49 protein-coding genes, 3 tRNA genes and 1 pseudogene (1 of these 53 cut by a window edge) are annotated in these 57,671 nt (G+C 37.7%); 42 read left to right on the plus strand and 11 right to left on the minus strand.

What is annotated here, in order from left to right; all coding sequences use genetic code 11:
* The 9 genes from NV377_RS01200 to NV377_RS01240 all read left to right on the plus strand — a co-directional run.
* Positions 1-1,106: the 3' portion of a hypothetical protein gene (locus NV377_RS01200; RefSeq protein ID WP_258199354.1), read on the plus strand. 358 nt of this gene lie to the left of the window's left edge; only the last 1,106 of its 1,464 coding nucleotides appear in the window; the start codon falls outside the window, past its left edge; the stop codon is at positions 1,104-1,106.
* Complete coding sequence (locus NV377_RS01205; protein WP_258199355.1) at positions 1,099-1,725, plus strand: YIP1 family protein; 627 nt, start codon at positions 1,099-1,101, stop codon at positions 1,723-1,725. Before NV377_RS01200 ends, NV377_RS01205 begins: the two co-directional genes overlap by 8 nt.
* Before the next feature lie 15 nt (positions 1,726-1,740).
* Positions 1,741-4,290: a DUF5696 domain-containing protein gene (locus tag NV377_RS01210; RefSeq protein ID WP_258199356.1), complete on the plus strand. Its 2,550-nt coding sequence runs from the start codon at positions 1,741-1,743 to the stop codon at positions 4,288-4,290.
* Between the two features lie 11 nt (positions 4,291-4,301).
* Positions 4,302-5,189, plus strand: coding sequence for a carbohydrate ABC transporter permease (locus NV377_RS01215; RefSeq protein WP_258200333.1), 888 nt, complete (start codon positions 4,302-4,304; stop codon positions 5,187-5,189).
* A gap of 7 nt (positions 5,190-5,196) precedes the next feature.
* The gene (locus NV377_RS01220; protein ID WP_258199357.1) at positions 5,197-6,159 is read left to right on the plus strand and encodes a carbohydrate ABC transporter permease; all 963 of its coding nucleotides are present in this window, start codon (positions 5,197-5,199) and stop codon (positions 6,157-6,159) included.
* 92 nt (positions 6,160-6,251) lie between these two features.
* On the plus strand, positions 6,252-7,541 hold the full coding sequence (locus NV377_RS01225) for an endo-1,4-beta-xylanase (protein ID WP_258199358.1): 1,290 nt from the start codon (positions 6,252-6,254) through the stop codon (positions 7,539-7,541).
* A gap of 193 nt (positions 7,542-7,734) precedes the next feature.
* Entirely contained in the window at positions 7,735-9,270 is a 1,536-nt protein-coding gene (locus NV377_RS01230; RefSeq protein WP_258199359.1) for a glycoside hydrolase family 43 protein, read from the plus strand.
* A gap of 79 nt (positions 9,271-9,349) precedes the next feature.
* On the plus strand, positions 9,350-10,366 hold the full coding sequence (locus NV377_RS01235) for an endo-1,4-beta-xylanase (RefSeq protein WP_258199360.1): 1,017 nt from the start codon (positions 9,350-9,352) through the stop codon (positions 10,364-10,366).
* Positions 10,367-10,396: 30 nt separating this feature from the next.
* Entirely contained in the window at positions 10,397-11,932 is a 1,536-nt protein-coding gene (locus NV377_RS01240; protein ID WP_258199361.1) for a glycoside hydrolase family 43 protein, read from the plus strand.
* A 42-nt stretch (positions 11,933-11,974) separates the two neighbouring features.
* Here the strand turns inward: NV377_RS01240 and NV377_RS01245 are convergent, their stop codons facing one another.
* Entirely contained in the window at positions 11,975-12,745 is a 771-nt protein-coding gene (locus tag NV377_RS01245; RefSeq protein ID WP_258199362.1) for a helix-turn-helix domain-containing protein, read from the minus strand.
* A 568-nt stretch (positions 12,746-13,313) separates the two neighbouring features.
* On the opposite strand from NV377_RS01245, the pseudogene NV377_RS01250 reads away from it, so the two are divergent.
* Both NV377_RS01250 and NV377_RS01255 read left to right on the plus strand, forming a co-directional pair.
* A pseudogene (locus NV377_RS01250) lies at positions 13,314-14,072 on the plus strand (glycoside hydrolase family 5 protein); the annotation flags it as partial.
* A 160-nt stretch (positions 14,073-14,232) separates the two neighbouring features.
* On the plus strand, positions 14,233-14,886 hold the full coding sequence (locus NV377_RS01255; RefSeq protein ID WP_258199363.1) for an MBL fold metallo-hydrolase: 654 nt from the start codon (positions 14,233-14,235) through the stop codon (positions 14,884-14,886).
* Positions 14,887-15,023: 137 nt separating this feature from the next.
* Here NV377_RS01255 and NV377_RS01260 read toward each other — a convergent pair whose 3' ends face one another.
* Positions 15,024-15,887 (minus strand): PhzF family phenazine biosynthesis protein, encoded by an 864-nt coding sequence (locus NV377_RS01260; RefSeq protein WP_258199364.1) that lies wholly within the window; start codon positions 15,885-15,887, stop codon positions 15,024-15,026.
* A 74-nt stretch (positions 15,888-15,961) separates the two neighbouring features.
* Positions 15,962-16,828, minus strand: coding sequence for a DMT family transporter (locus NV377_RS01265; RefSeq protein WP_258199365.1), 867 nt, complete (start codon positions 16,826-16,828; stop codon positions 15,962-15,964).
* Between the two features lie 194 nt (positions 16,829-17,022).
* On the opposite strand from NV377_RS01265, the gene NV377_RS01270 reads away from it, so the two are divergent.
* The 8 genes from NV377_RS01270 (at position 17,023) to NV377_RS01305 (ending at position 24,732) form a co-directional block, all read left to right on the plus strand.
* The gene (locus NV377_RS01270; protein ID WP_258199366.1) at positions 17,023-18,399 is read left to right on the plus strand and encodes an aminotransferase-like domain-containing protein; all 1,377 of its coding nucleotides are present in this window, start codon (positions 17,023-17,025) and stop codon (positions 18,397-18,399) included.
* Between the two features lie 646 nt (positions 18,400-19,045).
* On the plus strand, positions 19,046-19,627 hold the full coding sequence (locus NV377_RS01275) for a DJ-1/PfpI family protein (protein ID WP_258199367.1): 582 nt from the start codon (positions 19,046-19,048) through the stop codon (positions 19,625-19,627).
* An 89-nt stretch (positions 19,628-19,716) separates the two neighbouring features.
* A complete protein-coding gene (locus tag NV377_RS01280) occupies positions 19,717-20,550 on the plus strand; it encodes an amidohydrolase family protein (protein ID WP_258199368.1) in 834 nt (277 codons plus the stop codon).
* A 94-nt stretch (positions 20,551-20,644) separates the two neighbouring features.
* Entirely contained in the window at positions 20,645-21,391 is a 747-nt protein-coding gene (locus NV377_RS01285; protein WP_258199369.1) for an IclR family transcriptional regulator, read from the plus strand.
* Positions 21,392-21,470: 79 nt separating this feature from the next.
* Positions 21,471-22,244, plus strand: coding sequence for an SDR family NAD(P)-dependent oxidoreductase (locus tag NV377_RS01290; RefSeq protein WP_258199370.1), 774 nt, complete (start codon positions 21,471-21,473; stop codon positions 22,242-22,244).
* A gap of 33 nt (positions 22,245-22,277) precedes the next feature.
* Positions 22,278-23,189, plus strand: a complete 912-nt coding sequence (locus NV377_RS01295; protein WP_258199371.1) for a fumarylacetoacetate hydrolase family protein — start codon at positions 22,278-22,280, stop codon at positions 23,187-23,189.
* Positions 23,190-23,234: 45 nt separating this feature from the next.
* A complete protein-coding gene (locus NV377_RS01300; protein WP_258199372.1) occupies positions 23,235-23,600 on the plus strand; it encodes a UxaA family hydrolase in 366 nt (121 codons plus the stop codon).
* Entirely contained in the window at positions 23,557-24,732 is a 1,176-nt protein-coding gene (locus tag NV377_RS01305; protein WP_258199373.1) for a UxaA family hydrolase, read from the plus strand. The genes NV377_RS01300 and NV377_RS01305 overlap by 44 nt, the downstream gene beginning before the upstream one ends.
* Before the next feature lie 50 nt (positions 24,733-24,782).
* Here the strand turns inward: NV377_RS01305 and NV377_RS01310 are convergent, their stop codons facing one another.
* Positions 24,783-26,123, minus strand: a complete 1,341-nt coding sequence (locus tag NV377_RS01310) for an aminotransferase-like domain-containing protein (RefSeq protein WP_258199374.1) — start codon at positions 26,121-26,123, stop codon at positions 24,783-24,785.
* A gap of 119 nt (positions 26,124-26,242) precedes the next feature.
* On the opposite strand from NV377_RS01310, the gene NV377_RS01315 reads away from it, so the two are divergent.
* From NV377_RS01315 to NV377_RS01345, 7 genes are all read left to right on the plus strand, one after another.
* Positions 26,243-27,163 (plus strand): DMT family transporter, encoded by a 921-nt coding sequence (locus NV377_RS01315; RefSeq protein WP_258199375.1) that lies wholly within the window; start codon positions 26,243-26,245, stop codon positions 27,161-27,163.
* A gap of 208 nt (positions 27,164-27,371) precedes the next feature.
* Positions 27,372-27,758 (plus strand): hypothetical protein, encoded by a 387-nt coding sequence (locus NV377_RS01320; protein WP_258199376.1) that lies wholly within the window; start codon positions 27,372-27,374, stop codon positions 27,756-27,758.
* A 457-nt stretch (positions 27,759-28,215) separates the two neighbouring features.
* Positions 28,216-29,760 carry an ABC-F family ATP-binding cassette domain-containing protein gene (locus NV377_RS01325; protein ID WP_258199377.1) on the plus strand — a complete coding sequence of 515 codons (1,545 nt, stop codon included), beginning with the start codon at positions 28,216-28,218 and terminating at the stop codon, positions 29,758-29,760.
* 617 nt (positions 29,761-30,377) lie between these two features.
* The gene (locus NV377_RS01330) at positions 30,378-31,133 is read left to right on the plus strand and encodes an SDR family NAD(P)-dependent oxidoreductase (RefSeq protein WP_258199378.1); all 756 of its coding nucleotides are present in this window, start codon (positions 30,378-30,380) and stop codon (positions 31,131-31,133) included.
* 55 nt (positions 31,134-31,188) lie between these two features.
* A complete protein-coding gene (locus NV377_RS01335) occupies positions 31,189-32,451 on the plus strand; it encodes an MFS transporter (RefSeq protein ID WP_258199379.1) in 1,263 nt (420 codons plus the stop codon).
* Positions 32,452-32,672: 221 nt separating this feature from the next.
* Positions 32,673-33,593, plus strand: coding sequence for a methyl-accepting chemotaxis protein (locus NV377_RS01340; RefSeq protein ID WP_258199380.1), 921 nt, complete (start codon positions 32,673-32,675; stop codon positions 33,591-33,593).
* Positions 33,594-34,028: 435 nt separating this feature from the next.
* A complete protein-coding gene (locus tag NV377_RS01345; protein WP_373425797.1) occupies positions 34,029-37,181 on the plus strand; it encodes a pectate lyase-like domain-containing protein in 3,153 nt (1,050 codons plus the stop codon).
* Positions 37,182-37,216: 35 nt separating this feature from the next.
* On the opposite strand, the gene NV377_RS01350 is transcribed toward NV377_RS01345, so the two are convergent.
* Positions 37,217-37,792: a hypothetical protein gene (locus NV377_RS01350; RefSeq protein WP_258199382.1), complete on the minus strand. Its 576-nt coding sequence runs from the start codon at positions 37,790-37,792 to the stop codon at positions 37,217-37,219.
* A 250-nt stretch (positions 37,793-38,042) separates the two neighbouring features.
* Between NV377_RS01350 and NV377_RS01355 the strand changes: the two genes are divergently transcribed.
* Positions 38,043-38,936 (plus strand): TIGR01777 family oxidoreductase, encoded by an 894-nt coding sequence (locus NV377_RS01355; protein ID WP_258199383.1) that lies wholly within the window; start codon positions 38,043-38,045, stop codon positions 38,934-38,936.
* Between the two features lie 214 nt (positions 38,937-39,150).
* A complete protein-coding gene (locus NV377_RS01360) occupies positions 39,151-39,549 on the plus strand; it encodes an RDD family protein (protein WP_258199384.1) in 399 nt (132 codons plus the stop codon).
* A 101-nt stretch (positions 39,550-39,650) separates the two neighbouring features.
* On the opposite strand, the gene NV377_RS01365 is transcribed toward NV377_RS01360, so the two are convergent.
* Positions 39,651-40,259 carry a TetR/AcrR family transcriptional regulator gene (locus tag NV377_RS01365; protein WP_258199385.1) on the minus strand — a complete coding sequence of 203 codons (609 nt, stop codon included), beginning with the start codon at positions 40,257-40,259 and terminating at the stop codon, positions 39,651-39,653.
* 301 nt (positions 40,260-40,560) lie between these two features.
* Between NV377_RS01365 and NV377_RS01370 the strand changes: the two genes are divergently transcribed.
* The 13 genes from NV377_RS01370 to NV377_RS01430 all read left to right on the plus strand — a co-directional run bounded on the left by NV377_RS01370 (position 40,561) and on the right by NV377_RS01430 (position 54,161).
* Positions 40,561-41,751 carry an acyl-CoA dehydrogenase family protein gene (locus NV377_RS01370; protein ID WP_258199386.1) on the plus strand — a complete coding sequence of 397 codons (1,191 nt, stop codon included), beginning with the start codon at positions 40,561-40,563 and terminating at the stop codon, positions 41,749-41,751.
* A gap of 18 nt (positions 41,752-41,769) precedes the next feature.
* The gene (locus NV377_RS01375; protein ID WP_258199387.1) at positions 41,770-43,212 is read left to right on the plus strand and encodes a 4-hydroxyphenylacetate 3-hydroxylase family protein; all 1,443 of its coding nucleotides are present in this window, start codon (positions 41,770-41,772) and stop codon (positions 43,210-43,212) included.
* An 83-nt stretch (positions 43,213-43,295) separates the two neighbouring features.
* Positions 43,296-44,963 (plus strand): ABC transporter substrate-binding protein, encoded by a 1,668-nt coding sequence (locus tag NV377_RS01380; RefSeq protein ID WP_258199388.1) that lies wholly within the window; start codon positions 43,296-43,298, stop codon positions 44,961-44,963.
* A gap of 31 nt (positions 44,964-44,994) precedes the next feature.
* Positions 44,995-45,942 carry an ABC transporter permease gene (locus NV377_RS01385; RefSeq protein WP_258199389.1) on the plus strand — a complete coding sequence of 316 codons (948 nt, stop codon included), beginning with the start codon at positions 44,995-44,997 and terminating at the stop codon, positions 45,940-45,942.
* A gap of 29 nt (positions 45,943-45,971) precedes the next feature.
* Positions 45,972-46,880: an ABC transporter permease gene (locus tag NV377_RS01390; protein ID WP_258199390.1), complete on the plus strand. Its 909-nt coding sequence runs from the start codon at positions 45,972-45,974 to the stop codon at positions 46,878-46,880.
* A gap of 18 nt (positions 46,881-46,898) precedes the next feature.
* Complete coding sequence (locus tag NV377_RS01395; RefSeq protein ID WP_258199391.1) at positions 46,899-47,891, plus strand: ABC transporter ATP-binding protein; 993 nt, start codon at positions 46,899-46,901, stop codon at positions 47,889-47,891.
* A complete protein-coding gene (locus NV377_RS01400; protein ID WP_258199392.1) occupies positions 47,888-48,733 on the plus strand; it encodes an ATP-binding cassette domain-containing protein in 846 nt (281 codons plus the stop codon). Before NV377_RS01395 ends, NV377_RS01400 begins: the two co-directional genes overlap by 4 nt.
* A gap of 15 nt (positions 48,734-48,748) precedes the next feature.
* Positions 48,749-50,056 (plus strand): LLM class flavin-dependent oxidoreductase, encoded by a 1,308-nt coding sequence (locus NV377_RS01405; protein WP_258199393.1) that lies wholly within the window; start codon positions 48,749-48,751, stop codon positions 50,054-50,056.
* Between the two features lie 27 nt (positions 50,057-50,083).
* The gene (locus tag NV377_RS01410) at positions 50,084-51,265 is read left to right on the plus strand and encodes an LLM class flavin-dependent oxidoreductase (RefSeq protein WP_258199394.1); all 1,182 of its coding nucleotides are present in this window, start codon (positions 50,084-50,086) and stop codon (positions 51,263-51,265) included.
* A complete protein-coding gene (locus NV377_RS01415) occupies positions 51,262-51,681 on the plus strand; it encodes a GNAT family N-acetyltransferase (protein WP_258199395.1) in 420 nt (139 codons plus the stop codon). The genes NV377_RS01410 and NV377_RS01415 overlap by 4 nt, the downstream gene beginning before the upstream one ends.
* Positions 51,682-51,875: 194 nt before the next feature.
* The gene (locus tag NV377_RS01420) at positions 51,876-52,292 is read left to right on the plus strand and encodes a riboflavin kinase (protein ID WP_258199396.1); all 417 of its coding nucleotides are present in this window, start codon (positions 51,876-51,878) and stop codon (positions 52,290-52,292) included.
* 54 nt (positions 52,293-52,346) lie between these two features.
* A complete protein-coding gene (locus tag NV377_RS01425) occupies positions 52,347-52,601 on the plus strand; it encodes a DUF1450 domain-containing protein (RefSeq protein ID WP_258199397.1) in 255 nt (84 codons plus the stop codon).
* 312 nt (positions 52,602-52,913) lie between these two features.
* Positions 52,914-54,161: an MFS transporter gene (locus NV377_RS01430; RefSeq protein ID WP_258199398.1), complete on the plus strand. Its 1,248-nt coding sequence runs from the start codon at positions 52,914-52,916 to the stop codon at positions 54,159-54,161.
* A 720-nt stretch (positions 54,162-54,881) separates the two neighbouring features.
* Here the strand turns inward: NV377_RS01430 and NV377_RS01435 are convergent.
* Entirely contained in the window at positions 54,882-55,091 is a 210-nt protein-coding gene (locus NV377_RS01435) for a YrzA family protein (protein WP_258199399.1), read from the minus strand.
* A 181-nt stretch (positions 55,092-55,272) separates the two neighbouring features.
* On the opposite strand from NV377_RS01435, the gene NV377_RS01440 reads away from it, so the two are divergent.
* Positions 55,273-55,395, plus strand: coding sequence for a hypothetical protein (locus NV377_RS01440; protein ID WP_258199400.1), 123 nt, complete (start codon positions 55,273-55,275; stop codon positions 55,393-55,395).
* A 138-nt stretch (positions 55,396-55,533) separates the two neighbouring features.
* Here NV377_RS01440 and NV377_RS01445 read toward each other — a convergent pair.
* The 4 genes from NV377_RS01445 to NV377_RS01460 all read right to left on the minus strand — a co-directional run bounded on the left by NV377_RS01445 (position 55,534) and on the right by NV377_RS01460 (position 57,295).
* Positions 55,534-55,609 (minus strand) — tRNA-Thr (locus NV377_RS01445).
* A 30-nt stretch (positions 55,610-55,639) separates the two neighbouring features.
* Positions 55,640-55,715: transfer RNA gene (locus NV377_RS01450), tRNA-Thr, on the minus strand.
* A gap of 30 nt (positions 55,716-55,745) precedes the next feature.
* Positions 55,746-55,821, minus strand: a tRNA-Thr gene (locus NV377_RS01455).
* Between the two features lie 154 nt (positions 55,822-55,975).
* Entirely contained in the window at positions 55,976-57,295 is a 1,320-nt protein-coding gene (locus tag NV377_RS01460; RefSeq protein WP_258199401.1) for a hemolysin family protein, read from the minus strand.
* Between the last annotated feature and the right edge of the window lie 376 nt (positions 57,296-57,671).

Below are 57,671 nucleotides of genomic sequence, written 5' to 3' on the forward strand. Positions count from 1 at the left end.
ACCCTCAGGGACTGTTTGTAACGCAAGATAAAAAACTGTTAATTGCTGATACTGGCAATAAACGTATAGTAGAGCTTGATAAGGATAATAACCTTATAAAAATTATTGAAGCACCACAATCCGAATTACTTAATTCAACGTTTGATTTCCAACCAGTTCGGGTTGTAGCCGATAAGGCACAGCGAATATATGTTATGTCAATAGGAGTATTCGATGGCTTGATGGAATTTAACGCTGCAGGGGAATTCAATACATTTACGGGAGCAAATCGTGTAAACGTAGATCCTATTGAGTATTTCTGGAAAACGATTTCCACACAAGAGCAACAAAGTAAAATGATAATGTTTACTCCTACAGAATTTACAAATTTGGACATAAACGAAGAAGATTTTCTTTATGTTACAAATGGTGATCAATGGGGTGACAACATTAAGATGTTAAACGCTCAAGGTAGCGATATATTGCGTAGAAATGGATATTTCAAACCTATGGGCGACATTCGCTACTTTGCAGATGAAGGTCCATCTCGATTAGTAGATATCGATGTGGCTGATAGCGAGATGTATTCGGTGCTTGATGCAAAAAGAGGAAGGGTATTTACATATAATGGGGATGGACATCTGTTATATATATTCGGTGGTCTAGGAAATAAATTAGGAGAATTTAAGACACCAACAGCAATTACTAGAATGGGAGATGATTTCCTAGTTCTAGATAAGGCACTTGGTGAGATTACGGTGTTCCAGACAACGGAATACGGTCGAATGCTTAATGAGGCAGTTAGGAGTTATTATCGCGGAGATGAAGGAGAGGCATTCAATTATTTTCAACAAACTATAAATATGAACTCCAATTTAGAGTTCGCCTATGGTGGAATCGGTAAGGCACTTCTTCGTCAAGGAGATTACAAAGAGGCAATGTTTTACTTTAAAAAGAGTATGGATCAGAAAAATTATTCCAAGGCGTACTTACTCTATCGCAAAGAAGTGCTTCGGGAATACTTCTCGATTATTATGACAGGCATATTGATAATGGCAGTTGTAATTTCAGTTGCAACAAGATACAGGAAGTTAGTACGGAGAAAGAGGGGGATTTCCATTGAATAGAGATCTTGTGAAATATCCTTTTTATCTCATTTTTCATCCCTTTGATGGTTATTGGGAATTGAAATACGACCGCAATCAGAAGCAGAGCTTGATCTTTGCCATTGCTATTCTATTCATGCTCGCATTAACAAACATCTTGTCCAGCCAATACAGTGGTTTTGTCGTTCATATTGTAGATCCTAAATCAATGAATAGCTTTATGGAAATTATATATGTCATAGTGCCAGTCTTGTTCTTTTGTATAGCAAACTGGTCACTTACAACATTGTTGGACGGAGAAGGGAAATTTGTAGAAATTTTCACTTCAACATGTTTTGCACTTATTCCATTGGTACTTATTAATTTTCCTTGGATTTGGCTAAGCAACGTCATCTCGATGGAAGAATCGGTATTTTATTATTTTTCGAACAGTCTAGCATTAATCTGGTTTGTTTTTATGTTGTTCATTGGAAATATGACGGTACATCAATTTTCACCGTCCAAATCAATACTTACCATTCTTCTCACTATTGTCGCTATGGCATTTATGGCGTTTCTTAGTTTATTATTTTTTAGTTTAATCCAACAGATCATCTCTTTCATTTCCGTTATTTATCAAGAACTGGCATTGAGAAACTGAGAAAGGAGGGCACAAATGATACAGACTAAAAAAGTTTTAATGATAGTACTTGTTATAAGCGCAATCATCATTGCAGGTTGTTCAGATTCAATGGATGAGCTTCAATTGGATAGCGCTGCGCTTACAGAGGAATTCATACAGGGAGAATCGTTAAAGGCCTCCTTTACGGATTCGAGAGTTGCGGGAATGAAGGGGATTGCCGAGAATGATAATTTACAATTGTTGGTGACGGAACAGACAGGGGAAATTGCTGTCATCGATAAAAATAATGGTGAGATTTGGTATAGTAACCCGCCTGAAAGTGACTCAGATGCAGTTGCTTTGGGAATTAATAAGCAGTTATTATCTTCACAAATGAAACTCGATTACTACAATATGTCTGGACAGATCAATTCAATCAACTCCAAAACTGATAGTGCAGACTATAATCAGATTAGGTTTGAACCAATCTCCAATGGTGTCAGAGTGACTTATCGATTCGGTAAGTATGAAAAAACATTGAATGATTTGCCAATGCTCATTAGCAAAAGCCGTTTCGAACAACTAGCAACTAAATTAGATGAAACGGGGCAGAGAGCTTTACAAACTGCCTATACCGAAGATGTTGAAAAATCGGTATACGTGAGAGGCAACGATCAAATACTTCAAGGGATTCGACTTAAGCGTGCGCTTCAAGCTTTTGAGGATGCGGGTTACACGGAAGAAGATCTATTGTTGGATATTGAGGAACATCAGTTGGACCAGCCTATTTCTGAACCAAGAGTCTTTCAGGCTGCTATTGAATATACGTTGGATGCTAATAGTCTTGTTGCAAAAATCCCTAGCTCAAGCATTCAATACCCAGAGGACTATCCTATTAGCCAGCTCTCCATAATGAATTATTTTGGAGCAGGAGGAGTAGAAGAAGAAGGCTCTTTATTTGTCCCTGATGGTTCTGGAGCACTCATTAACTTCAACAATGGGAAAACTCAGTATTCGGCATACCAGCAGCAAGTTTACGGAACAGATATGACGCTAGAATCTTATGTATCAGCCGTAAGTGAAGAGTCAGTTAGGCTACCTGTGTTCGGTATTATTCGTGAAGGCAGTGCATTTTTAGGTATTATTGAAGATGGTGCCGCGGCTGCGTCTATTCACGCCGATGTCAGTGGGAAATTAAATAGCTACAACTATGTATACCCCATCTTCACTGTGCTTAATAATGGTGAAGTCACCTTGAATGCGAATGGGAAACAGCGTTCACTACCAAAATTCCAAGAAAATAAGATGAAGTCTGATTTTACAATTCGCTATGCTTTTTTAGACGGAGAAGAAGCGTCCTACAAGGGAATGGCTCAATATTTCCAGAAATATTTGTTGGCTAAGAACGGTCTTCCTCAGCTAGTAACGGATACAAAGTCAGAGGATTCTCCTTTCTACTTGCAAGTGGTGGGGAGCATAAATAAAGAAAAGAAATTTGCAGGAATACCTTATGAATCACTAGAACCGCTTACGACATTTGAGCAAACAAAAGACATTATTACTGAGATGAAACAGCGTGATATTAACCACATCAAGCTTCAGTATTCTGGTTGGTTCAATAACGGATTGAATCACGGTATTCCAAAAAGTATCTCAATCGATAAAGAAGTAGGCGGTAAAAAAGGTTTCCGTGATTTCACGGCGTTCGCACAAGAACAAGAGATATCTTTTTATCCTGACGTTGCCCTGCTGACAGCATACACAGATGATCACTTTAATACATCTAAGGATGCCGCAAGAACGATTAAAGGGGTTCCTGCTAGAATATTTGCTTATGATATGGGTCTAGATGGTCGAGATAGATCTCGCATACCTTCTCATGTTATTTCTCCACGACTTGTCAATAGTTATGTGGATGGCATGTTAAACGATCTGTTGGATCTTCCGATCCAAAGCATATCGTTACGGGACTTAGCTGATCAATTGAACAGTGATTATCGAAAAAATAAGCAAATTGATCGTACAGAATCTGAGGAATTTTCTATCAATGCTTTGAACCAGATAGGTGAAGCGAGTTTAAGTGTCATTGCTAATGGAGGGAATTCTTATGCTCTTCCATTTTTGACGGATATAACGAATGCTCCAATGACCAGTAGCAAATTCAAAATTGCAGATGAAGAAATTCCTTTTTATCAAATGGTAGTTCGAGGATCTATTAATTATACGGGAGCACCATATAACCTTTCTACGTTTACGAGTATGGAGCAATATATATTGAAATGTTTGGAATATGGATCAGGGGTCTACTTTGAGTGGATTTATGAACCGAATCATACGGTGAAGGATACCGATTATAACAATCTGTATGCAGTGAATTACGAGTTATGGATAGATCAAGCATCAGAAATTTATAACAACGTGAACGAGGTTCTACGGAAGGTTCAGAATGAGCGCATCATCGGACATGAAAAGCTGACTGAGGGCGTCTATAAAACCGTTTACGAGAGCATGTACGTAATTGTGAATTATAATCATTCACAAGTAACAATTGACGGCAGAACAATTGATGCCGAGAGCTATATTACAGGTGGTGAACAATCTTGAAGAAGCTCGGCATGAAGCAAAGGTCTTATCTACAACAAAAGGCGTTATGGGGTATAATATTTGCTTTTCCATGGCTCATAGGATTCATTTTTTTCTTTCTTGTTCCATTAGTGGATTCGTTGCGGTATAGCTTTAGTTCCGTTGTAGCCAGTTCGGAAGGGTTAAACATCAATTTTATAGGTTTAGAAAATTATATTAATGCACTGACAGTTAATACGAACTTTAATCGTTCATTAGTGGAATCTATTGTGAATATGGTCGTTAACGTTCCTTTAATCGTCATATTCAGTCTTTTTATAGCGGTGTTGTTGAATCAGAAGTTTGTAGGAAGAGCTTTTGCGAGATCAATCTTTTTCTTGCCTGTTATCTTAGCGTCTGGGATTATTCTTACTCTTGAGAGTTCAAGTTTGATTCAAGCTGTTAATGATGAGAATATCGGATCTGGTTTTACTAGTGCGATGGGTGTTTTTGAACTGGAGAACATGATGTTAAGGGCAGGGGTAAGTGAAATTATCGTTCAATATTTAACAGGGGCAGTGGACCGCATTTATCAGATAGTTAGCCAATCCGGGGTACAAATATTAATTTTCCTTGCAGCGATCCAGACGATTCCTCCTCAGCTTTATGAGGCATCTACAATGGAGGGGGCTACTGGATATGAATCCTTTTGGAAAATCACTTTTCCTATGGTGAGTCCGCTAATTTTTGTAAATATGATTTATACAATTATTGACTCTTTCTCCGTAAATGCGATGACCGATTTAATCCGGCAAACGGGCTTTACTTCGTTCAACTTTGGTCTCAGTTCTGCGATGGCATGGATATATTTCCTAGCGATTGCATTGATTCTACTGACCAGTTCATACTTAGTATCCAAAAGGGTATTTTATTATGATTAGAAGGAGGATGAATGAGTTGAAGATTGTAGGTAAATTATTGTCACTAGAACAATGGAAACATTGGATTTGGTCATTCGTGAGACTGACGCTTATTGTAGGTCTATCGTTCGTTATCCTGTTCCCGATCATTCAGAAAATTTCTACAGCGTTTAAAGATAAATCCGATCTCTATTCACCCGTTGTCGTGTGGATTCCAGAGACATATACGCTTGACAATTTTAAACTGGCGATGTCTATTATGAATTATGGTAAGACATTGTTAAACACTTTTACTCTATCAGGGTTAACGACCATTCTAGCTGCGGCGTCCTGTGCACTAGCAGGTTATGCTTTTGCCCGACTTAAATTTAGGGGAAGCAATTTACTTTTTGGAGGCGTCATACTTACGATTCTTGTGCCACCTTCGACGATATTGATTCCCCTTTATCTTAATATGAATGACTTTACGCTATTGGGGCTCATTCCTTTGATTACCGGGGGGAAATCTATTAATCTATTAAATACTTATTGGCCTTTTATTTTAACTTCTATTACGGCAAACTCTCTTAAAGCAGGACTATATATTTTCATCTTTAGGCAATTTTTTAGGGGAATACCGAAAGAGGTTGAAGAAGCCGCATATATGGATGGTGCAGGTGTACCTTCAACATTCACTCGCATTATGCTACCTAATGCAATACCTTCCATTGTTACGGTTGCGCTCTTTTCATTCGTATGGCAATGGAATGATAGTTTTTTTACGACGACCTATTTAACAAGCGGAAAGGTCATGTCTACGCAGCTGTCATCATTACCGTATAATGTTTCAGCTACTCTCCAAGGTGGAGTTGGGGCGACTGTAGATCCGTTCTATTTGAGCATGATTCAGGACACAGGGATATTGCTAGCTATTTTACCATTAATAATTATTTACTTATTTGTTCAGCGTTATTTTGTAGAAAGTATTGAACGTACAGGAATTGTTGGATAAATAGTAAATAGGTAGAACGCCATGCGTGGAACGTAGTAATATGACTAGTTCGCGTATGGTGTTTCTAATTTCATGCAAAGGTGGATGAAGTAGTGAATCCCAAATTCAATAAAAAAATATTAGCTATTGCTGGCATTGTTATCATTCTAACGTTGACATTGATTATTATTAACTCCACGCGGAATGATCAAGCAGATAATAATAAAATTGCTAGAAACAACGGTCAACAAGAAGCTGTAAACATTGAAGATGAACCCACTAATGCAGTCATCGAGCCAACGAATGAGCCCGAGCCTAGCATTACTTCAGAAGTCATAGTGAAAGAAATAGTAGAGCTATCTGTAGAAGAAGATATTCCATCATTGTACGAAGTATATTCGGCGTATTTTCCTATTGGGGCAGCGTTGGAACCTTTCCAAACAACTGGACTAAAGGCAGATTTACTTAAAAAGCATGTCAATTGGATTGTTGCTGAAAATGCGATGAAGCCTGTTTCACTTCAACCTACAGAAGGTAACTTTAATTGGACGCAAGCAGATCAACTTATTGAGTTTGCAAAAGCGAATAATATGGAAGTTCGTTTCCACACGTTAGTATGGCATACTCAAGTAGGAGACTGGTTCTTTAAAGATTTGGAAGGCAAGTCGATGGTTGACGAGACAGACACAGATAAGAGAGAGGCAAACAAACAGCTCTTACTCGAACGTCTAGCTACGCATGTTCGAACGATCGTTAGTCGTTACAAAGATGATATAAAATCATGGGATGTTGTCAATGAAGTTATTGAACCAGCTGATCCGGATGGAATGCGCGCTAGTGAATGGTATAAAATAACCGGGACTGATTATATTGAAACCGCTTTTCGCGTTGCACGCGAAGCGGGAGGTCCTGATATTAAGCTATACATTAACGACTATGGTACAGATGATGTCGTTAAGCGAGACCGTTTATACGAACTAGTCAAAGAAATGATTGAGAAAGATGTACCAATTGATGGCGTTGGTCATCAAACTCATATTAATATCGAATGGCCTCCGGTTGGCTCAATTATTGCGTCTATGGAGAAATTTGCAGGATTAGGTCTTGATAATCTAGTGACTGAGCTAGATATGAGCTTATATGTATGGAATGATCGCAGTGATTTTGGTGAAGAAATTCCCTATCAGATCGTTGAAAAGCAGGCTGACCGCTACGCTGAATTGTTTGAAGCGTTTAAAGAACATAAGGATATTATTGGTGGTGTTGTATTTTGGGGAATTGCAGATGATCATACCTGGCTAAGTACATTCCCTATTACTCGTACAGAAGCACCGTTTCTATTCGACAAGCAGCTACATGCAAAACCAGCTTTTTGGGCGTTAGTTGATCCTGCTACAAGATAAAAACTATACTCAATGATTCAAAAAAGCAGCATGTCAGAAGTTGACTGCTGCTTTTTCAACTTGATGAGATTTTGTAATATGTTACGTTTCGTACCTATAACTAGGCAGGTATATGTACCTCTTTTCAACAGGTTGTTGTTCATATGATCAAACGATATAGTTCATTATTATAGGTAAAGGAGTGTTTTGAAATATGAATTATAATAACCCCGTAATCAGTGGATTTCATCCTGATCCTAGCATTTGTAGAAGTGGCGATGATTATTTTCTAGTTACAAGTTCTTTTGAATATTTTCCAGGAGTTCCCCTTTTACATAGTAAAGATCTAGTGCATTGGGAGCAAATTGGACATTGTCTAACACGTCCAGAGCAACTAGATTTACATCAAGCAAGAAGTTCAGGTGGAATTTATGCTCCTACGATACGTTATCACAATGGAATGTATTATATGGTAACTACGAATGTTTCAGCTGGTGGAAATTTTTATGTGTATACGGATAATCCACGAGGAGAATGGTCAAAACCTATTTATGTAGATCAACCAGGGATTGATCCGGACTTATTTTTCGATGAGGATGGTACCGTATATTTTTCTACGGCGTGGGGGAATTCAGAGACGGGTACAGGAATTTATCAAAGTCGTATCAATATAGAAGATGGAAATAGATTAACAAATTATACTTTTGTTTGGCAAGGGACAGGGGGACAATACCCTCAGGCTCCTCATATGTATCGGATTGGAAATTGGTATTATCTTCTTATTTCCGAAGGCGGCACCGAATATGGCCACATGGTTACAATTTCAAGAAGTACAAAAGCAACGGGCCCTTTTGAAGCGTGTCCTAACAATCCTATTTTGACGCATCGTAGTCAATCAAAAACTATTCATGCTACTGGACATGCAGATATAGTGCAAACAAGTGAGGGAAGTTGGTGGGCAGTTTTTCTAGCGATTCGTCCAGTTGGTTACCCGAATCGCCATCATCTCGGCAGAGAAACATTTCTAGCACCTGTAACATGGAGCGAAGATGACTGGCCAATTATAGGTGATAATGGTACGGTCAGTGAAAATGTGTCAGCACAAGGATTAACTCTTCAACCAAAAATAGAACTTACAATTCGAGATGATTTTAATACTGAAAAACTAGCTTCTCATTGGAATTTATTGCGATTACCGAATCTAGATAAGTATTCATTAAAGAGTAAGGTAAGCTGTTTGACACTTTATGGGTCTACAGAAACATTGGATGATTGTGGTGCGCCTGCATTTGTTGGTAGAAGGCAACAACACTTTGCATGTGAAGCATCCGCACAGCTTACATTTAATCCACAGCAAGACGGGGAAGAAGCAGGAATTACTGTATATATGAATGAAAGGTTTCATTATGAACTTGCAGTGAAACGGATTTCAGGTGAGCGCAAGCTTATTTTCCGTAGAAGGCTCGGTAGCTTATGGAAGATAGAGAATGAGATACCCTTGTCAGCTGAATCCATTGTATTAACAGTCAGAGCAGATAAGTGGCATTATTACTTTGAAGCTACTATCGATTCTCGAGATACAATTATGTTAGGACAAGGAGAATGTGCAATGCTTGCTACAGAAGTGGCAGGTGGATTTACTGGAGTACTAATAGCTATGTACGCAACTGGTAATGGAGTAAAATCTACATCTCCTGCTCATTTTGATTGGTTTGATTACGTAGGAATTGAATCTTTTATAGGAAAATAAAATTACCGAATCGACATAGGTTGACGGTTTTATTTTCTCGCGAAATAAACAAATAAATATACATAGGAGGAAATTTATTATGAAAACAGTACAAAATGAAGGAATACCAAAGCTATATGAGGAATTCGTGGAGTATTTTTTAGTTGGGGCAGCAGTTAATAAATTTACGCTTAATCATCAAGAGCAACTGTTGAAACAACATTTCAATAGCATCACAGCTGAAAATGAAATGAAGTTTGAAAGTTTGCAGCCTATGGAAGGGCAGTTTCAATTTGAAGTTGCAGACCAAATGCTAGATTTTGCTAAAAAAAATGATATGGGCGTAAGAGGTCATACGCTCGTATGGCATAATCAAACCCCCGATTGGATGTTCGAAAAACCTTCAAGTGGCATTGTTGATCGTGCAACATTATTAGAACGAATGAAAGCTCATATTGACACTGTAGTTACTCGCTATAAAGGCAATTTTTATGCATGGGACGTAGTTAATGAAGCAGTATCTGATAGCGGTAATGATATATTGCGTTCATCGAAATGGCTTGACATTGTAGGAGAAGAGTTCATAGCAAAAGCGTTCGAATATGCTCATGCTGCTGATCCTACTGCTCTATTATTCTATAATGATTATAATGAATCTGATGCTATAAAACGAGAAAAAATATATCGTTTAGTGAAATCCTTAAAGGAAAAAGATGTACCTATTCATGGAATTGGTATGCAATCACACTGGAATCTTGATCAACCTTCTCTTGACGATATTCGCCAGACGATTGAACGCTATGCTAGCTTAGGCGTAACACTTCATATAACTGAAATGGATTTATCGATGTTTCAATTCGATGATCGACGAACCGATTGTACAGTTCCAACTGAAGTGATGTTAGAAAAACAAGCGCAGCGATATGGACAAGTGTTTAAACTATTTAAGGAATACAGTGAACATATTTCGTCAGTAACATTTTGGGGTGCAGCTGATGATTATACTTGGCTAGATCATTTCCCAGTACATAATCGTAAAAATTGGCCATTTCTATTTGATACAGAGCACAAGCCAAAGCAATCATTTTGGAATGTTATTAATAGTTCTAAATCTTAATCATCAATTTCATAAGGGAGAGATAGTACAATGGATAATACTTTAATTACTAATCCAATCATCTGGGCTGACATACCAGATCCTGATATTATTCGAGTAGGTCATCATTATTATATGGTTAGTACAAGTATGCATGTTATGCCCGGTTGTCCTATTATGAAGTCGCAAGATTTGTTGAATTGGGAGATCCTTAATTACGTCTATGATAGCTTCGAGAATAATGACGCTCATAATATGGTAGATGGTAAAAATATCTATGGTCAAGGCTCTTGGGCAGCTAGTTTACGCCAACACAATGGACTGTTTTATGTATGTTTTTCTAGCAATGACATGAATCAGTTTTATACGTACACGACGGATGATATTGACAATGGAAATTGGCAACGCTCAGTAATCAATGGCTTATTCCATGACCCAAGCTTACTATTTGAGGAGGATAGAGTATTTGTTATATACGGAAACGGCGGTATTTATATTGCCGAATTAACAGCAGATGCAACTGCGGTGAAAGAAGGCGGGATTGTTCAGTTACTATTAGAAACTGAAAGTGAGGGTATTGGTTTACGATGTGAAGGATGTCATGCATATCGAATAGATGGAATGTACTATCTATTCTTTATTGAATGGCCGACAGTAGGCAATAAGCGTCGTAGCCAAGTATGTTATCGTTCCTCCGAGCTTCTTGGGCCTTATGAACGGAAGATCATTTTGGATGATGATATGGGCTATTATAATAAAGGGATTGCCCAAGGTGGTATAATTGAAACAGCAGATCATAAGTGGTATACGCTTTTATTTCAAGATCATGATGCAGTTGGAAGAATACCTGTATTGCAGCCTATGGAATGGCTTGATGGCTGGCCGATAGTCGGTGTAGAGGGTAAAGCTTCGGAAAAGTTTGCTACAAATTTCCCTAATACACCATGTAAACCAATTGTAATTAGTGATGAATTCGATTATGAAGAGAATCAATTAATATTGAATTGGCAATGGAATCATAACCCGAACAATCAGTTATGGTCAGTGACCGAGCGAGACAGTCATCTACGCTTAACGACTGGCAATATTGTAGATAGTGTGCTCAAAGCACGTAATACGCTGACACAGCGTACGGAAGGTCCAGCATGTGTAGCAACGACTGTGATGGATATTTCGTATATGAACCTTGGCGATCATGCTGGATTGATTGCCTTACAAAGTCTTTTTGGTACTGTTGGTGTTAAAGTAGACAGCAATGGTGATAGAGTTGTCGTGATGAGCGTGAACGATGGTCTTGGTATGGAAACAGTGGTTGAATCGGTGCCATATGCCCCTAGTATTATCTATTTAAAAATTGAATTTAATTATGAAAATAGTATTGATATTGCAAAATTTTATTACGCTTCAAAAGATGGTCAATGGATAGAAATTGGACGTCCGTTGGAGATGAAATATACATTAGATCATTTTATGGGCTATCGAATAGGTATATTTAATTACGCAAGTCTAGAGACTAATGGTTACGTTGATGTTGATTATTTCCACTATATGAAGTTAATTCATGGAACATATCAACTTATGAGATAGCAACAAAAAACACCAGATATCTGGTGTTTTTTGTTGCGGTAATTAATTTGCTTGAGAATAATCATATTTCTTTCGATATTCATTGGAGCTTAAGCCAGTATATTGTTTGAACTTTTTATAAAACCAGTCAATCTCGGTATAGCCTACCTCATTAGCAATTTCATATATTTTCATATCTGTTTTTTTGAGTAATACTTTGGCTTTTTCCATTCTTTGTTGTAGTAAATACGCATTGAAAGACATGTTTTCATGCAATCTAAATTTTTGTCCTAAATAGGCACAGTTAAAATGTAGTATGCTCGATATCTTTTTCAATGTAATGTTTTGATGCATATCATTCTGTACATAATGTTTAACGGTTTCGATAATAGAGATAGACGGTTCGTTTTTCTTGACTGCTACTGTAGAAGTTGGGCCATCATTCGGTTCATATGAAGAATTAATAGTAAGCGCTTTCTTAACGGCCAACAAACTTGTTTTCAAAGTACCCTCTCGCATTGGTTCGGTTAAATAATCGTTGATCTGATACGTCAATGCTTTTCTAGCAAGTTGGAAATCATCTTTTCCACCTATAAGAATAATTGGGATACGACTTTTACTTCGTATTTTTTTGCATAGTAATATTCCAGTTGTGTTGTAACCTTTAATATTTATAACAATGAGTGAGAAACGATGATTCTCAATTAATTGAGTAACATTATGATATTGATTGGTTTGATTGGTAACCTTAAAATTAATGTCTAATCGCTTAATTAGCTTTGTTGTTTGATGGAGTGTAAAATCGTTAGGATCAACAAGCAGTACATTATACATGGAACTTTCCCCCTTAGCAGTATAAGCTATGTTGAAGAATAATTGTATACGCTTTAATTATGGGGAATCACTGGGTTGTTAACAATGTGCAATTCTTTGCTCTTGTTGCATTCTTTTACTAATTGAAAAAATATATTTAATATAATATGAATATTTTAGTTTAGAGGTTTGAGTTGCAAATATGAAGAGGGTATCGATTATGTGGGACTCATATACAATACAATTAATTGATCTTCTAAAATATGAATTATTGGAAGTGAATATATAACATACTGGAAATCGATTCGTAATGTGAATAGTAAGAGGAAACGAAGGTACTACTTCTATCGATCTCATAATATAACAATCTAATATTTTTTTATGACATTCATGTAACATTCGTGTTTTACAATACATGATGAGGTGAGGAAATGAGAAAAATCAAGTTCGTTTTTCTAGAAATATCTTTCCACTAATATTAATTTTACTTCTAGTATTGGTGGCAGGATGTTCAGTGAAGGAGGAAGTAAACAAACTACCGAATAAAGAAGACAACTCATTATCAAATAAGGAAGAAGCTTTAGGTAAGATTTCATTTTGGGATGAACAGAAAAAAGGTACTAATTTTATCAATTCGAAATCTATTCCAGAAAATTATAGTGAAGCTAATAAAGAAAATATTGAATTTATCCGCTTAGCTCCGGATAAATGGGCTAAGGATAGAGATTTTTTATTCAATGATAAGCCGGATTCAAATCCGAAAAAAGATTTTTTAATTGGTAATGCAGATCAATATGAAGGTATTGTAGAAGAAGATTTTGCTGCATTGAAAGCAGACTTGGATGCAGCTTATGAACGAGGTTCAAAAGTAGTATTAACAGTTTTAAGTCTGCGAGGAGATCGTTGGAGACAATTTAATAATTTCAAGAACGATGATCCAATTTGGCAGAATTTTAGTTATCATGAACAATCTGCACAGTTTTGGAGTGACCTTGCTACTAGATTGAAGGATCATCCAGCTGTAGTTGGATATAATCTAGTGAATGAACTACACCCAGAAACAGCGACAGGATTTAAAGATTTTTAGACACAGGATTATAGCGAGTGGTATAGCAATGTTGAAAATACAGCAGCTGATTTAAATAAATTGTATGAAACGATAGTAGAAGCGATTCGCTTGGTAGATAAAGATACACCGATTATTGTTAATTCAGGATTATATGCAACTCCATGGGCATTTGAGTTTTTGAAACCAATCAACGATGATAATGTTCTGTATGCATTTCATATGTATGAGCCGTATGAAATGACCAGTCAAAATCGCAAAAAAGGATTCGCGTATGAGTTTATTCTATTTACGGTTGTATTAGGATTATTATATTAGATGAAAGAGATTTATTGACAAAACAATAGATTTAGTAATAATATCTTTTACGAAAAATAAGTTTACATTTCATAAAATTTATATCGTGTTGTTTAATCGCTATAATTATAAAGGAGCTGAGAAAATGGAAATTTCAAATGGAGTTCACATACTTGAACTTGACTTTTACGGGAGTACAATCAACCCAACCCTTTTGTGGGATCAAGAAATGGCCGTTTTAATAGACACAGGATTCACTGGGCAGATTGAAGATTTGAAACTAGCTATGAAGAAGGTAGGAGTGTCACTTAATAATGTGAAAATTGTGATCTTGACACATCAGGATATAGATCATATAGGATGTCTACCTGAGATTTTGGGAGAGTGTGGTAACCAAGTTCAAGTATTTGCGCACGAACTGGATAAGCCATATATCCAAGGTGAATTACCACTTTTAAAAGATGGACACATCATAGATCCTCCTAAGGGCAGAGTGGACAAAACATTAATAGATGGTGAGGAAATTGATGTTTGCGGTGGAATTAGAGTCATTCACACGCCTGGGCACACCCCCGGTCATATCAGCCTATATTTGAAAAAAAGTAAAACTCTAATTGCTGGGGATTCGATGTATAGTGTAAACGGAATACTCGGAGGAATTCATGAGCCAACAACACCCGATATAGAGGAAGCTCGGCTTTCCTTGAAAAAGTATTTGGATCTAGATATTGAATCCGTAATTTGTTATCACGGAGGAATAAGCAAGGGGAAAATTAATGACCAAATTAGAGCATTATAGATCTAATACATAATTATGAAATAAACCACTAGACATACAGCATTATGCATCTTCACTTATGCATGATGTGTTTCTGGTGGTTTATATTTTTGCTTAATCTCTCGTCATCTTATGTTCTAACTTTTGTGAAATCGTCCTCACTTGGTGCTTAACATTCCTTCGATACAACTAACTGCATAACCACCGATTAAGATTTTTCCATTATTCTGAAACCGAACTTCGACCCTCCCATTTCGTCCTACACTATAGCCTTGACTAGCAATATAGTTCGATTCTTTTATAAGTTCAAGTTTTTTTATGAGTGTTGCCACGCATCCATTACCGCTTCCACACACTGGGTCTTCATCTATTCCTTCGGTAGGGGCGAATGACCGCACTTCAAGATTAGACGTTGTATTTCCAAAATCTAACCCAAATATCGTAACACCAGTTACCCCTGACGGAATCAAAGTAGATAGCTTCGCCATGTCAGGCCGAAGGCTTCGTACCTCATGTGCATTAGTTAGTTGTAGCGTAATCCATACGGCTCCCACATCAATCGTGGCACTTGCTTTCACGCTATGTGAAGGGACTCCCAAAGCAATAGCAAGTTCAACTAATTCAGCAGAATGTATGTGCTGTACATTAGGCTCAGGCAATGTAAGAAATAGTTTATCTTCATCTATTAAAATTGATACTAATCCGACCCCACATTCCTGTATTAAGTATCCTTCTGTCTTTGGTTTATTGCCATGTTGAAGTACAGCAAATGCCGACCCTATAGTAGGGTGCCCTGCAAAAGGAAGTTCACTGTTTGGAGTGAAAATACGCAATTTATAGTCAGCCCGTGGGTCTGTTGGAGTGCATACAAAGGTGGTTTCAGATAGATTCGTCCAATTTGCAATAGCCTGCATCTCCTTAGTTGACAGTTCATTTCCATCGAGAACTACTGCAACAGGGTTTCCCTTAAATGGAACATTAGTAAATACATCTATTTGTTGAAATGGAACTTGGTGATTCATTAATTATCTCCCCTTCCTAATTAAAAAAATCCAGGTCTGTAAGTGAGTCATATCGAGTAACTGGATTATAGAAACTATTTTGATGCAAATCGCTTTGCGATCGCCACACATAGTACGACACCGATATTTACTATAAAGATAGGCCAACCAATTAACTCATGAAGAACGAGAGCAGAAAGTATTAGACCGAAAAAAGGTTGCAGCAATTGTAACTGCCCGACTGCTGCTATACCTCCCTGGGCAAGACCACGATACCAGAACACAAAGCCAATGAGCATACTAAATAAAGAGACATAAGCTAAGCTCAAAAGTGAGGAAACACTGATACCCTCCCATGAAACCGGTATGTAATAAAACGATAGTAGTAACATAATGGGGAGAGACATAACGAGAGCCCAAGAAATCACCTGCCAGCCCCCCAATCTTCTTGAGAGGATTGCTCCTTCCGCATAACCGTAACCACACACAATGATAGAAGCAAGCATTAATACATCACCGATAGTTGAAGAACTACCTACTTGTGTTAAAGCGAATCCTACTACGAGGGAGCTACCTAAAGCTGACAATATCCAAAAGCTTGGTCGTGGGCGTTCACCGCCTCGCAATACACCGAAAATCGCCGTTGAAAGTGGCAGAAGTCCAATATAGATCATTGCATGCGATGATGTGACATACTGAAGCGCCACGGCTGACAGTAATGGGAAACCTACGACGACGCTGAGTGCTACTAACAATAGCGGAACGATATCGCTTCGAATAGGTCGTTGTTGCCGGAAGATGAGCAAAAGTATTCCCGCTAACACACCAGCAATTGCGGCACGACATACTGTGAGAAATATTGGATCAAAATCCATTACTGCCAAGCGGGTTGCAGGTAGCGAACCACTGAAAATGAGTACACCTATGAAACCATTAATCCAGCCGCTTGTCTTGTTGTTCATTACAATCACCTCGATATTTTTATACAAAACTACAGTCGACACTATGAGATATCAAGGGACGATAATGTTCATTTAATGCATTTTTGTATGAATATTTGTATTATAATAGATACAAAGTGTTATATATATTGAATAATATTCAATCTGTAAGGGTACAGATGTAAGGTGGAATCATTCAAGAGGGAGGAATATTAATGTCTAGTAAAAAGGAAACCATTCAGCAAATCATCCATAAGGACATCGTTAATGGTCTCATCAAACCCGGTCAAAAGCTGCCCTCCATTCGTATGCAGAGCCAAAGATTTGGTTGCAGCCTTAATACAATAATTAGTGTCTATCAAGAGCTTGAAAATCAATATCTTATATATTCACGCCCGAAGAGCGGATATTTTGTTGTAGCTGAAGAAGCACTCTTTCCTCTGCTGCAAACCAATCGAATCGACTTTGCGACAGCGGCCCCTGATGCTGCGACGATCCCGCATACCGACTTTCGCCAATGCTTGAACAAAGCGATGGAATTATTTGAGACGTCCATATACACTTATCCCGATCCTCAAGGCTTACTTTCTCTTCGCCAAGAGATCGTGAAGCTTTTTCAACAACAGCAGGTTTTCCCTTCAGCAGAGCAAGTTTTTATTTTTTCCGGTGCTCAACAAGCGCTTCATATTCTTGCGGGAATGCCGTTTCCTAACGGGAAAATCAACATTTTGGTAGAACAACCAACCTACTGGGGAATGCTTGCTGCAATTGATACTCAAAGACAAACTGTCATAGGCATCGAAAGAACTGCTGAAGGACTTGATTGGGAAGCTTTGGAGCGACACTTTCAAAGTAATAATATAAAGTTTTTCTATACAATTCCGCGTTTTCATAATCCGCTAGGTACTTCTTATACAGCGCAAGACAAACAGCGACTAGCAGAACTCGCCAAAGCTAATGATGTTTACATTGTTGAGGATGATTATCTCGCTGATCTGGATACAAATAGTAAGGCAGATCCTATTTACGCTTATAATGGAGCCAGTCATGTTATATATCTCAGAAGTTTTTCAAAAGTAATGCTACCAGGATTAAGAATTGCTGCAGCGGCAGTACCATCATCGTTTATTCATTTACTTCAATGGCATAAACATGCGGCTGATCTGAGTACATCAGTACTATCTCAAGGTGTACTTGAGATTTATATGAAGTCTGGGATGTATGCTCATCATGCGAAGCAAATGAAGTCTATGTACGATCGACGTATCAATCATCTAAAGGAAGTTTCACAGCGATATTTGCCCGAGGAGTGTTTATTTACGACTCAATCTTGTGGAGGTGTTTTCGCTTCAATTCAGCTCCCAGATTCTATTAATATTGAAGATTTGGTAAAGAGATTGGATAATCGTGGCGTTGATGTCTTTACTACCGATAAAATGTTTATTGCATCTTTTCCTAAGCTGAATTTATTGCGTCTAAGCATCATTCGCACGGATGAGCAAGCTATTGAAGAGGGAATCCGCATCATTGCGGAAGAAGTGGAGAATTCAAGATATACAAATAACTCGCCTAAGTCATTCTTTCGTCTATAAATAGAAAAACGGAGGAATAGATATGTCAAGAGGTATGAGAAAACGGAGAAATTAAAAAGCTAAGCTGACGGGATGACAATTCTAGATTTGTAGAATTGTCTATTTTTTTGTGTATCATCTTAACATACTAGAAAAAAATTTTTTAGATTATTAACGATGCCAGATAGGGAGTAATTGATACATGGGAAGAATAAATTATTAAGATATGTAGTACTATACAAATTCGTTTTTTACAAAATAGTATTTTATAGGGAAAATATAGAAAATAATAGATGAATAGAGTATGATGAAGGAAGATTGTTTAGTTTTAATGTCGAAGTTTTGTTGTTCTATGGTCAATTGATCGAGCTCAAAAGCGTGTAAGTCCAATATTAAATGTATCGCTCATAAATGCCAGAAGATGTATTAATTAAAAAATGCTATGGTCAGAATGATTCATCTCGTTATTGCTAGGAAGAGTTCAGTGACCTAATACAGGAAATATTCAGTACAAACATTCTATTAATTTAATGATGTATAATCATGAAACAAAAGCTAAGACAACGAATGACCCAGCCTAAGATAACATTAATCTAAGGCTGGGTCATTTGTGTATACAAAAACGTAAGATGAATCAGCAGTAACTATAAATGAGAGGGTGGATACAATGAAGATCGCTTTAGTATTATTCGATGGAGTTACATTTCTTGATTATGTGGGATTTTATGATGTTATTTATCGGCTAAATTTCTTTGACAAAACAAAAGGTACAACTTGGGATATATGTGGATTAACTGATGAACTGACAGATGAACTTGGAATGAGAGTCAGAGTAAATGTTATTAAACCTAATATATCTGAATATGATCTTGTCTTCATTCCTAGAGGTATGGGTACGAGAAAGCTTAAAGAAGATCCTGAATTTATGACATGGATACGCACCAGTGAATCTGTTTCTAATAAAATTTCAGTCTGTACAGGCTCTCTTATATTGGGATCCGCTGGTTTCTTAAAGGACAAGAAAGCAACAACTCATCCTAATGCATACGAGTTATTAGAACCTTACTGTAAGGAAGTAATTAATACCCGAATAGTCAAGGATGGGAATGTAATAACTGCAGGAGGAGTAACGACATCTATCGATTTGGGCATATATTTAATCGAGCTATTCGTAGGGAAAGAGGAGGCTGAAATAGTGAAAAAACAAATTGATTATCCCTATGAAGCAGTAGGAATTGTAGAAGTCTGAATTGAATCGTAGATGCATTGAATAGTTGCGAATTAAAATGCTGAGCAATGGAATGGCACGACCAAATCGAGATAAAGGGTGAATGAGTGATGAGAGTAGATGCGCATCAACATTTCTGGAATTTAGAAAAAGTAGAATATCCTTGGTTAATTCCAGCACATGGCTCAATTTATCGTACAATCGAGGCTAACGAGCTAGAGCCTCTGCTACAAACAAATGGGATCGACAAAACCGTCATTATCCAAGCGATGGATTCATATGAAGATACTGACTATATGCTCGAAACAGCTGAACAATTTAGTTGGATTGCAGGTGTAGTGGGCTGGGTTCCATTGAATAAACCTGAGGAAGCAGCTAAGAAGCTTGAGTTATACAGCAAAAATCCTCGTTTTAAAGGTGTTCGTCATTTAATACATGATGAACCGGATCCCAACTGGCTTGTTCAGGATAATGTCATTCAAGGCCTTAAAATTCTGGCTTCATATGGACTAACTTTTGATGTCGTAGCAGAATTGCCAGAGCATTTACAGCATGTCACTACGTTAGCCGAAAAAATTCCCAATTTAAAAATAGTGATCGATCATCTTGCAAAGCCACCGATAAAAGATCAACAAATGGAGCCTTGGTCCAGCTTGATGAAGGATGCGGCAGAGTACCCCAACGTTTATGCCAAATTATCTGGACTCAACACCGCTGCCCATTGGGAAAATTGGTCTGCTGCGGATATTAAACCTTATATCGATTTTGCTTTTAATAATTTTGGAGCAGAAAGACTTTTATTTGGTAGCGATTGGCCTGTAGCTAATTTGGCAGGCGATTACACTAAGATTTGGGTGGAAACGAACAAAGCACTTGAAGGACGTTCACAAGTTGAAATTGATGCTGTTTTAGGTGGAACTGCTATTAAATTTTACGGGTTATAAAAGGTGAAAATTTCAATTGCTAAATATACCATAAATTAGTAAAATTGATTTGTATACAAAACTTGGTTTTCTATAATATTCAAAGGGTGGTTATGTGGACAAAAAATATTGGGTACCTGCGTTGGAGAAAGCAGATGGGGTTTTAAGGCTTATTTCAGAAGAACCCTATAAGCATCGATTAATTGATTTGGTCAATCAACTAGGCATCCATAAGAGCTCTATGTATTCCCTTTTACATACTTTGGAAGCGCTTAAATGGATTGATAGAGATGCTAATGATACGTATGCCATCGGTTCCGCTACGGGGAGATGGGGTGATTCTTACTCGCAAGGTCAAGATATTATCGCCTCGTTCCATCGAGAAGCAAGTATCACGAGAGATCGTCTTCAAGAGACAATTCAGTTGGCAAAACTAGAAGGTAATGAAGTGCTATATCTAGCTAAAGAGGAAGCGCCTACTATGGTCAGGCTAGCTTCTGGACCAGGAATGAAGTTCCCTGCCCATGTAACTGCACTCGGAAAAGTATTGTTGTCGTTTGTAGATGAGTCGGAGCTAGATTTATTGTATCCTAGTCAACAATTAATAAGTCTCACAGAGTATTCATTAAAAACAAAGGTGGATTTGGTTAAGCAGCTCCGAATCATTCGTGATGAAGGAATTGCCTTCGATAGGCAGGAAGTCATCGTCGGATTCAGCTGTGTTTCAGCACCGATTCTATCTCAATCAGGTGAAGCTATCGCAGCAGTGAGCTGTTCCATGCCACAGTATATCTGGGAGCGTAAAAAGGATGTTGCGAAAACCGAGATTAGTCAATTGGCTGGTCGCTTATCCCAATTTTAGTTTATTCTTACGATGCTACTTTTCATCAGATGAGAAGTACATCGAGATGCCAATGTAAAGTTTTAGGAGGCAATTATCAATGAGATTAATCAATAAAGTTATTCTGATTACTGGATCGGGTTCTGGTATAGGCAGAAGCACAGCATTGTTATTCGCTCGTGAAGGCGCCACTGTCATTGTGAATGATCTGGATGAAGCTAAAGGAATTGAGACGTTAAAGTATATTCAGGATGCTGGTGGAATGGGTCACTTTATCCATGCAGACGTGACAAATCCTGAATCTGTGATGCTGATGATCGATCAAATTATTAAAAAATACGGTCAAATTGATGTGCTCTTTAACAATGCGGGAATTAGTGGTGTTGGAGCTTTACATGAAATTGAGCCTGATACATGGGATCGAGTTATTCAGGTCAACATCCGCGGTGTATACTTGTCTTCCAAATATGTGCTTCCACATATGATGAAACGCAAATCTGGTAACATCATCAACATGTCCTCCTGCGTTGCAGAAATTGGACTCGCTAGAAGGGCCTCTTATTCAGCGACGAAAGGAGCGGTATTGGCGCTGACGAAGTCCATGCAAGTGGATTACGCATCATACAATATCCGCGTAAATGCCATTTTACCCGGTACAATCCTAACGCCGTTCGTTGAGAATTATTTAGTCAGCTCCTATGATGATCGAGAATCTGCTATGGCATCAATCAAGAAACGCCAACTCAGTGAGGAGCTTGGAACACCAGAGGATGTTGCTCAGGCTGCTTTATTCCTTGCTTCAGATGAATCGAAATTTATGATGGGTTCACCTCTTTATATCGATGGAGGCGCTACTTTCGGAAAAAATGCATAAAAACAGTAAATGACAGAGGAGAGGAATGTTACTATGAAATTATTAACATTTATTAACAATGGAGACTACCAATTAGGAGTCGTAACTGATCAAGGAGTTCTGGATGTTGCAAGTGCAGTAAGAGATTTACCTATGCTTAGTGGAGAATCCATACCGCTAACGGTTCACGAAGTGATCGACGGTGGTGATGCGGCAGTTGAGAAGCTCGATCAATTCACATCACAAGTACTGGAGATGGTTAGCGACGATAGTTCATATTTGCTTGATGAAGTAAAGCTGACGCTTGGTCCATGTGTAACCCATCCGAATAAGATCATTTGCGTTGGTCTTAACTATCGCAAACATGCGGAGGAAACGAATGCCGCTATTCCTCAATACCCGATTCTTTTCAATAAGTTTAACAATACGTTAACGGGGCATGGCGACGATATTCCACTACCTAAAGTGACGACGAAAGTCGATTATGAAGCTGAACTCGTCATCGTTATCGGAAAAACTGCAAAGTATGTTGCGAAAGAGGATGCGCTTAGCCATGTGTTTGGTTATTGCAACGTGAACGATTTGTCTGCCCGAGACTTACAGATGAGGACGCAGCAATGGCTTTTAGGAAAGTCATGTGATAAATTTTCGCCACTTGGACCCTATCTAGTTACTGCGGATGAAATCGGAAACCCGAATGATCTGGATGTTAAATGCCTCGTCAACGGAGCAGTTCGACAGCATTCCAATACATCGGATATGATCTTCTATTGTGATGAAATCGTAAGCTATATCTCGCAACATATGACGCTTGTACCTGGAGACATTATTTTAACTGGAACACCAGAAGGAGTCGTTCTCGGTTATCCGGAAGATAAGCAGGTTTATCTAAAGGATGGAGACATCGTTACGATCGAGATTGAGAAACTTGGCAAGCTGACGAATCGAATGGTTACCGAAAACTGAATTATTGTCGAATTTTAAAGATTGAGAGACGAAAGGAAGATGAATATGGATGTAGCGAAGAAGGGTGGCAGAGCTATTATATTACATGCCAAAGATAATGCGGCAACGGCTCTTGAACTTTTCAGCAAAGATTCTATTTTTCATATATCCGAAACTGATGCGATTATATTGCAAGATAATATAGAATTTGGACATAAATTTGCCTTAGCCTTCATCCCAAGAGGACAGAAAGTATACAAATATGGAGTACCAATCGGTATAGCGACATTAGATATTCATGTTGGTGAACACATCCATTTACACAATTTAATGAGCATGCAATATTTAACAGATCAATCGGTGGATCAAATTTCGGAGGGGATGGAGAATGAAGGGATACAAGAGAGCGGATGGAAGAATCGGAATACGTAATCATGTAGCAGTCATCTATACCGTTGAATGTGCACATCACGTTTCTGATACCATCGCGCGAAGTGTACCTGGTGTTGAAGTATTAGGTTACGCTGGTTGTTATTCAGATCCTTACGCATTCCGAATGCTTGTCGAATTGGGTAAGCATCCTAATGTGGCAGGGGTTATCATTGTACGTATTGGTTGTGAAAGTACTGATGTTGACTTACTCACTTCACTAATTGCCGAAAGTGGAAAACGTGTTGAAATGATCAATATCCAGGAAACTGGCGGATCTATTGCTTCAATCTCGCTTGGTAAAAAATACGCGCTCGAAATGATAGAGAGTGCTGAAACAACAGAACTCCAGGAAATTGGTTTGGATGATCTAATTATTGGTGTTGAATGTGGTGGTTCTGATGCAACCTCAGGGTTATCTGCAAACCCTGCTACGGGATGGGCAGTAGATCGTTTGGTAGAACATGGTGCTCGTGTTATTTTTAGTGAGCTACCGGAGTTATTAGGATGTAACGATTATTTACTTGATCGAGCAGCTAACGAAACAGTTAAAACTAGACTTCAAGACGGTTTGGTCCGAGCACAAGGTCTAGGGATTCTCTTGAAAACTTTTGCAGTTTCCGTAGGAAATGAAGCAGGTGGTCTAACTACAATTGAGGAGAAGTCATTAGGTGCATTATGCAAAGCAGGAACAAAACCCATTGTTGATATATTGAAACCTGGTCAACACCCAGAAAAAGCAGGACTTTATTTATTGGATAAAGTAGGATTATTAGACACGAATCAATTAACGATATATGAAGAAAACGATAGTGATGGACTTGTAACTTTACTAGCTTCGGGCGCACATATATTATTGTTTACTACAGGAAGAGGTAACGTCATAGGGTCTGTTATTGCACCTGTAATTAAAATATGTGGAAATCCGATTACTGCTAGACGGATGTCTGACAACATGGATATTAATGCTGGAGGGATTATAGAAGGCATACATTCCGTAGATCAAGTAGGTCAACAATTGTTTGATCTAATTGGTGCGGTTGCTGCAGGACAGCAAACTAAAGCGGAAATATTGGGTCATAAGGAATATTCAATTCCAGACAAACCAGGCAGAGCTTGCGATTTGTTTGGATAGAGATTGTTTTCTTAATTGAGAAAAGCACGATGATATGTCGTGCTTCTCTTTTAGTTAAAGTTATTTATTTTGTCATTCAAAGCAAAGGCTAGTTCATTAATACCCTTAGAGATTTTATGTTCTTCCACAGTTGAAACATTCAATTTTAATATTCTCTCCTGATAAAATCCTTCCAAATAATTTCGGTTCATTGATTCAAGCAAAATATGTTTTTGGTTTAGATAATGGATGAGTTTACTCATATTAACTTGTTTTGGTAAGCTAATATGACTGTGCATACAGATTTCTGAATTAACTTGATACATCGGTAAGTAAGTTTTTAACGATTGTTGAAGTGCTTGAGCACGTGCTGTATAGGCCTCACTCACTTGAGCACGGTAACGTGTAAACATACCGCTTTTTAGATATAGTTCTAGGGCTGCCTGTGAAATCATGGAACTATCGATATCTGCAGTGTTTTTATATTGTTGAAATTGATCTTTTATTGAATTCGGTAGTACTGCGATTCCAATACGTAGTCCGGGAAACATAATTTTGGAAAAGCTTTTTAAATAAATAACACGATCATGTAAGTCATAAGAAAATAGCGGATCTACTTTTGAATTTTGTTCGAAATCTGCTAAGTAGTCATCTTCAATAATATAAACATCATATTTATTTGCTAAATGGAGAATAGATTCTTTTTCTTTTCTACTATAAGAAATTCCTAATGGATTATGGAATCGTGGCATTGTATAAAAAAACTTAATGTCATCTTTACGGAAAATTTGTTCTAATTCATCTAAATTGATACCCTCTTTAGTTAGTTTGATGCCAACAGCTGGCAGTTGATATGTTTTAATAAAGTCCATATATAAATGATAACTTGGTTGTTCTACAAGGATCTTTGTGCGATTATTTGGAAATGGCATCAGGCTTAGTAAAGAGAGCGCTTGTTGAACACCCGAAGTAATAAAGATATTGTCCATATGTGTAAATACTTGATACTCTTCTAATAATTTTTGTGCTTCAATAACTAATGATGGTAAACCTTTTGGTGTACCATATCGAAATAAGTCTGCTTGATAAGTGTCGATTGCTTTATTGATACAATGCTGAAAATCCTTGTAGGGAAAAGCATTCCATGTAGGTGATGACGTTGCAAAATCTATAAATTCAGACTTTTCTGGTGCTTGTGGTGTTTGATGATCTACGACGTAATAACCACTCTTTGGCATGGCATAAATGAGATGTTGGTCTTCAAGTTTCTTAATAGCGGTCAGAATTGTACTTATACTACAGGAGAAAGTTTTCGATAAATCACGAATAGAGGGCAATTTAGTACCAACGGGTAAATCACCTCTCTGAATTTGATTGATTAAATAATCGTATATAGATTCATATTTGAGCATTTTCAAACTCCTAGGCACATCTGTATCGGTACAGATGTGTATTTTATATATAGTATATTCTTCTTTTTTTTACTACGATAGATTTACCGGCCGAGTAAAAATAAGAAGAGGTAATTTATATGACTGAAAAAACAAAGGCATATATCGCAGCAGTTATGTATGCATTTATTATTGGTCTTTCTTTTATGTTTGTCAAAATGACTTTAACCGTTGCCAATCCATTAGATACGCTTGCACATCGATTTACGATTGCGTGGATTGCTGCTACTATTTTTATAATATTTAAAAAGAGAGTAATAAAGATTGATTGGAAAGATATATTTAAAATCCTGCCGTTAGCATTATTATACCCAGTAATCTTTTTTACTTTACAAGTGTATGGTCTAGCAAAAACGACATCTACAGAAGCAGGAATTATTCAAGCAGCTATTCCAATTTTCACATTAGTGTTTGCAAGCATCTTATTGAAGGAGAAAACTACAAGTAGACATTTCTTATTTATTGGTTTATCGATAATTGGTGTCATTTACTTGTTGTTGATGAGTAGCACACCTACTGAAGTAGCGGGCTTAATTGGTGGTGGATTGATATTATTATCAACTGTTGCGGCTGCATTATATAACGTATTTGCAAGAAAGCTTACAAAGCAATATTCAGTATTCACATTAACCTATGTCATGACAAGTTTTGGTTTTATTATTTTCAATGTAATTGCGATAGGCGATCATGTGGTGAACGATACATTAACGCAATTTTTCCGACCATTTATGCATTATGATTTTGTTGTTTCGATTTTGTATTTGGGTATTTTATCATCACTCATAACCTCTTATCTTTCAAATTATGCATTGTCAAAAATAGCTGCTTCTAAAATGAGTGTTTTCAGTAATTTTGCGACGCTTATTACGATATTAGCTGGTGTTTTATTTTTACAGGAAGAATTTCAACTATATCACTTAATAGGAACTATTATTATTGTTTTAGGAGTCATCGGTACCAATTTTTATGGTAGTAGAGGAAAACAGAATGAAAAAATATAGTCTCTTATCTGTATAAACGATACAAAAAGAGTAGAGGAGTAAACTGTACAATATATTACGAATGGTTTAAGTGACTCCTGATCTTTTTTTCGATAATAGTGTTATACTTGTAGCTACCATTAACAATCTAATATATCGATCTTAAGAATTAGTAAATTTTAGAAGTCACAATGATTTAATTCGTTTACTTCGGGAGGAAACACCAATTATGTCTTATATTAAACAGCTTGAAACCTCATCCATATCGTTAATCGTACCGTTTAAACAATTAAAATCAATTGCTGAGGAACTCATTGAACAAGCGATTCAAATTCAAGTATCAGTGAATATTGAGTCTGAAGAGCTAAACGATGGAGAATTAAGAATTTTAGCTAACTTTGATGATAGTCAGTTATCTGATGAGGAAGTTCGTTCACTTTCAAAGGCAGGGTTTGCGTCTAGTGAACCATATCGTAATGCGGATACAGCATTAGATGCTATTTTCGTAGGTAGATATGATATTCAACCTACTTTAGGTGATGAAGAAGATGGCGATTATTATTTCATTGTTGAGATAGAGTATAATGATTACCAAAGATCATTGAATCGCAAGTAGAGTTACATGTTCTCGGCTTGCGAAAGTCCACTTTTGAACATTTATTGGAAGAGGAAGTTCAAAAAGTAGACAGGCTATAATAAAGAAGTAATTAACGAGGACACAGCATTTTGTGTCCTTTTTTCTATGATAAGGAAGCATATTATTCATTGCGGAAAATTACTAAAGATTGTTAATCATTTCGCGTAAGTATAGTTTATGATATACTTAATAGCGTTGTTATAAAAAATGGCTGTTTCGAACTTTAAATGATAGGTAGTAAGAAGCTCTAAATACGGAGTTAGTTGATACAAATACCATAACTTAATAATAGTTAATATAAAGCAGTGATAGCTTAGAATTAGCGTTATTCTAAGCTATTACTGCTTTTTTATGGATATATATTGGTAATCATTAAGCTTTAATAAGGAAAACTAACAAATTTATAGAATAGCATAGAAAAGGGCGTTGATTATTCATGAGTATTTTAACAGTTGAAGAAATGAGCCATTCATTTGGAGAAAGAATAATATTTGATAAAGTATCTTTCCGAATTTTAAAAGGAGAGCATATCGCACTGGTAGGAGCAAACGGTGAAGGTAAATCTACTTTAATGAAAATTATTACTAATCAGTTATTACCTGATAACGGAAAAGTAACTTGGGGTAGCAAGATTAGTGTTGGTTATATGGATCAGTACGCTGACCTTAACAAAGGAAAAACTGTAGAAGATATATTGAAAGAAGCATTCTCGACTTTGTTTGATGCAGAGCAAGAAATTAACGATTTGTATGGCCAACTTGGGGAATTAAGCGAAGCAGAAATGGACATTGCACTAGCTAAAATTGGTGATATGCAAGAAATGCTTGATACGAATGACTTTTACAATATTAATTCCAAAATACAAACAACTGCTTTAGGACTTGGTATTCTTGAACTGTTAGAGAGAGATGCGTCTTCATTAAGTGGTGGACAAAGAACAAAGATTTTGCTTGCGAAATTATTGTTAGAAACGCCAGATATTTTACTGTTAGATGAGCCAACCAACTATCTTGATGTAGAGCATATCGAGTGGTTGCAAACGTATTTGAATAATTATGAAAATGCATTTGTATTAATTTCTCATGATACTGACTTTGTGAATAGTGTCATTAATGTCGTCCAACATCTTGAGCATAAAGTTTTAACAAGATATGTAGGAGATTATGAAAATTATCTGAAAGTTTATGCAATTAAGAAGGAACAACTAGAAATCGAATTTAGAGAGCAAAAGAGAGAAATTGCTAAGCTAGAGGACTATATTGCTAGAAATAAAGCAAGAGCATCCACTTCAAAACAAGCAAAATCAAGAGAGAAAAAACTGGATAAAATTGAGAGAATAGAAATTAAGAGTGAGAACATAAAACCTCAATTTAACTTTATGAAAGCAAGATCATCAGGCGAAATGATTTTCGAAGTTGAGAACTTAGTTGTTGGTTACAACAAGCCACTAAGTAAACCGTTGAATCTAAAAATGAAGCGTGAACAAAAGATTGCTATCGTTGGTACTAACGGATTAGGGAAATCGACACTTCTGAAAAGTTTATTAGGAGTTTTAACACCGATAAGCGGTGAAATTAATTTAGGTAATTACCAAGAAATAGGATATTTTCAACAAGAAATACTTGAAGTAAATACAAATGTGGTTATAGATGATGTCTGGAATGAATTTCCTAATTCAACGAATAAAGAAATCATGGGACAATTATCTAGATGCGGCTTAACAAGAAAAAATATTGAAAGTCCAGTAAATATATTAAGCGGTGGAGAGCAAGCAAAAGTTAGATTATGTAAACTGATTAATAAACCCTCCAACATCTTGGTGTTGGATGAGCCGACAAACCATTTAGATATACATGCGAAAGAAGAACTTAAGCGAGCATTACAAGATTATAAGGGCAGCATACTGCTAGTATGTCATGAACCAGAATTCTATAAAGATATTGTAACTGATGTATGGAATTGTGAAGATTGGGCTCTGTAAATAGATCATAGTTGTCCTTATTATTCCAATGTAGAATGAAATAATAAGGACAACAAACTAACAGACTAAAGCAAAGGTTGATCATTCTCGTCGAGTGATCTGCCTTTGCTATTTATCGTGTCCGAATAAGTGAAATCATATGAAAACAACTATGTGATTTATAATACAATCACGGATGGTTTCTGTCTAATTTGTTACAGTTGTTAGAATGAACACGTAATAATGCTTGTATTTTGTGTGAAAATTTAGTCCCTATTATGAACATTATTGTGGGATAGGCACTAAAATCTTTGAATTAAATGAGTATTTATGCCCGTAAAGTCAATGTTTATATACGTTTTTTATTACTTGCCCAATTTCTTTAATTCATATGGATATCTTTACATTCAAAATTAATTCGTTCGTTTTATTGACACATTTTGATAATTGGACTATCATAATCAAATGCCTGGCTATAAAAAATATAGTAACTTCGCTAATGGAAGTTTTAAGGGTGATTTTCCGATAAATAACATCGTAACTTAGAGCTAACATTAGTTGAATTATGTATTGCTTGAATTCAATTTTATAGTAAGCATTTTTATTAAAACTTTTTTTACTAAAGGAGAACTCACATCATGAAAAAACTAGAAGGTAAAATCGCTTTAATTTCTGGAGCAGCTGGTGGTATTGGTAAAGGAATGGCAACTGCATTTGTTAAAGAAGGTGCAACGGTTGTTGTGGTTGACCTTAATGAAGAGCTAGGTAACCAAACAATCAAAGAATTGCAAGAGTTCGCTCCAGAATCTATGTTTATTCAAGCAAATCTTGCTGAACATAATAAATTAGCTGGGATCGTAAAACAAGTTGCTGATAAATACGGTAGACTTGATATTTTGGTAAATAACGCACATGCTTCACGAATGAATTCAATTGAAGATACAACTCAAGCTGACTTTGATCTTTCATTCAATACTGGATTCTATCCAACATTCTACTTTATGCAAGCAGCACTACCTTACTTAAAAGAAACACAAGGTAAAATTATTAACTTTGCATCAGGTGCTGGAATTAACGGTGACGTGAATCAAGTTTCTTATGCAGCAGCAAAAGAAGCAATTCGTGCTGCTACTCGAGTAGCAGCTAATGAATTCGGTCCATTTGGTATTAATGTAAACATCATTGCTCCAATTGCAAAATCACCTGGTTTGATCGAATGGGCTGAGAAAAATCCAGAGTACTATCAAGGAATGCTAAGTAAGATCCCTATGAGAAGACTTGGTGAACTTGAAGATGATATCGGTCGTGTAGCAGTATTTTTAGCAAGCGAAGACTCTGATTATATTACAGGTCAAACAATTATGGTTGATGGTGGTTCTATTAAATTACGCTAATCGATTAACTTACTAACTAGACAACTTTAATAGAAACGAAAAAGAGGGATACTACATGAATCAGCAGAAGAAAAAGATTCACTATGCATGGTGGGTATTATTAGGACTAGCTTTGATGGTCGGTTTGGCTAAGGGCGGTATTATGACGGCCGGTGGATTGTTCTTAACTCCGGTCACAGAAGATCTAGGTATCGGTATGGGGAACTTGACGTTGTACTTTAGTATTTCGTCGATCGTCACAATGATATTCTTGCCAATCGCTGGTAAAATGATTGCTAAGTATGATATTAGAAAATTGTTAGTGGTAGCAATAATATTGCAAGCAGGTTCCTTTGCAATGTTTGGGTTTATGAATTCAGTATGGGGTTGGTACTTGTTCTGTATTCCAATGTCCATCGGTTCTATCTTTGTTACGCAAATGGCTGGTCCAGTATTAATTAACAACTGGTTCAAAAAACATAATGGTCTTGCTGTAGGTATTATGGTCGCTTCCGGTGGATTATTTGGAGCTATCCTTCAACCAATGGCAGGTAACTTAATTAATAGCGAAGGTTGGAGATATACGTATATCTTCTTGGGAGTATTAGTAATGGTTATCGTTATTCCAACGGTAATCCTTACAATTAGAAAGTCTCCTGGGCAAAAAGGTTTACAAGCTTTAGGCGCTGAGGAAGTGAAAGTTGAAGATACAACACCAAAAGAAGTAGTAGTAAAAGGTGTCACTGCCAAAGTTGCATTAAAATCATCTTCTTTTTATGCTTTACTTATTTTCTTCTTCTGTGTAACTTCAATCGGTAGTTTCGGTCAATATGTATCATCGTTTGCAATGAACATAGGTTATGATATTGTATTTGCTGGTTCTGCAATGGGCGGATGGCAGATTGGTACTTTAATTGGTGCATTGGCATTCGGTATGTTAACTGATAAAATTGGTGCGAAAAACACTGCGATCTTTGCAATGCTACTTGGACTAGTTCCAGTTATTATGCTTATAACTGTTGCTGATAATGCAACAATGTTTAATATCGCTATTGCTATTTTTGGATTTGTTGTTGCATCAATTGGAACATTAGGACCGCTTCTTACAACTGCACTATTCGGTAATAAAGAATATGGTCAGATATATTCGACTGCTGTTATGGGACTTGCTATTGCAGGCATGGTTGCTTTACCTGCTTATGGATATATTGTTCAAATTACAGAAAGCTATACAGCAATTCTTTATGCAGTTGGAATAATGATGGTCGTTAATGTCTTCGCTGTAATCCTAGCCTTTAAAGGTAAGAAGAAGCTTGAAAAAGCTGGTTTGTGGAGTTAATTATTAGATCGATAATATAGAGAGATATCTCTCTTAATTAATATGCACCTCATAGAATAGACATTAGAAAGCCTGAGGCTAAACCGATGTTATTCTAGGGGGTGTATTTTTGACTTTTAATGTAAATTATTCTTCTTATACGACACTATTTCCTGTATACTAATCAATAGTCTTTTAGAATTTTTAATGTATTAATTTATTTTGAGGAAGTGCGATGTTATATGGAGAAATTGGCAGTATATGAAAGTACGCAAGTTTTAGAAGGACAAGCAGTTTTGGCTGCATTAGAGCAATCTCTTGCTATGATAGAATTTAATTCACTAGGAGATGTGCTTTGGGCTAATGATCACTTTGCTTCGGCATTAGGTTACAAAGTTTCCGAAATAGCTGGTATGCATCATAGTCAGTTTTGCACAGTGGATTTTGCTCAAAGCCCAGAGTATTCAAAGCTATGGGATGACTTAAGAAGTGGGCTGAAATTTCAAGAGAAAATTACTCGCGTAGCTAAAGATGGAACGATACTCTATTTTGAAGCTACGTACATGCCAGTTTGTAATGAGGATGGACAAATCGTAGCTGTCCTTAAAGTAGCAACTGATATTACGGCGAGGGAAACTGCGGCTTCTAAACTAACTGCTGAATTACAGCAAATGGCTGAAAATTTACTCCAACGTACTGAAGATGGTATAAACCGTACACAACAAGTCGCCGAGGCAATAGAACAAGTGATTAATGGCAATGAGAGCAACTTAAACTTGCTTCATGACTTAGAGGAACAGACTACTGTGATACAAGGTGCTGTCCAGACAATCCGTGGGTTTGCTTCCCAAACGAAACTACTTGCCTTGAATGCCGCGATAGAGGCTGCGCATGCGGGGGAACATGGTCGAGGTTTTGAAGTAGTAGCTACCGAGGTTCGAAAGTTGGCGAATCAAGTTGAAGAAGGTGCTAACGAGATACGAGCTACGGTGAAAGGGATTTCTGAACAGGTCTACAAGGTTAGTAGAGGCACAAAAGAATCCCAGGGGACTATTGATAATAGTCAGCAGCTAATACAACAAGCTGTCGATGAGTTTGTAGGAATCGGTGAATCTGCTGGCAGGCTTGATATTCAAGCTAAGACTTTAAGCCAATTATTATAATTAACATTTAGTTCGTTGCTAAATAAAGACGTCTGAAACCTGTCTGTATACAGGTTTTAGACGTCTTTATTTGTTATAAAAATGTAGCCTTTTGAGAGTGTACTAAAGGTTGATTGAAACTGCCTCTAAGGATGTTTGATTTTATCTTAATAACGTCGACTTTCTGAAAAACAATGCAGTATTTCTAAAATTTGCCATATTATTATTGTTGAATCTAATATCTATAATTGATTTGTAAGCTTGTAAAGCTAACGCTGTAAAAGATTTCTTTCTTAGTCTAAGAGTTGTTTATCTATGAAAATTAGTTGTGGTGAGGGAGGTTGATTAATAAAGATGTAAACGCTTACTAATTATCTCGTAGGAGAGCAAGAAGGAGTTAATCAACTTTAGTTAATCCAATTATAGGAGGGAAAATAATTGAAAAACTTGAAAAGAATGATCTCCACAATCTCAATGTTCGCTATCCTAATTAGTTTATGCTACATACATCCTAGTATTTCAACAGCCGCTGTTCCTGTAACTTCAGCAAATTCGTCTATATTTGGGCCAAATGTATATGTTTTCGAACCGACGATGTCCTCTTCGGAAATTCAAAGCATTACAAATTCAGTCTTCAGCAACCAGGAATCTAATGAATTTGGAAGCGATCGTTATGCATTTCTCTTCAAGCCTGGTAGTTATAATGTAGATTTTAATGTAGGCTTCTATACACATGTAGCAGGTCTTGGGAAAAATCCAGGAGATGTCACGATATCAGGCGGTTTGAACGTCAATGCAGACTGGGATAACGGTAATGCGACGCGCAATTTTTGGCGTGCGATTGAAAATCTAACCATTAATCCCTTGAGCGGAAAAACACAAATCGCTGTATCACAAGCAGCACCATTAAGACGATTGCATGTTAAGGGTGAGTTAGATCTATTTGATTTTGACTCTAACTGGAACGCAGGTTGGGCAAGTGGTGGATACTTAGCTGATTCGATCGTCGATGGTCCGATTGTTCCAGCCTCACAACAACAATGGTTTTCGAGAAACAGTCAATACAACAATTGGACAAATGGGGTTTGGAATATGGTCTTCGTAGGTGATAGTAATCCGCCTACCGGGCAATTTCCTGATCCTCCGTATACAGTTGTTGAGAAGACACCTGTCATACGAGAAAAACCTTATCTCTATATAGATAATGCTGGTCAATACCAGGTGTTTGTTCCATCATTGCAAACGAATACACAAGGTATCAGCTGGGCAAACGGGTCCACACCAGGAAAATCTATTTCTATTGATCAGTTCTATATTGCTCGTGAAGATACATCTACTGCAGCAAGTATTAACATGGCGCTTAGTCAAGGAAAGAACCTATTATTTACACCAGGCAATTACCATCTGAATGACACGATTAGAATAACGAATCCTAATACAGTAGTACTGGGAATCGGATTACCTACTTTAATACCAGACAATGGACAAATTGCAATGTCAGTTGCCGATATTGATGGTGTGGAAATTGCAGGAATTGTCTTTGATGCTGGTCCTGTTAACTCATCTACATTACTGGAAGTAGGACCTAATGGAAGCTCCAATACACATGTAACGAATCCTGTCTCTCTTCATGATCTTACGTTCAGAACCGGAGGGGCTACTAACGGTAAAAATGATGTAGCATTAAAGATTAACAGCAATAATGTTATTGGCGATCATTTTTGGATATGGCGGGCCGATCATGGTGCTGGAGCGGGATGGGATAGTAACGTCTCTAAGAATGGTCTTGTTGTCAACGGCAATAACGTTACTTTGTACGGATTGTTTAACGAGCATCACAATGAATATCAGACGATTTGGAATGGGAATGGAGGGCGACTTTATTTCTATCAGTCCGAAATTCCTTATGATGTTCCAAGTCAAGAAGCTTGGATGAGTCAGAATGGAACTGTCGACGGATACGCTTCATATAAAGTAGCAAACACCGTTACAGATCATGAAGCATGGGGTCTAGGCATATATTCTTTCTTTAGAGATGCACCTGTTAAGCTAGAAAGTGCGATAGAGGTACCGAATGTACCAGGTGTGAAAATTCATCATGCGACCACAATATGGTTGTCTGGAACAGCTGGAAGTGAAATAACACATATCATTAACAAGATCGGCGAAAAAGTATATGCCAATTCGCCTGCTGGAGCAATGCGACAAACGGTAACTGAATTTGTAGGCAATGGAACTGCAGATGCGGTTGCACCAAGTGTGCCAACGAATCTATCGGCGATAGCTTCGTCAAATAGCCAAATTAATTTAAATTGGACGGCATCTACAGATAATGTTGGTGTCATCGGATATGATATTTATCGCAATGGTTCATTTGTCGGATCGTCAACTCAGACTTCATATACGGATACAGGATTACTTGAATCAACGTTATATAGCTACTCTATTAAAGCTAAGGATGCGGCGGGCAACCTCTCAGCTTCAAGTAACATTGTTACTGCCGTCACATTAGCAGGGGGAGTGGCTATAGCGCTAGACCGAACTGGCTGGACAGCATCTTCCAATCCTGCAAGTGGGGATGTAGCAGCAAATCTATTGGATGGAAATATGTCCTCGCGCTGGAGTACTGGAGCTGCTATGACACCTGGGCAATCCATCGTAGTAGATATGAAATCAGCGAAAAACATAAGTAAGATCGTCATGGATTCTACTGGTAGTGATCTGGACTACGCACGAGGTTACGAAGTATACGTTTCAAATGATGGTACAAACTGGGGAACTGCTATATCTAGTGGTTCTGGCACAGGCCCAATAATTACAGTTGATTTTTCATCTCAGACCTCACGTTATATTAAAGTAGTACAGACCGGTACCGTAACTAACTGGTGGTCTATTCGAGAATTCAATGTATTCGGTAGCATGGTTCCAGTTGATACAGTAGCACCAAGTGTCCCTGCGAATCTGATGGTAACAGTTGCTTCAAATAGCCAAATTAACTTGAGCTGGAATGCTTCGAGCGATAATGATGCTGTATCAAGTTATGATATTTATCGCAATGGTGCTATCGTTGGTTCATCCACTTCAACCACTTACATTGACACAGGTCTAACTCCAGCAACCACATATAACTACTTTATTAAAGCCAAAGATGCAGCAGGCAACATATCTGCTGCGAGCAGTACAGTAAACGCAACTACCTCTGGTGGGGGAACAGGAAATGCACTTGACAGGACGGGATGGGTTGCATCATCCTCTCCAATAAGTGGCGATGTGCCAGCTAATTTATTAGATGGCAGTATGTCCTCGCGTTGGAGTACTGGAGCCGCTATGACACCTGGGCAATCCATTACATTAGACATGTTGGCTGTTAAAGAATTTAACAAAATTGTCATGGATTCTACAGGAAGTAATGATGATTATGCCCGTGGTTACGAGGTATTCGTATCGAATGACGGAACGAATTGGGGTAGCACTATTGCTGTTGGATCAGGAACCGGACCAGTAATTCCGATTAACTTCGCAACTCAACATGCTCGTTACATTAAAATAGTTCAGACTGGCACTTCTTCAAGTTGGTGGTCGATCCGAGAGATTAATATTTACAACTAGTACAATAGAAAAGCATTGATTTAGGTTGTTCTGAATCAATGCTTTTTATAGTTTATTTGGATTAGGGAGTGTGGACTCCTTCTAGCATCTGAGTAATTTGATAATTTCACATTATGGATAGATGTAATAAACTCATATCGATTATGTACTTTCAAACTGTACTCTTTATCAATAATATCCTTCATCTTATTGTTATTAATATTTAGTGTAGCTCTGTAATAGGCAGTAAGGTTAATAGCCTTATCATCTTTAGAATTAATTTGATTAGATGCGTAATCCTGATTTAAATATTCGGTATATAACTGATAAAAGTTACTGTTAGCATGATGTAATAATAGATCAATCTGATCTGCCGAAAGCGAAAAGTCCAATATATCTAGAACATTTCTCTCATTAATTTCAGAGATGAAACCACCGTACAAAGGAAAGATTCCAGACCACATAAAATTTCGTGAATTATATTTATCTCTTCGGACTTCTATGTTGTTATTATTATTATTTTTAGAAGATAATTGATCTGAACCGAATATTTCTTTTTCATATGTTTGGATAAGTAAGAAAGAAAAAACAAGCAGAACTACTGAAATGAGCAACCATTTTAATTTAACCATTACTCTTTCTGTCTCCTCCTTATACGTTTAAATATCAATTCATAAAAGATATAGTTACGTTAACTTATTTTACCATTATCGAGAAACTAATGTTATATTTAGCATGATTATCTAATAGCATGCAGAGCAAGCACAGAATTAGTAAGGTGTTTGTTCTTTTTTTTGTTGGAATTAACAGGTAAATTTTGGTTTTATTATGCTAGGATATATGTTATAACAACCTAATCTCAAAGAGAAATGAGTTGATTCTATGAAGAAGAAAGTCGTTTTAGCGGGTGGGACTGGTTTTGTCGGGATATACTTCAATGAAAAATTTCGAAATATGGGTTATGAGGTGAAAATTATCTCAAGACAAAAAGGTCATATTTCTTGGGATAATGAAGCAGATATAATAGAAGCAATTAATGATTCGGAAATGCTAATCAATCTAGCGGGGAAGTCAGTAGACTGCCGTTACAATGAGCAGAACAAGCGTGAAATTCTAATGTCAAGAGTAGACACAACACGTATACTTGGTAAGGCAGTACTAGAATGTGAAAATCCTCCTATATTATGGATTAATTCAAGTACAGCGACTATTTATCGACATGCTGAAGACCGACCAATGACTGAAGAGACAGGAGAAATTGGTTCAGGGTTTTCCGTTGACGTAGCGACAGAATGGGAAAAGACTTTCTTTTCATTCGACTTATCTGCCACTAGAAGAGTCGCCTTGAGACTTGCAATTGTACTTGGTGAACATGGCGGTGTTATGACTGCCTTCAAAAACTTAGTTAGATTTGGTCTTGGTGGTGCGCAAGGATCTGGCAATCAGAAATTTAGCTGGATTCATATTGAAGATTTATTCGATATGACGATCTTCATTAGAGACAACGCACAGATTAGCGGAGTAATTAATTGTTCTGCACCTCATCCAGTAACCAATCGTGAATTGATGGATACGTTACGGAAAACGATGAATGTAAAATTCGGATTGCCATCTCCAAAGTGGATGCTTGAATTTGGTGCAGTAGTCATAAAAACAGAAACTGAGTTAATTTTGAAGAGCCGGTGGGTTATTCCAGACCGCATAGAGAAAGCTGGATATGTATTTAAATATCGTACTATTGATAATGCACTTCAACAAATCTTACAAAGTACGTAATAACAATAATTAAAAACAAGATAAATATAGAAAACTTGGTTTTGGAAGACAGCTATTAGTGGAAGCAGAGAGAATAATAGTTGATCCCTTTATCATCACTACATTAGATAAAATAAGGAATAAAGAGGCTGGATCCGTAATAATATACTAGTTAGTTTTTTTTGAATAATAATGAAATTATTTTTCTCTAAACTAGTATAGGGAGTGGTTGAAGATGGAAAGAGAAGCAGGGTTTTGGATACGACTTGGTGCTAAATTGTTAGATGGTATTATTATCGGAATTCCAATAAGTCTACTTGCTTCAATCTTTATCGGGGAGCATGCTGAAGATCTATTTAAAAACACTGTGAATGTGCTCTATTCAATGCTTTTACCTATATTTTGGAGTGGTTATACCGTAGGAAAGCGTTTATGTAACATCAGAATTAGAAACGTCAATGATCAGATGCCTCCAACATTTTTGAATATGTTATTGCGTGATGTTGTAAGTGGGCTAGTCTATGCATTCACTTTTGGAATTGGTATCATCGTAAGCATTTGTATGGTCTGTATGCGAGAAGATAAGCGCTCCTTACATGATTTAATTGCAGGGACTGAAGTCATTCATGATTAAGTATGGTGGATAGCCCAATATAGCAATAACAATTATAGTTTTTAATAACCGAAAAAGGCATGATATAAGCTAATTCAGCTTATATCATGCCTTTTTCGATCTTAAGTAATACCCATGACTTTATTAGTGCCGAGATTTGCAATTCTAGTTAATTGAATGGACATATACCTTGGAGAATAGACCATTTTATCAGCAAACCATTTGTGAATGATACCAATGGTTGCAGATGTCATGAAGTCTAACGAGATATCAAGTGGAACAAACAGTTTTTGCTCCATTTTAAGCGCAGCAATTCGCAGGTAGAGCGATTCTCTAATCGTTATGTAGAGTTGCTCATTAATTTGCTTACTATTTTTCTGAAACATGATGCGATAAAAACGTTCATTTTGCGATAAATTTTGAAATATTGCAAGTGTAAATAAGTCAGGTTCATCTTCGTCTATTTGTATATCTTTCAGCGCCACAACTGGTATTGTAGGCGCAATAAGTTCGTTTAATTGAGTTAGCTTTTCTTTCATCATAACCTCTACAAGTTTATCTTTATCTTGATAATGCAAGTAAAAGGTAGAACGATTGATATTAGCCTGCTCAGTAATATCGCTAACTGTAATCTGTTCTAATTCCTTATAGTGTAGTACATCAAGTAATGCCTCACTAATTATCATTTTTGTACGTAATACTCTGCGATCATTATGCTTCTTGTCTGGCATAGTAACACCTCTCAACAGTAATTTGGGTTGTAAAACCAACCGACAGTATATATCGAGTTGTTGCTTATACGACAAAATAGCTTAAGTTGTCTTATTGGTATTTTGTTGCATAATCCTGAAACGACGGATTTTATTATCTGTCTAACATTGTAAAGTAAATCATCATCATGGTTTGAACTGTTGTTTATACCTCATTTCTAAAACTATTGATGGTTGTATAGAAATATGAAATTGCTATAATCATAGCATAAATACCTAGTAATTCAATAGGAAATGTATACATTGGTTTGGAGGGGAATACATGACAACATTATCTATAGCAGAGGCAGATCAATCTTGTATTTATATTGAAAAAGCTAAGCAATTGGCTCAGCAATATGCAATAGATGCAATCGAGCGAGATCAACGAGGTGGTGCTGCATATGAACAAGTGAATTTATTACGTGAAAGCGGACTGCTAAAATTGTTGATCTCAACAAAATACGGTGGGTATGAACAACCGTGGTCATCAGCATTACATGTCGTTAGGGAATTAGCCAAAAGTGATGCGTCACTTGCCCATCTGTACGGGTTCCATTGTATTAATATTCTCGTTGCTAGATGGATAGGTACACCAGAACAGGTTGAGTTTTTGGAAAGAGGTACCGCTGAAAACAATTGGTTCTGGGGTAATTCAGTTAATCACTCTGACCGTAGACTTACTGGAAGAAGGGAGGGAGAGGGTTATCGAATTCATGGTGTAAAGCATTTTTCATCTGGCTCTCCTGGTTCAGACCGTTTAGTTGTAGCATGGCGTGATGAAAGTGATGATGCATTAGTTCATGCAGCAATTGCAACCAATAAATTAGGCGTTACCGTGCATGATGACTGGGATGGAATTGGTCAACGTCAAACAGGTAGTGGAACGGTTCAATTCGATGATGTCTATATTACTGCGGATGAACTATTAGAAAGTAAGGAGCAAGCAGGTAAAGCATTTGCAACGTTGACGCCGATTTTGTCCAAAAGTGTGCTAACCAATGTATATGTCGGAAGTGCGTTAGGTGCAATTGAAGATGCAAAGCAGTATACCATTGCACATACTAGACCGTTCATTGCTTCAGGAGTTGAAAAAGCGATCGATGATCCTTGGATCAAACGTCAGTACGGAGAACTTTGGATTCAAGCTGCTGCAGCGGAAAGCTTTACTGATCGAGCAATGCAAGTGCTTGATCGAGCGTGGCATCGAGGGTTTGAGTTAACGATTGAAGAAAGAGGAGAAGCGGCTGTTATTGTTGGAGCAGCTAACGTTCATGCAGGCAATGTTGCACTTGAAGTAACAAGTCGTATCTTCGAGGTGATGGGCGCTCGATCAGCTACTAGAAGTCAAGGATTTGATCGTTATTGGAGAAATGTTCGAACCCATACGCTTCATGATCCTGTGGAATACAAGTTACGAAGTGTTGGAGATTGGGTGCTAACCAATACGTATCCGTCTACTTTATATAGTTAGGGGGAGGGGTTGCTGCCTATGTGTACTAGAGGAGAAAGGTTTGTTCAAAGTATTGAAGATGGTAGAAATGTGTGGCTTCAAGGTAAGAAAATTGATCGTCTAGGTGAGCATCCAGCTTTCGAAGGTACATTACAAACGATTAGTAGATTATTCAATATGCTGGATACGCCAGGGGAACAAGATAAAGTGGGATTCCGTAAGGAAGATGGGACATATGCGCATCGCGCATTTCTAGTTCCCTACTCCAAAGAAGAGTTAACGTCTAGAAGCGAAGCTTTTCATTATTGGTCTTCAGCTACAAATGGCATGATGAGTCGTCTATCGGATTATGCAAGATCGATGATTACTGGATGGTATGGGGCAAGGGATCAACTTAGTACGTTAGATCCACATTTCAGTGCTAAAATAACCACTTATTATGAGGACGCTAGAGATAATGATCGCTTTTTAACGACTGCGATTTTAGATCCACAAATTAATAGAGCAAGTGGACTTGATGATGACAAAATAGCAGAGCGCTTCTTACATGTTGTTCGTGAGACTAGCGAGGGTATTGTCGTTCGTGGAGCAAAGATGATCGCTACTGGTGCACCTTATACGCATGATTTTATTATTTTCTCGTTGTTAAAACTTAAGAGTGATCATGCCAAGCACGCTCATGTATTAATTGTTCCAGCTAATTCAGCAGGGTTGCATATTGTATGCCGTGAATCGTTCGCAGACGATCGTGCCAAGGAACATTTGCTAAGTTCGCAATATGAGGAAATGGACGCCGTTCTATTTTTCGACGATGTATTAATTCCATGGGAGCGAGTTCTACTCTATGGCAATACTGACGCGGTATTAAAGCTTCGTGAGAATGAAACGGCCAATGCACTAGCTTATCATCAAACGGCAGTCAGGCAAATAGCGAAGCTAGAATTTGTAACAGGTGTAGGGATGGCAATAGCGGAATCTATTGGTGTTAATTCCTTCTTACATATTCAAGAGAAGTTAGGTGAGTTACTGACACAGGTAGATACAATCAAAGCATTAGTATTTGCCGCTGAAGGTAATGCGAAGCCAGATAGTAATGGTATCTATATCCCGCAACTATCTTATATTCATACGGCGCGCAATATTGGAACGAAGCTATATCCTCGTGCAATAGAAATTATCCAGCAAATAGGAGGAGGAGGCTTTGTGCAAGCACCTTCTGGTATGGAAGATTTCTATGGACCGATCTCTAAGCAGATGCATCTCTATTTCGAAGGGGCAACAGTTAGCGCGGAGAAGAAAGTTCAACTTCTTAAGTTAGCGTGGGATTTAATAGGAAGTCCATTCGGTTCTAGACATGAGTTATATGAAAGATTTTATGCAGGTGATCCGATAAGAGGACATGCGAATCAATATTTGGAAGCGAAGCATAGTCATTTTACTGATCCAGTATGGAACTTGATCAAGGAAGGAAGCAAGTACTAAATCCATCTTGTAATAAGAAAGTCATCAACGGCAAAACAACATAGAGTGTGAGAAAAATAGAGAAAACATTTGGAGGGATTGTAATGAAATCATTAGAGTTAGCAAGTAAGAAAGGTTCCACATTTTCGATGATTATAGCACTAGTCCTAGTATTATCGATGGTATTAACCGGATGCGGTAGTAATACTGGACAAAGTGGAGTTAGTAATAATTCAACTAATAAGGAAACTAGCTCACCCAATGACACTACAACTAATAGCAACGAGCCAATTAAAGACGGCACAATAATCGTCGCTTTATCAACAGATATTAGTACGCTTGATCCATCGCGTGAAGGTGGATGGGAGACTTATCTTGTTAATAAAAATGTTCATGAATCACTAGTGAAAGAAGATTTAACGAAATCTAGCGAAGAATCTCCGACAGCTCCTATCATTCCAGGTCTAGCAGAATCTTGGGATATTTCAGAAGATGGTAGAACGTATACGTTCCATCTTCGTCAAGGAGTTAAGTTTCAAGATGGAGCAGATTTCAATGCGGAAGCAGTAGAATTCAATGTGCGCCGCGCTTGGGATAAATCGTTCGAGTATTTTGATGAGGCGAGCTCGATTATGATGAGCAGAACATATCATGATTTGAAAGAAGTGAAGTCGATAGACACGAATACAGTGAGTTTAACCTTTAATAATCCTTACCCAGCGTTGCTTCGTTTACTTGCGCAAGGTAGTGGTGGTTCAGGATTAATTGCTAGTCCAGAAGCAATTAAAACTTACGGTAATGATGGATATGGTGAGCATCCTTCAGGCACAGGACCTTACCAGTTAGAAGAACGTGTTATTGGTGAAAAAATCGTGCTAACACGTAATGAAGGATATTGGGGAGAACAACCTTATAACAAAAAAATAATTTTCCGACCTATCTCTGACAACAATGCGCGAGTGGCAGCTCTTCGTACCGGTGAAGTTGATATTATTCAAAATCCACCAGTTGATAGTTTAGCTCAATTAGAAGCAGAAGGTTTCCTTGTTCCACAAGCTGATCTGCCTATTGTTTACTATCTAACATTAAATACGGCCAATGAATATTTGCAAGATGTTAAAGTTCGTCAAGCTATAACATTAGCCATTGATCGTGAAAGTTTAGCGAAAGATTTGTTGAATGGTTACGCAATTCCTGCCTACAGCGCTGTTAACGCAGGTAGTGAAATTTATGATCCACAATATAAACCATTCCAATATGATGTAGAAAAGGCAAAGCAGTTATTAACAGAAGCGGGTTATCCAGATGGGTTGGAGTTAACGCTACAAACCTATCTTGGAACGGAATCTTATGTTGAATGGATTCAGCGTGATTTGGAAAAAGTTGGGGTTAAAGTGAAAATTGAAACTTACGATTACAATACATTCGGTTCATTGCGCTTTATGTCACCTGATGTAGGCATTAATACAATGGATTGGGGCTTTGTTACGCCTTATTGGTTGTACATTGTAGGTTACTCATCTAGTACAGGTCGTTATGGTAATTATGCAAGTGCTAACTTTGATAAAGCAGTAGACTTAGCGATGAACGAAGTTGACTACGATCAATCATTAGAATATTGGAAGCAAGCACGAGATGTAATTGATGAAGATGCCGCTATTGTTCCACTATTCAGTAATCGTACATTAGTAGCAGTTAGCAGCAAAGTGAAAGGTTTTGTACTACCTTCACAAAATTGGTACGATCTTGAAACAGTTTGGCTAGAAGAATAGCGATGAAGCTTAATTAGAAAGGAGAATGGTTATGGCAATTTATACGTTGAAACGAGTCGCTGCGGTCATTCCGGTACTCATATTCGTCACGTTAACCGTATTCCTTGCTGTTCACTTCAGTCCAGGTAATCCTGTTATTATGATACTCGGAAGTGATGCAACACCTGAAGCCATTGCTAAACTAAGTCAAGAAATGGGGCTTGACCGCCCCTTTCTTGTTCAATACGTTCACTGGGTAGGTGAGCTAATACAAGGGAATTTTGGTAACTCATATATTACAAAAGTATCGGTATACGAGGTGCTACTAGATAAATTTACGAACACAATTATTTTAGCATCAGGTGGGCTTATCTTAACTTGTGTATTTGGGATATTGATCGGCGTAATAGCCGGAATTAAGCGTAATAGTTGGATTGATCGCTTAATTATGCTTATTACAATGATCGGCTCTAATCTGCCTAGCTTTTGGCTTGGTATCATATTAGTCTCCATATTCTCTATACAACTAGGCTGGTTGCCCTCGTCAGGAATGTACAATATGCGAGGAGAAGAAACTTTTCCAGTGCTTTTGAAGCATTTGATACTACCGTCAATCGCCATTGCTGCTTCATCGGTTGCTATCGTAGCTAGACTAGTGAGAGCAAGCGTAATTGAAATTATGAATGCTGATTATATGCAAACTTTACGTTCACATGGTCTATCGAAAAAAAGTATCTATGGCAAGCATTTATTACGAAGCATACTTTCTCCTGTTATTAATATTACTGGGCTTGAAGTGGGATACCTACTCGGTGGAGTGTTGTTTGTAGAAACAGTTTTTTCATGGCCTGGTATAGGAACATTACTGTATAACGCAATTATGGGACATGATATACCATTTATTCAAGCCGGTGTTGTACTTGTAGCGGTTATGTATGTACTCGTTAATTTAATAACAGATATGCTTGTAACTTATCTTAATCCTAGGCTGAGACAGTAGCATGTTTATAGTAAGGAAGGAGTTTTGAGATGCCAAAGCGTCTAATACGAATCAATGATTCTGTTATAGTACCTACTTCTACACCAATCATTAATAAGCGAACAGTTTCGCCCAAGTGGAAAAGAGTATGGATTGATGATCGTACCGTGCTTGCAGGTAGCATTATTGTTGTTCTTGCAATATATGTCTCAATATTTGCAACAATACTTGCTCCATACGCACCCAACGTTGGCGACAATAGTTTACGCCTTGCATTGCCTGGCACATCAGGTCATTGGCTTGGACTAGACCAACAGGGGCGAGATATATGGAGTCGATTAATGTATGGTGGCAGAATGTCGCTTATGACAGCGATTATACCTATTGTTATTGCTGCATTACTTAGTGGCACCATAGGATTGATAGCTGGGTTTATGAAAGGTAAAATTGGCGAGATTATTATGAGATTTATGGACATATTGTTTGCATTCCCAACGATTTTATTGGCATTAACGATTACAACACTATTAGAGGTTGGTATAAGATCCGTCATTATTACATTAACGATCGCACTCATTCCGAATATGACTCGAATTGTATATACCGCTGTTATTGCTGAGTCAGGCAAAGAATATATAGAAGCGGCAAAAGTATTAGGAGCATCCAAATTCGAGTTGATTTTTACAGAATTACTCCCTAACGTTGTCACTTCTTTGATCGTATATGCTACTTCTCTTGTTGGGAAAATGATAATCTTCTCAGCTGGTCTAAGTTTTATGGGGTTAGGAATTCAAGCTCCACAATCGGATTGGGGTAAGATGACTTCAGATGGTATGGCTGTAATCTTGCAAGGTAGCTATCATGCAGCTACCATTCCAGGACTTGTTATTCTAATAGTCTCGATTGGTTTCAACTGGTTAGGTGATGGGCTACGTAATCATTTTGATCCTCATTATTAAATTCGTGGTGGTGAGCCTATGGCAATATTAGAAGTAAAAAACTTGCATACACAGTTCAAGACGCAAGCAGGCATCATTAATGCAATCAATGGAATTGATTTTTCGATTGAAGCGGGTGAGGTGCTAGCAATTGTCGGAGAGTCTGGATCAGGTAAAAGTGTAACTGCTCTATCTGTAATGGGGTTATTGCCGCGTTCTATTGCAAGCATTACGGAAGGGAGTATTTCGTTCGTTGAAGTTGATCTCACGAAGATTGATCATAAGCAATATAATCGTATACGCGGCAAAGATATTTCAATGATATTTCAAAATCCTCTAACCGCACTTGACCCGTATTTTGCAATTGGCAATCAATTATCAGAAATCATCGCTAAGCATCAACCATCACTTTCAAGAAAAGATGTGAAGCAAGAAGCTTCTGCATTATTACGAAAAGTTGGTATTCATGATACGGAGCGTGTACTACGTGCCTATCCACATGAGTTAAGTGGAGGAATGAGGCAACGAGTCGTTATTGCATTAGCTATTAGTAGTCGACCGAAGCTAATTATTGCAGACGAACCAACGACTGCGCTCGATGCGACGATTCAGAAACAAATATTAGAGCTGCTAAAACAAATTAATGAGGAGTATAACACCGCTATTATGATTATTACGCATGATTTCGGTGTGGTTGCTAATATAAGTGATAAAGTTGCCGTTATGTACGCTGGTAAGCTCGTCGAGTTTGGGAAAACAGAGGACGTTATTAGACAACCACTTCATCCGTACACGAAAGGATTAATAGAGTCCGTTCCAGGTGTTACTCGTTCAGTTGAGCAATCTCAACAATATCGTCTGCCACAGATCGAAGGTTCAGCACCAGATTTACTAGAATTATCCGAGGGATGTGTGTTTTTCGAGCGATGCCCTAAAGCATCTACCCATTGTCTTCATCATAATCCTGAACTAACGACATTAAGTGATAAACGACAAGTTGCATGTCATTATCCGGAAGGGGTAGGTGCATGAAACCATATATTGAGTTAAAAGGATTAACCAAAGTATTCAGTACTCCATCTTGGAGAAAGAATTCATCAAAGCAACAATTTATTGCTGTGAATGATATTAATCTAACGATTCATCGAGGTGAAATTGTTGGACTAATTGGTGAATCGGGTTCAGGGAAATCTACCTTAGGAAGAATGATATGTCGATTGTTAGAGCCAACCGCAGGAGAAGTGCTAATTAATGGGCAATCGATAACTTCGCTTCCTAATAAACAAATGCGAAGTTATTATCGTCAGATGCAAATGATATTTCAAGATCACTCATCGGCTTTAAATCCGAGAAAAAAGATCGGAGAACAGATCATTAAACCTATGATGCGTCTAGGAGTTGTTTCAAGTCGCAAAGAGGCTGAAGCAGCAACGATAGTTCTACTAGAACGTGTTGGATTGAAGGCAGAGCATATGCATCGTTACCCACACGAATTTTCTGGTGGACAGCGTCAAAGAATTGGGATCGCCAGAGCACTAGCAGTACAGGCAGAATTCATTATTCTTGATGAACCTACATCTGCCCTTGATGTGTCAATTCAGGCCCAAATATTGAATTTACTGTTAGATCTACGTGATGAGTTTGACTTAACTTATTTATTCATCGGACATAATCTTGCAGTTATCGAATTTTTCTGCGATACAGTCGCAGTAATGGAGCAAGGCGAAATCGTAGAGTATATCGTTGCCGATCAACTATTCAGTCATGCGATTCATTCAACGACGAAGAAGCTCATTGAATCCGTACCTTCTATAGAAAAGTTTCGAATAAGACAATCTCAGCTAGTGGATGGTAAGGAGTTAATTACGGTATAAGAGGAAGGGATTATTATGGGAAATGTTACTCGTCAAATGAGTATTGGAGTGTTTTTGTTAGGAGTTGGACATCATATTTCATCTTGGAGAGATCCGCTCGCAAGACCTGATCAATTGAATGATTTTGAATTTTACAAACATATAGCACAAACCGCTGAACGTGGGAAATTAGATATGCTATTTATAGCAGATCGACTAGCTGTAACTGACCGTTATGATGCGATTATTAAACATAGCATTAATACTCACTTGGAACCAATTACGCTACTTTCTTCTCTCATTGGTGTAACGGAAAAGATTGGACTTGCGGCAACGGTTTCCACCTCATTTGCAGAGCCCTATCATCTAGCTAGAGAAATTGCTAGTCTAGATCATCTAAGTGGTGGTCGTGTAGCGTGGAATGTTGTTACTACGGCAGAGAAGGAAGAGGCACTTAATTTCCGTGACGAGCATTTTGAGCATGCTCATCGTTATGAACGTGCACAAGAATTCGTCGATGTCGTCACAGGTCTATGGGATAGCTGGCAAGATGATGCGATCGTAGAAGACCGAATCAGTCGTGTGTTTGCTAATCCAAGTGCTATTCATAAGTTGCAACATCAAGGAAAAGAATTCCGAATAGAGGGTCCGCTGAATATTCCACCTACGCCACAAGGTAGACCGGTGCTTATTCAAGCTGGTGCTTCCGAGGCAGGTCAGTATTTGGCTGCACGCAATGCTGACGTTATTTTTACCGCTTGGCACACAATGGAAGAAGCACAACTGTTCTATAAAAGTGTTCATAGTAAGCTAGAAAGTGTAGGAAGAGAGACTAGTAGTATGAAAATACTTCCAGGAATCTATCCCGTTATCGGTTCATCAGAGAAAGAAGCGAAAGAGAAAGCAGAATATATGCATAGTCTGTTAATCGACTCACTTGGTCTAGCTTGGCTGTCTATTGTACTAGCAACAGATCTAACAACTTGTGATCTCGATGCACCACTTCCAGAACTTCCTGATCTAGATAAAGTTAATGCAGGCAGAGGACGTTTTCAACTTGTATCAGATATGGCAAAGCGTGAAGGTCTGAATGTTCGTCAACTTATTAAGCATATGATCGGTTCTCGAGGTCATAAAACTGTATACGGTACGGCATCACAAGTGGCAGATCAGATGCAGCTATGGTTTGAGAATGACGCCTGCGATGGCTTTAATATATTACCACCCCACTTCCCAAGTGGCTTCGAGCAATTCGTAGATTCTGTTATCCCTGAATTACAAGCTAGAGGAATATATCGACAGGATTATGAAGGTTCACAATTGAGACAGCATCTAAATGTCTAATAAAAGAATAGTGAGGAGGAGCACATCATGAGTAAATCTAAACAAAGAATGAAACTTGGCGTATCCATCGCAGGGGCTGGTTATATTCCTGGGGCATGGAATTTTTCAAATTCAATTGCTAAGGAACGTCTAACTAGTAACTATTTCAAAAAAATTGCTCAAGAGGCAGAGAGAGCAAAGTTTGATTTTATTCTAATTGATGAATTACATGGTTTAACCACTTACGAGGATGAGTCGTTGAAAGTTAGTCCTCAATATCGTTTGGATTCTATAAGTGTAACAAGCTCTTTGCTTACGTATACAGAGCATATTGGATTAGTTGCGACAATACCAATTACAACTAGTCAGCCATATCATGTGGCTAGAAAGCTAGCGTCACTTGATCATCTGAGTAAGGGGCGTGCTGCATGGAATGTCGTAATTAATGATCAAGAGCGCACGTATCGTCATTATGACGTAGCGCTCGTACCTGATCCATCAGAATGGAAGCAACAGGCAGAAGAATTTCTTAATATAACATCATCATTATGGGATAGTTGGGAAGATGATGCTATTATTGGAGATAAGGAAACAGGAATATATGCTGATCCAAGTAAACACCATCATCTGAACTTTAAAGGAAAGTATTATTCGGTAGCGGGTTCACTGAATGTCATTCGTCCGCCACAAGGGTATCCGGTACGAATTCAGCAGGCGGATTCTGTCTTAGGACTTGAGTTAGTAGCTAAACATGCAGATATATTACTCGTTGGAGTCAAGACGACAGCAGAAGCGATTCATAAATATGAAGAGATACGACTTCAATTAAAGCAACAATTCCTTATACAGCAACCACAATTGCTACTAAATGTGTTGCCGATTATTGGAGATAACGAAGCAGAAACTGACAAATTGCTAGAAGCATATGAACAACAGCAGTCGGAAGTAGTTAGTGAAGCGGGGTTCGGTGTAAGAAACTGGATTACACTTACAGGTACTAAGACGCAAATCGCTGATGCGCTGCAAAATTTATATACTAATGTGGGGTACGATGGATTCAATCTTATACCTGCCGTGCTTCCAGAAAGTTTGCAGCAACTGACCGAGCAGCTTATTCCAGAGTTACAAGAGCGAGGTCTTGTTCAAACACAATATGATGATGTAACGTTACGAGAAGGATTGGGTATAGCTCGACCAAACAATAAATTTCGGGAGGCAGTGCGCCAGTGAGTCATAGTATAAATAGAGGTAGCGAAGCAGAAGGGGAATGGATTCGTTCACAATTAGTTGCCTATAATAATGAGCATGCACCTACAACATATGAACCGATTACATTGAAAATTGTTAATGATCAACAAGAAATAATTGGTGGACTTAATGCTGTTCATCTATGGAATTGGATCGAGGTTAACCATCTATGGATTGATAATTGCTATCGCGGACAACGGTTAGGATCAGATTTATTAGATGAGATTGAGCGTATTGCTCGAGAGAGAAAGTGCTTATACATCAAATTAAATACGTTCACATTTCAAGCACCACAATATTACCCTAAGCATGGCTATCAGCAATATGCAATTATTGAAAATGTACCTCCTGGCTTTAATCATCATTTCTTTATTAAAGATTTATCAGTGGTGCAGTAGACAGACTAATTACAAGCAGATAAGATACGATAGCACTGCCTAACATGATTGCATGGGCAGTGCTTTTTGTAGGTACAATTCGATAGAGAACGGATTAGTATCTGCGTCCAAATGTGGGGAGAGCAATTCTCTTCACACTTTTTAAACATTCATGTATACTAAGTGTATTGAAATTGAAAGAGGTGCAACAACGAATGAGCGGATCATCTTATGTTATTGGAGAAGTTGTACATGGTGCTGCACTAGGGCGAGAATTGATGTTTCCAACGATTAATTTAGGAGGAAGTGTTGATCAATATGATTCTCCTAAAGCTGGGATATATCTTGGAATCGCAGAGATTATTACGGGAGTATTCGCTAATCAATCGTATTATACTCTTATAAGTGCGGGGTATCGACCAACTGTGAATGGTGATTCCTATAAAATAGAAGCGTATTTACTTGATTTTTCAGGAGATTTGTACGGGGAACAAGTAAAGGTAACATTCTCAACATATTTACGTGGTGAGATTAAGTATGACAATTTGGATGATCTTATTGAGCAGATGAAGCTTGATGAGTTGAATGGAAGAGAATTGATTGCGCAAGGAAAGATAGAAGCTTTAACATAAGAACAGTCGAATAGTTCGTGTGATTTTTGCTTCAATGAAGGATGTGAGATTAGTATGGGATTAGGTATCGTTGTTGTTGAGACCTGTACTAGAAATGAACTATCGAATTTGGATTTAGAACAATTGGAAACCGTATACGAAGAGGTTGCAGTGATGCGAACCGATTGTCTCAATATGTGTAATCTATGTAGAGCTAGACCGTATGCATTAGTTAATGGAAATAAAGTATATGAAAAAACGACCTCTGAATGTTATGAACAGGTTGAGGTTGTGATTCAATCAGAACTGAAAGATTTCTATCAATACTAGAGGTAGTTCAAAACATCCACTCGCGATCACTATGTGGTGCTTCGTAGCGTAATCGACGGCGAATATGCACTCCATCGGAAGCCTGCGTGTGCTCACGTACACAATACGTACGCTGTGCTACTCGTTTCCGCTGGAATGCATCTTCTCGACATGCGAAAGCCCGCTTTTTGAACCTTTATTGGAAGAGGAAGTTCAAAAAGCAGGCATTGATAACTAAGTAATAAAGTGGCGCTCATTCATTATGGGAAATCTTAAATGAATGGGCGTTATTTGTGTGATCGGATCATATATACATATAGGAGATATTATAATATGACATCTTTACAACAAGAGACAAGGTTAGAGAAACGTAATTATACGTGGCAGTTGCTTACTATTTTTATCGGGTTCATCATTTTTGGCTTATCTGAAAATATTAAGGGACCTGCTATCCCCAGAATGCAGCTGCAATTCCATCTAGATGAAGGACAACTCGGCACGTTATTATCATTGAATTCATTAGGCTATTTATTAGCTTGTTCATTTACAGGGTTACTCGTCCGGAAGTTTGGAATGAAAGTTGTTACTGTTATGACCTTCATTATTATGTTTGTATCGGGTGTACTTGTATGGCTTTCCTATTCTTATACATGGCTGATTGGTTCAAATTTTGTGCTTTACATCGGAAATGGGATGCTAGAGATTGGATTGGCTATCCTAGGTGCACGTATTTTTACGAAAAATACTGGTACGATGATGAATCTCTCACATTTCTTTTATGGCATAAGTTCTGTCGTAGCGCCGCTATTAGCAACGGGATTAATGAGTATTAGTTTATTTGGTTATGCTATCGATTGGAGAACGATGTATCTAATCGTTCTTACACTATCATTAATTCCTATTATTCCTGCTTTATTAAGTCGTTTTCCTGGTGACGACATTAAAGCAGAGGACCGTAAATCATTCAAAACTTTAATGAGAGACAAATCGTTATGGTTATTAATTGCTATATTAACATTCGGTGTTGTATCCGAGCTTTCTGTAGGTGGATGGCTAGTTAACTTTTTAGAGAAAAGCTATGGATGGACGACAATAGCGGCGTCTAGTATGCTTTCTTCGTTCTTTATTGGCTTCTCATTGGCTAGATTATTTCTAGGACCAATTATTGATCGAGTTGGATTTACCGTTTCGATCATTGGTGTTTCCATGATTGCTGCAATCTGCACGTTTATTGCAACGTTAGGAGGGGAGAGTTATGCCATTTTCTTTGCGATTGCAGGCTTTGGAGTTGCACCAATCTATCCAACCGTTATGGCATTCATCTCGAAACGTTATCCTAATGATAGTGATGTAGTTATCGGTTTTGTAGCAACGATTATGGGTCTGGGCTCAGTCATTGGCAATTATCTCATAGGAATTATCATTAAAGGCGTCAAGAACGCTTATGGCGCTGATACGAGCTTGGCGTTAATGAGAGGGTTACAGGCTGGTTATCTCTTTATCGGGGTTTGTGCGCTATTATGTTCGCTATTAGCGGTTGTTATGTATAGATATCTAAAAAACCGCAATGAACTCATCTAAATTTAAGAGGAAGTTCAAAACGTCCACACGTGATCACGAGGTATAGTCATTGGAGTATATTCGGCAGCGAAGATGCCTCCCATCGAAAGCCTGCGTGTGCTCGCGTACACAAAACGTACGCTGTGCTACTCGTTTCCGCTGTGGGGCATCTTCTTGGTGCTGACGAGCGAACGTTTTGAACCTCTATTGGAAGAGGAAGTTCAAAACGTCCACCGGTGATCACGAGGTATAGTCATTGGAGTATATTCGGCAGCGAAGATGCCTCCCATCGAAAGCCTGCGTGTGCTCGCGTACACAAAACGTACGCTGTGCTACTCGTTTCCGCTGTGGGGCATCTTCTTGGTGCTGACGAGCGAACGTTTTGAACCTCTATTGGAAGAGGAAGTTCAAAACGTCCACTGGTGATCACGCGGTATAGTCATTGGAGTATATTCGGCAGCGAAGATGCCCCCATCGAAAGCCTGCGTGTGCTCGCGTACACAAAACGTACGCTGTGCTACTCGTTTCCGCTGTGGGTCATCTTCTTGGTGCTGACGAGCGAACGTTTTGAACCTCTACTTGAAGAGGAAGTTCAAAACGTCCACTCGTGATCACGAGGTATAATCGTTGTAGCTCAGTCGGCATCGAAGAAGAAGAAACCAACAAGTCGAAAGTGAAATCCTCCTTGTTGGTTTCTTCTTTTCACTCATATATTATTTAATGCTTTCTGTCAGCAACAAATTATCGTTTAATCTTGAAATGAACGACTGCAGAATATAACATTTTCTCGCGAATTGGATGAAAGGTCACATGATGAGAGATTGAATGTGGCTCCAACATAAGCGCTTTATTATTATCAATTTGTTGAGCAATTGCATTTTCAAGTTCTTTAAGCGATAAAGCTTCAAAAAATTCGATTTTAGTATCTAATAGGTCAAGACGAAAATCCATGTCGTACGCTCCTTTTGTTGCAAATTTGTCGATATTAAACATAAATACCAATGTATAATTAGTGTACACTATAATGGTAATAATGTAGTGAGTTTATGTTAAAACTTTTCCTTGATGCTATTACTTAGGAGATTATTGAAAAATACTAAGATACTTATATTAAACTTTAGGAGGGGTAATATTGGGCGGTGTACCAGGCTCTGTATGGTTTTTCACTATAATAATTATTGCGATCATCACTTGGGTGACGTTATGGGTAACAAAAAAAGCTTATTCAAAAAAATGGGATCAATCTGATGAGTAAAGATTAATGAACTGCTGCTAACATTGTGGCAGTTTTTTTATTTTCATTAGTAGCTTAACTTACAATCGTGGAACATTGATAATAAAGCATAAAAAAACTTCTTCACTCGTAAGAGTAGAAGAAGTATATGTTGTAAAATGGTGCCGTCGAGAGGACTTGAACCCCCAACCTACTGATTACAAGTCAGTTGCTCTACCAGTTGAGCTACAACGGCGAATATGTAACATATGAGTTTGAATAAAGATGGTGCCGTCGAGAGGACTTGAACCCCCAACCTACTGATTACAAGTCAGTTGCTCTACCAGTTGAGCTACAACGGCCAATATGTACATATGAGTTTGAATAAAAAATGGTGCCGTCGAGAGGACTTGAACCCCCAACCTACTGATTACAAGTCAGTTGCTCTACCAGTTGAGCTACAACGGCATATTATTTTCAAAGACAAAAAGTATTATCACATAATTAATGACATAAATCAACCCTTTTGAAAAAAGTTTAAATATTCCGAAAAATCAAACCGATAATTACATGAAAAAAGAGCTTATTGTCTATACCTAAGTATAACAATAAGCTCCTTATATTATGCGGTATGTTCTTCAGAAAGATTAACAGGTAACTCAATCTGCATTTCAATTTTACGAATACGATTTTTGCTTGTTTCACGGACAATGAATTTCAAGTTTTCGTATTGTAAAGACTTGCCTAGCTTAGGATCTTGCATCTTACTGTAAACCCAACCACCAATGGTTTCTACTTCTTCATCTTCAAAACTAGCTCCTGTAAGCTCATGAATTTCGTCGAGAAGAACTTTTCCATCTAACAGGTAACAGTTCTCATCAAGTTGCTCAATTTCTTTACGTTCGTCAGCATCGAATTCATCTCGAATTTCACCAACAATTTCTTCAATAATATCTTCGATTGTAATAAGTCCAGATGTCCCACCGTACTCATCGACTAGTATAGCGATATGAACGCGTTCTAACTGCATACGTTTCAATAAAGTTTTAATAGGTGTTACTTCAGACACACTTAGTACTGGATGAATTAATGATTTCAGATCAAATTGATGCGTTTTATAATGTTCAAGAAATAATTGCTTCGTATTAATCATACCTACGATATTATCTTTGCTTTCCATTGCTACAGGAAAGCGAGTATATTGTTCACGCTCAATAACTTCAAAGTTTTGTTCAAGCGAGTTATTTGTATACAAACATACCATATCTGTACGTGGAACCATGATTTCTTTAGCTAACAATTCATCGAAAGCGAAAATACGACTAACATAACCATATTCAGTGTTATTAATTTTTCCACTTTGATAGCTTTCATTCAAAATAATTTGAATTTCTTCCTCACTATGAGCATCTTCATGCTCTTTCGCGGAATGTAAGCCGAAAAGACGAGTAATGGCATTTGCTGAACCATTTAGAGTCCAGATGAACGGATACAATACTTTATAGAAAATAATAAGCGGCTTAGCTGTTAATAATGAAATTTGTTCAGCTTTTTGAATAGCCCAAGTTTTAGGTGCTAATTCACCTACGACTACATGGAAAAATGTGATGACGATAAATGCAATTGCAATTGAAACGGGATGACTAATGGATTCGCTAATACCTAAATCATGGAACAACGGTAACAGGATGGCAGCTACTGTCGGTTCACCTAGAAAACCAAGACCTAAAGCGGTACAAGTTATACCTAGCTGACAGGCAGATAAATATGCATCCAGATTGCTAGAAATTTTTTGTACTGAAGCTATACCTTTCTTTCCTTCCAGTACTAACTGATCAATGCGGCTTGAACGTAAGCGTACAATCGCAAACTCTGCGGCTACAAAGAAAGCAGTTAAAAAAATCAGTAATGCAATCATGAATAATTTGAGACCTATGTCCATTTCTAATCTTCACTATCCTTTTTCTAATATTTTTTAATTACATCTTAAACTATATCATATAAAATAAGAGGTATTGATAGCAAATGACAAAAGCGGCGATAACGCAGTTATTAAGGGGTATGGAACGCAAAAGTCTGATTAATGGCAAGAAATCAAACAATTTTAGTATGAATAGGTACGTTTTTCGCCATATTGCTTTAGTATTGAATATTTTTTTGGATATTATTAGTAGACGAACAGCCCTTTACTCTCATTTTGCATAAAATGGAAATACTATAAAGTGATTTATGATATAATGGACGAGTTATGATATTTTCACTATTTATTGAAAGTAATGATCTGCCGATATAGTAATTATCAGTCATGAAGTGGGGGA

It is taken from the genome of Paenibacillus endoradicis (genome assembly GCF_024721975.1).

Excerpts from the sequence above, each read along its gene's own strand:
- NV377_RS01210 (WP_258199356.1), top strand. The coding sequence starts at position 1,741 with ATGATACAGACTAAAAAAGTTTTAATGATAGTACTTGTTATAAGCGCA.
- NV377_RS01215 (WP_258200333.1), top strand. The coding sequence starts at position 4,302 with ATGAAGCAAAGGTCTTATCTACAACAAAAGGCGTTATGGGGTATAATA.
- NV377_RS01220 (WP_258199357.1), top strand. The coding sequence starts at position 5,197 with ATGAATGAGTTGAAGATTGTAGGTAAATTATTGTCACTAGAACAATGG.
- NV377_RS01230 (WP_258199359.1), top strand. The coding sequence starts at position 7,735 with ATGAATTATAATAACCCCGTAATCAGTGGATTTCATCCTGATCCTAGC.
- NV377_RS01235 (WP_258199360.1), top strand. The coding sequence starts at position 9,350 with ATGAAAACAGTACAAAATGAAGGAATACCAAAGCTATATGAGGAATTC.
- NV377_RS01240 (WP_258199361.1), top strand. The coding sequence starts at position 10,397 with ATGGATAATACTTTAATTACTAATCCAATCATCTGGGCTGACATACCA.
- NV377_RS01245 (WP_258199362.1), bottom strand. The coding sequence starts at position 12,745 with ATGTATAATGTACTGCTTGTTGATCCTAACGATTTTACACTCCATCAA.
- NV377_RS01255 (WP_258199363.1), top strand. The coding sequence starts at position 14,233 with ATGGAAATTTCAAATGGAGTTCACATACTTGAACTTGACTTTTACGGG.
- NV377_RS01260 (WP_258199364.1), bottom strand. The coding sequence starts at position 15,887 with ATGAATCACCAAGTTCCATTTCAACAAATAGATGTATTTACTAATGTT.
- NV377_RS01265 (WP_258199365.1), bottom strand. The coding sequence starts at position 16,828 with ATGAACAACAAGACAAGCGGCTGGATTAATGGTTTCATAGGTGTACTC.
- NV377_RS01270 (WP_258199366.1), top strand. The coding sequence starts at position 17,023 with ATGTCTAGTAAAAAGGAAACCATTCAGCAAATCATCCATAAGGACATC.
- NV377_RS01275 (WP_258199367.1), top strand. The coding sequence starts at position 19,046 with ATGAAGATCGCTTTAGTATTATTCGATGGAGTTACATTTCTTGATTAT.
- NV377_RS01280 (WP_258199368.1), top strand. The coding sequence starts at position 19,717 with ATGAGAGTAGATGCGCATCAACATTTCTGGAATTTAGAAAAAGTAGAA.
- NV377_RS01290 (WP_258199370.1), top strand. The coding sequence starts at position 21,471 with ATGAGATTAATCAATAAAGTTATTCTGATTACTGGATCGGGTTCTGGT.
- NV377_RS01295 (WP_258199371.1), top strand. The coding sequence starts at position 22,278 with ATGAAATTATTAACATTTATTAACAATGGAGACTACCAATTAGGAGTC.
- NV377_RS01300 (WP_258199372.1), top strand. The coding sequence starts at position 23,235 with ATGGATGTAGCGAAGAAGGGTGGCAGAGCTATTATATTACATGCCAAA.
- NV377_RS01305 (WP_258199373.1), top strand. The coding sequence starts at position 23,557 with ATGAAGGGATACAAGAGAGCGGATGGAAGAATCGGAATACGTAATCAT.
- NV377_RS01310 (WP_258199374.1), bottom strand. The coding sequence starts at position 26,123 with ATGCTCAAATATGAATCTATATACGATTATTTAATCAATCAAATTCAG.
- NV377_RS01315 (WP_258199375.1), top strand. The coding sequence starts at position 26,243 with ATGACTGAAAAAACAAAGGCATATATCGCAGCAGTTATGTATGCATTT.
- NV377_RS01320 (WP_258199376.1), top strand. The coding sequence starts at position 27,372 with ATGTCTTATATTAAACAGCTTGAAACCTCATCCATATCGTTAATCGTA.
- NV377_RS01325 (WP_258199377.1), top strand. The coding sequence starts at position 28,216 with ATGAGTATTTTAACAGTTGAAGAAATGAGCCATTCATTTGGAGAAAGA.
- NV377_RS01330 (WP_258199378.1), top strand. The coding sequence starts at position 30,378 with ATGAAAAAACTAGAAGGTAAAATCGCTTTAATTTCTGGAGCAGCTGGT.
- NV377_RS01335 (WP_258199379.1), top strand. The coding sequence starts at position 31,189 with ATGAATCAGCAGAAGAAAAAGATTCACTATGCATGGTGGGTATTATTA.
- NV377_RS01340 (WP_258199380.1), top strand. The coding sequence starts at position 32,673 with ATGGAGAAATTGGCAGTATATGAAAGTACGCAAGTTTTAGAAGGACAA.
- NV377_RS01345 (WP_373425797.1), top strand. The coding sequence starts at position 34,029 with ATGATCTCCACAATCTCAATGTTCGCTATCCTAATTAGTTTATGCTAC.
- NV377_RS01350 (WP_258199382.1), bottom strand. The coding sequence starts at position 37,792 with ATGGTTAAATTAAAATGGTTGCTCATTTCAGTAGTTCTGCTTGTTTTT.
- NV377_RS01355 (WP_258199383.1), top strand. The coding sequence starts at position 38,043 with ATGAAGAAGAAAGTCGTTTTAGCGGGTGGGACTGGTTTTGTCGGGATA.
- NV377_RS01360 (WP_258199384.1), top strand. The coding sequence starts at position 39,151 with ATGGAAAGAGAAGCAGGGTTTTGGATACGACTTGGTGCTAAATTGTTA.
- NV377_RS01365 (WP_258199385.1), bottom strand. The coding sequence starts at position 40,259 with ATGCCAGACAAGAAGCATAATGATCGCAGAGTATTACGTACAAAAATG.
- NV377_RS01370 (WP_258199386.1), top strand. The coding sequence starts at position 40,561 with ATGACAACATTATCTATAGCAGAGGCAGATCAATCTTGTATTTATATT.
- NV377_RS01375 (WP_258199387.1), top strand. The coding sequence starts at position 41,770 with ATGTGTACTAGAGGAGAAAGGTTTGTTCAAAGTATTGAAGATGGTAGA.
- NV377_RS01380 (WP_258199388.1), top strand. The coding sequence starts at position 43,296 with ATGAAATCATTAGAGTTAGCAAGTAAGAAAGGTTCCACATTTTCGATG.
- NV377_RS01385 (WP_258199389.1), top strand. The coding sequence starts at position 44,995 with ATGGCAATTTATACGTTGAAACGAGTCGCTGCGGTCATTCCGGTACTC.
- NV377_RS01390 (WP_258199390.1), top strand. The coding sequence starts at position 45,972 with ATGCCAAAGCGTCTAATACGAATCAATGATTCTGTTATAGTACCTACT.
- NV377_RS01395 (WP_258199391.1), top strand. The coding sequence starts at position 46,899 with ATGGCAATATTAGAAGTAAAAAACTTGCATACACAGTTCAAGACGCAA.
- NV377_RS01400 (WP_258199392.1), top strand. The coding sequence starts at position 47,888 with ATGAAACCATATATTGAGTTAAAAGGATTAACCAAAGTATTCAGTACT.
- NV377_RS01405 (WP_258199393.1), top strand. The coding sequence starts at position 48,749 with ATGGGAAATGTTACTCGTCAAATGAGTATTGGAGTGTTTTTGTTAGGA.
- NV377_RS01410 (WP_258199394.1), top strand. The coding sequence starts at position 50,084 with ATGAGTAAATCTAAACAAAGAATGAAACTTGGCGTATCCATCGCAGGG.
- NV377_RS01420 (WP_258199396.1), top strand. The coding sequence starts at position 51,876 with ATGAGCGGATCATCTTATGTTATTGGAGAAGTTGTACATGGTGCTGCA.
- NV377_RS01425 (WP_258199397.1), top strand. The coding sequence starts at position 52,347 with ATGGGATTAGGTATCGTTGTTGTTGAGACCTGTACTAGAAATGAACTA.
- NV377_RS01430 (WP_258199398.1), top strand. The coding sequence starts at position 52,914 with ATGACATCTTTACAACAAGAGACAAGGTTAGAGAAACGTAATTATACG.
- NV377_RS01435 (WP_258199399.1), bottom strand. The coding sequence starts at position 55,091 with ATGGATTTTCGTCTTGACCTATTAGATACTAAAATCGAATTTTTTGAA.
- NV377_RS01460 (WP_258199401.1), bottom strand. The coding sequence starts at position 57,295 with ATGGACATAGGTCTCAAATTATTCATGATTGCATTACTGATTTTTTTA.